This is a genomic window from Streptomyces sp. NPDC003327 (assembly GCF_053589515.1).
The window spans coordinates 1-57,671 of sequence record NZ_JBSFSA010000035.1; the positions used below are offsets into that span (position 1 = coordinate 1).

Here is a 57,671-nt window from a genome sequence, read left to right on the forward strand (position 1 = left end):
CGACGATGCCGGGGACGCCGACGCCGATGCCGAGGAGGCGTTCGGCGGGGACGTCCGCGGTCCGCAGGACCTCCGCGATCCCCTCCCGTACGTGCCGGAGCACCAGGTCCACGTCGTAACGGGCGGTCCGCGGACCCGAGCTGGGCAACGCCCTTTCCGTACGGGCGAGTTCGGTGAGGGTGAGGTCGAAGAGCTCGACCCTGACCCGGGTCTCGCCGACGTCGACGCCGATCATGCAGCCGCTGCCGGGGCTGATCCGCAGCAGCGTACGGGGCCGGCCTCCCGCGGAGTCGACGCTGCCGGCCTCCTCGACGAGGCCCTCGGCGACGAGTTCGGCCACCACGTTGCTGACCGATCCCGAACTCAGCCCCGTCGCGGGTCCCAGCATGAGGCGGCTCATCGGCCCGTCGAAGTACAGCCTGCGCAGTACGGCGGTGCGGTTCTCGCGCCGCAGGTCACGCACCGTACGGCCACTTCTCGCGTTCACTGGGGCCCCCGTCTCTGAAGTCGTCCGGTGCAACATACCCGTATCCCAGGCCTTGACGCGACCTTCTCATGCGGTTTAACTCACATCCTAAATTAAGCCGACGAGCGCGGGGGCGGCCGGGCCCGCCCACCGCGTCGGCCCTCCCGTCATCCCTCGAAGGGTCCTGGAGCCATGCGCAGAATCAGAGCCGCCGTCACCGGTGCCGTCACCCTCTCCCTCGTCCTCACCGCCACCGCCTGCGGCGGGGGAGAGGGCGGCGGCCAGTCGCAGCCGAAGACCCTCACCTACTGGGCCTCCAACCAGGGCTCCAGCCTGGAGGTCGACAAGAAGGTCCTCCAGCCGGAGCTCGACCGGTTCGAGAAGGAGACCGGGATCAAGGTCAAGCTGGAGGTCATCCCCTGGTCCGACCTGCTCAACCGGATCCTGACCGCCACCACCTCCGGCCAGGGCCCCGACGTCCTCAACATCGGCAACACCTGGAGCGCCTCGCTCCAGTCCACCGGAGCCCTGCTCCCCTGGGACGCGAAGAACCTCGCCGCCATCGGCGGCAAGGACCGCTTCGTCGACTCCGCCCTCGGCTCCACGGGCGCCCCCGGCCAGGACCCGGCCGCGGTCCCGCTCTACTCCATGGCCTACGCGCTCTACTACAACAAGAAGATGTTCAAGGACGCCGGCATAGCCAAGCCGCCGACGACCTGGGACGAGCTGGTCGCCACCGGCAAGAAGCTCAGCAAGGACGGGAAGTGGGGCATCGGCGTCGAGGGCGCCAACCTCTCCAACAACATCCACCAGGTCTTCGTCCTCGGCAAGCAGCACGGCGCCGACTTCTTCACCGCCGACGGCAAGGCCGACTTCACCTCCGACGGTGCCGTGGCCGCCGTCAAGCAGTACGTCGACCTCATGGCCTCCGCCAAGATCGTCGCGCCCGGCAACGCCGAGTACGCCCAGAACCAGTCCCTCAGCGACTTCGCCAAGGACCGCACCGGCATGGTGCTCTGGCAGACCCCCGCGCAGACCTTCGCCGCCCAGGGCATGAGCGAGGACGAGTGGGGCGTCGCCCCCGCGCCCGTCCCCTCCGGCACCCCCGGGCAGGGGACCCAAACCAACTCCATGGTCGCCGGCATCAACATGGCCGTCTTCAAGAACAGCAAGAACCTGGACGGCGCGCTGAAGTTCGTGAAGTTCATGACCGGCGACGAGGAGCAGGTCCTCCTCAACAAGGCGTACGGCTCCGTCCCCCCGGTCAAGAGCGCCCAGCAGGACCCCGCCTTCAGCACCCCCTCGCTCGCCGTCATCCGCGACACGCTCGCCACCAGCGCCGCCGCCCTGCCGCAGGTCCCCGAGGAGTCCCAGTTCGAGACCGTCGTCGGCACCGCGGTGAAGGAGCTGTTCGCCGACGCCGCCGCCGGCCGGGCCGTCACCACCGAGTCCGTACGGGCCAAGCTCGACAAGGCCCAGCAGCAGATGCCGAAGAAGTAGGCCACGCCTCCCATGACCCAGACCGCCGTCACTCAGCGCAGTGAACGGGCGGCGCGCAAGGCCGCACCCGGAGAGGCGCCCGCCCCGCGCCGCTCCGGGCGCCGCCGCACCGCACTGCCGTACCTGCTGCTCCTGCCCGCGCTCCTCCTCGAACTCCTCGTCCACCTCGTCCCGATGCTCATGGGCCTCGGCATGAGCTTCAAGGAGCTCACCCAGTTCTTCATCCGCGACTGGGCGGCCGCCCCCTGGGCCGGCCTCGACAACTACACCGTCTCCGTCGACTTCGACGCCCCGGTCGGGCAGGCGCTCCTGAAGTCCTTCCTCACCACCTGCCAGTTCACCGTCCTCTCCGTCGGCATCTGCTGGCTCCTCGGCACCGCCGCGGCAGTCTTCCTCCAGGAGAACTTCCGCGGCCGCGGCGTCCTGCGCACCCTCTTCCTCGTCCCGTACGCCCTGCCGGTCTACGCCGCCGTCATCACCTGGGCGTTCATGTTCCAGCGGGACAACGGCCTCATCAACCACGTCCTCCACGACCAGCTCGGCATCGGCGACAGCCCCGCCTTCTGGCTGATCGGCGACAACAGCTTCTGGGCCCTGCTGGTCGTCTCCGTCTGGAAGGGCTGGCCCTTCGCCTTCCTGACCGTCATGGCCGGACTGCAGAACATCCCCCGGGACATGTACGAAGCGGCCGCCCTCGACGGCGCCGGGGTCTGGCAGCAGATCCGCCACATCACCCTGCCGTCCCTGCGCCCGGTCAACCAGGTCCTCGTGCTCGTCCTGTTCCTGTGGACGTTCAACGACTTCAACACGCCCTTCGTGCTCTTCGGCAAGGCGGCGCCCGAAGCGGCGGACCTGATCTCGCTCCACATCTACCAGTCGTCCTTCCAGACGTGGAACTTCGGCACCGGCTCGGCCATGTCCGTGCTGCTCCTGCTCTTCCTCCTCCTCGTCACGGGCGTCTACCTCCTGCTCACCACCAGGGGAAGGAAGACCTCCGATGTCTGAACCCGCCCGGCCCGGGACCGCCCCGGCCGCCACGCCCGCCATGCCCGGCGCCCCGGCCCCGCGACGGCCGGGACCCGCCCGCTCGCCGATGGCCGCGCCCCGCTCCTTCCTCTGGACCCGGCGGATCTTCCTGACCCTCCTCACCGGCTTCGTCCTGCTGCCGGTGTACGTCATGGTCTCCAGCTCCCTGAAGCCGCTCGCGGACGTCTCGGGCACGTTCCAGTGGTTCCCCTCCGGGCTCACCCTGCGCCCGTACGTCGACATCTGGGACACCGTCCCGCTCGCCGACTACTTCCTGAACTCCCTCGCCGTCGCGGGCGCCGCCACCGTCTTCTCCGTGACCGTGGCGATCTTCGCCGCCTACGGCGTCAGCCGCTACGACTTCCGCGGCAAGCGGGTCTTCACCGTCACCGTCCTGTCGACGCAGATGTTCCCCGGCATCCTCTTCCTGCTGCCGCTCTTCCTCATCTACGTCAACATCGGCAACGCCACGGGCCTCGCCCTTTTTGGCTCCCGCGAAGGGCTGATCCTCACCTATCTGACCTTCTCGCTGCCCTTCTCCATCTGGATGCTGACTGGCTACTTCGACTCGATCCCGCGCGAGCTCGACGAGGCCGCGAAGGTCGACGGATGCGGCCCGGTCGCCGCCCTCTTCCGGGTGATCGTGCCCGCCGCCGTCCCCGGCATCGTCGCCGTCGCCGTGTACGCGTTCATGACCGCCTGGGGCGAGGTGCTCTTCGCATCCGTCATGACCAACGACACGACCCGCACCCTCGCCGTCGGACTCCAGGGGTACGCCACCCAGAACGACGTCTACTGGAACCAGGTCATGGCCGCGTCCCTGGTGGTGAGCGTCCCCGTCGTCGCCGGGTTCCTCTTCCTCCAGCGCTACCTTGTCGCCGGCCTCACCGCGGGCGCCGTCAAGTGACGCGCCCCGCCCGTCCCCCGCTTCCCCCGCCTCCTCCGCTTCCCCCGCCCCCGCCCCCTCCGCTCCCCCCGTCTCCTCCGCTTTCCCCGCCCCCTCCGCCGACCTCCGGCCCGTCACGAAGAGGTTCCCCGTGTCCGCATCCACCGACCCCCGCACGATCGACCTCGCGGCCTTCGGGCCGGACTTCACCTGGGGTACGGCCACCTCCGCGTACCAGATCGAGGGAGCCGTCGCCGAGGACGGCCGCGCCCCCTCCATCTGGGACACCTTCTCCCACACCGCCGGGAAGATCGACAACGACGACCACGGCGACACCGCCTGCGACCACTACCACCGCTGGCCCGAGGACATCGCCCTCATGAAGGAGCTGGGCACCGACGCCTACCGGATGTCCGTCGCCTGGCCCCGCGTCGTCCCCGGCGGCGACGGACCCGTCAACGCCGCGGGACTCGACTTCTACGACCGGCTCGTCGACGGCCTGCTCGACGCCGGCATCACCCCCTCCGTCACCCTCTACCACTGGGACCTGCCCCAGGCGCTCCAGGACCGCGGCGGCTGGACCTCCCGCGAGACCGCCGAGCACCTCGCCGCGTACGCCTCCGTCGTCGCCGGCCGCCTCGGCGACCGCGTCACCCAGTGGGCCACCCTCAACGAGCCGCTCTGCTCGGCGTGGATCGGACACCTGGAGGGCCGGATGGCCCCGGGCCTGACCGACCTGACGGCCGCGGTGCGCGCCTCGTACCACCTGCTCCTCGGCCACGGCCTCGCCACGGCGGCGGTCCGCGCCGCCGCCCCCGGCGCGCGGATCGGCCTCGTCACCAACCACTCCACCGTCGCGCCCGCCTCCACCCGCCCCGAGGACGTCGCCGCCGCCACCCGCGCCGACGGCCACTCCAACCGGTGGTGGCTCGACCCGGTCTACGGCCGCGGCTTCCCCGAGGACATGCGAGAGCTGTACGGGGTCGAACTCCCCGAGCGCCCGGGGGACATGGACCTGATCGCCGCCCCGCTGGACTGGCACGGCCTCAACTACTACTTCCCCGTCACCGTCGCCGACGACCCGACGGGCCCCGCCCCGTACGCCCGCGAGGTCCGCCTCCCCGACGTGCCCCGCACCGGGATGGACTGGCAGATCGACGGCGGCGGCCTGGAGGCCTTCCTGCTCCGCCTCACCGAGGAGTACGGCGTGCGGAAGCTGTACGTGACGGAGAACGGCTCCGCGTTCCCCGACACGGTCGGCCCCGACGGCTCCGTCCACGACCCGGACCGCGCCGGCTACCTGGAGGAGCACCTCGCGGCCTGCGCCCGCGCCGTCCGCAAGGGCGCCCCGCTGGCCGGGTACTACGCGTGGTCCCTGCTGGACAACTTCGAGTGGGCCTACGGGTACGACAAGCGGTTCGGGCTCGTCCACGTCGACTACGCGACGCAGCGCCGGACGGTGAAGACGAGCGGCCGCCGCTACGCGGACATCATCCGCGCACACCGGGCGGAGCACCGCTGACCCGGTGACCGGCGGGGAGGGGGCGCGGACGGGGGAGCGGGGACGGGGGAACGGGGACGGCTCCCCCTCCTGGAGCACGGCTCGCCCTCCCGGCCACGGCTCCCCCTCCCGGGGACGGCTCCCCCTCCCGGGGACGGCTCGCTCCCTGGGACGGCTCGCCCCGCGCGGGGTGCGGTCGCCGCCCGTCGCCCGAGGTGCCGTGCGGGGCTGCCCGACCGTGATCAGGCGGAGCCGCGCGGCACGAGCACCGGCTCGAAGACCCTCGTGCACGGTTCGGGCGGCAGTCCGCCGGCGAGCCGCTCGGCGAGCAGACGCGCCATCCCGGCGGCCATCGCCTCCACCGGCTGCCGTACGGTCGTGAGCGGCGGCCGGCAGCGGTGCGCGGCCTCGGAGTCGTCGAAGCCGACGACCGCCACGTCCTCCGGGACGGCGATCCCCCGCTCCCGGAGGTACTGGCAGGCGCCCCGCGCCATCAGGTCGTTGGCGGCGAACACGGCGTCGGTGCCCGGCTGTTCCCTCAGGAGCCGCTCCATCGCCTCCCGGCCGCTCTCCGCCGTGAACCGTCCCCGGACGACCGGGACGGCGGCCACGCCGCGAGCGGTGAAGAACTCCACGAAGCCGTCGAGGCGTTCCCGGGCCGTCGGCGCGGTCAGGGGCGCCGCGATCGTGGCCGGCCGGCGGCGTCCGGTGGCCCACAGGTGCGCGGCGGCGAGCCGGGCGCCCGCCGCGTTGTCGAGGTCGACCGCGTCGCACCGCGAGGCGTCGTGCGTCGCCGCGTCCCGTCCCCCCTCGCCACGACGCGGCCGGCCGAACAGCACCGTGGGGAGACCCGCTGCCACCAGCATCGCCGGCAGCGGGTCGTCCGCGTCGAGGGACACCACCAGGGCACCGTCGGCGCCTCCCTGCCCTACGTACTCCACGAGTTGGGACCTGGCCTGCTCGGACTCGGCGACCAGCAGCACCGGCTGGACGGCGTGCGCGCGCAGCTCGGGCAGGACGCCGTCCACCACGCGCCCGAAGAAGGGGTCGCTGAAGATCCTGGCGCCGAAGGCGGTGTCCGTCGCGGAGAGCACCAGGGCGACGGTGCCCGTCCGGCGCGTCACCAGGGAACGGGCCGCCTGGTTGGGCGTGTAGCCGATCCGGGCGATCGCGCCGCGCACCGCGTCCTGCAGGTGGGGCGCCACGTTCCGCACGCCGTTGACGACGCGCGACACGGTCGCGCGGGACACCCCCGCCTCACGTGCGACGTCCTCCAGAGTCGGCGCTCGATTCCCCACCCGTGCACCTTAACGGGCCCGCGGAAAGGGCGTGTCGGGTGGGCGGGGCGCTCCGGCCACCTTCTCGGCGGCGTCGAGCGCCGGCTTGCGACCGTTGGTATCGACACTTAATGAAAGACAAAAGAAAAGTCGTGTCACGTGCCTTGACCGTCAACTCCCGTGCCGGGCAAGGTTTCGGGAGAGCGCTCTCCCATGTTTCCGCCCCGTATCCCCAGGAGCCCCCATGTCTTCCGTCGGGTCCCCGCCGGCCTTCCGGCGCCCCGCCCCAGCAGTCCGGCGGACCACCGTCGGCACGCTCGTCGCCGCGCTCGCCGGCGGCCTCCTCGCCGTCGTCCCCGCCACGACGGCCCAGGCCGCCCCCACCCTGCTCTCCCAGGGCAGGACCGCAACCGCCTCCTCCGTCGAAGGCGCCGTCTTCTCCGCCGCAGCCGCCGTCGACGGAAACCTCACCGGCACCCGCTGGGCCAGCCAGTGGAGCGACCCCCAGTGGCTCCAGGTCGACCTCGGCAGCCGCGCCACCCTCAGCAGCGCCGTCCTGACCTGGGAGGCCGCCTACGGCAAGAGCTACCAGATCCAGGCCTCCGACAACGGCACCGACTGGCGGACCGTCACCACCGTCACCGCCGGCGACGGCGGCACCGACGAGGTCACCCTCTCCGGCTCCGGCCGCTACGTCCGGATGAACGGCCTCACCCGCGGCACCGGATACGGCTACTCCCTCTGGGAGTTCCAGGTCTACGGCTCCACCGACGGCACCGGCCCGCAGCTGCCGGGCGGCGGCGACCTCGGCCCCAACGTGCACGTCATCGATCCCTCGACCCCGAACATCCAGGGCAAGCTGGACCAGGTCTTCCAGGAGCAGGAGTCGGCCCAGTTCGGCTCCGGCCGGCACGCCTTCCTCTTCAAGCCCGGCACGTACAACAACCTGAACGCGCAGATCGGCTTCTACACCCAGATCGCCGGTCTCGGGCTCCGCCCCGGCGACACCACCATCAACGGCGACGTGACCGTCGACGCGGGCTGGTTCAACGGCAACGCCACCCAGAACTTCTGGCGCGGCGCCGAGGGCCTGACCCTCAACCCGGTCAACGGAACCAACCGGTGGGCGGTCTCGCAGGCGTCCTCCTTCCGCCGCATGCACGTCAAGGGCGGCCTCAACCTGTCGCCGAACGGCTACGGCTGGGCCTCCGGCGGTTACATCGCCGACTCCAAGATCGACGGCCAGGTCGGCAACTACTCGCAGCAGCAGTGGTACACCCGCGACAGCTCGATCGGCGGCTGGTCCAACAGCGTCTGGAACCAGACCTTCTCCGGCACCGAGGGCGCGCCCGCGACCTCCTTCCCCGAGCCGCGCTACACCACGCTCGCCACCACGCCGATCTCCCGCGAGAAGCCCTACCTCTACCTCGACGGCTCGGAGTACAAGGTCTTCGCGCCCGCCAAGCGCGTGAACGCCCGCGGCACCACCTGGGCCAACGGCACCCCGCAGGGCGAGTCCGTCCCGCTCAGCCAGTTCTACGTGGTCAAGCCGGGCGCCACCGCCGCCACCATCAACCAGGCGCTCGCCCAGGGCCTGCACCTGCTGTTCACCCCGGGCGTCTACCACGTCGACCAGACCATCAACGTGAACCGGGCGAACACCATCGTGCTCGGCCTCGGCCTCGCCACGATCGTCCCCGACAACGGCGTCACCGCGATGCGCGTCGCCGACGTCGACGGCGTCCGGCTCGCCGGCTTCCTCATCGACGCGGGCCCGGTCAACTCCCCGACGCTGCTGGAGATCGGCCCGCAGGGCGCCGCCGCCGACCACGCCGCCAACCCCACCACCGTGCAGGACGTGTACATCCGCATCGGCGGCGCCCACGTCGGCAAGGCCACCACCAGCATGGTCGTGAACAGCGACGACGCCATCATCGACCACACCTGGGTGTGGCGCGCCGACCACGGCGACGGCTGGGGCTGGGAGACCAACCGCGCCGACTACGGCGTCCGCGTCAACGGCGACGACGTCCTCGCCACCGGCCTCTTCGTCGAGCACTTCAACAAGTACGACGTCGAGTGGTACGGCGAGCGCGGCCGCACGATCTTCTACCAGAACGAGAAGGCCTACGACGCGCCCAACCAGGCCGCCATCCAGAACGGCACCACCAAGGGCTACGCCGCCTACCGCGTCGACGACTCCGTGAACACCCACGAGGCGTGGGGCCTGGGCAGCTACTGCAACTACAACGTGGACCCGACCATCGTCCAGGACCACGGCTTCAAGGCGCCCGTCAAGCCGGGGGTGAAGTTCCACAGCCTCCTCGTGGTGTCCCTCGGCGGCATGGGCCACTACAACCACGTCATCAACGACACCGGGGCGTCCACCATCCCCGCCGGCACCTCCACCGTGCCCTCCACCGTCGTCTCCTTCCCCTGACCGTCCCGCCGGGACGCGCCCCGAAGGGCGCGCCCCGGCCCCCCGACCCCTTCCGGGCGGCGCTCCGTCACCCCGCCGCGCCGCCCGGAAGGCGTTCTCCCCTCCCCCTCCCGGTCAAGGAGCCTTCATGACCACCGCCCCGACCCCACGAAGGAAGGCCCGCACCACGGCCTCGCTCGTGTCCCTCGGCGTCCTGCTCGCCACCTCCGCCACCGTGCTGTCCGCGACCCCGGCCACCGCCGCCGAGATCCTCCTCTCCCAGGGGAAGACCGCCACCGCCTCCTCCACCGAAGGCGCCGGCTACGCCGCGTCCGCCGCGGTCGACGGCAACCTGACCGGCACCCGCTGGGCGAGCCAGTGGACGGACGCCCAGTGGTTCCAGGTCGACCTCGGCGCACGCAAGGACCTCACCCGAACCGTCCTCACCTGGGAGGGCGCCTACGGCAAGAGCTACGAGATCCAGGCGTCCGACAACGGCACCGACTGGCGCACCCTGAAGACCGTGACGGCCGGCGACGGCGGCACGGACGACCTCGCCGTCTCCGGCTCGGGCCGCTACGTCCGCATGCAGGGCCTCAGCCGCGCCACCGGATACGGCTACTCCCTGTGGGAGTTCCAGGTCTACGGCACCGACGGCGGAACCACTCCTCCGCCCGGCGGCGCGGTCAGGGTGACCGGCTCGCAGGGCAACTGGCGGCTGACCGTCGGCGGACAGCCGTACACGGTCAAGGGACTCACCTGGGGGCCCGCGATGGCCGACGCCCCCCGCTACATGCCGGACCTGAGGTCCATGGGCGTCAACACCGTCCGCACCTGGGGCACGGACGCCTCCAGCAAGCCCCTGCTCGACGCCGCGGCCGCCCAGGGACTCAAGGTCGTCAACGGCTTCTGGCTCCAGCCCGGCGGCGGCCCCGGTTCCGGCGGGTGCGTCAACTACGTCACCGACACGACCTACAAGAACACCGCGCTCACCGAGTTCGCCACATGGGTCGACACCTACAAGTCCCACCCCGCCACGCTCATGTGGAACGTCGGCAACGAGTCCGTCCTCGGCCTGCAGAACTGTTACGGCGGCGCCGAGCTGGAGGCCCAGCGCAACGCGTACACGACCTTCGTCAACGACGTCGCCAAGAAGATCCACTCCATCGACCCCGACCACCCCGTGACCTCCACGGACGCGTGGACCGGCGCCTGGCCCTACTACAAGCGCAACGCCCCCGACCTCGACCTGTACTCGATGAACTCCTACGGCAACCTCTGCAAGGTGCGCCAGGACTGGATCGACGGCGGGTACGACAAGCCGTACCTCATCACCGAGGGCGGCCCCGCCGGCGAGTGGGAGGTCCCCGACGACGTCAACGGCGTCCCCGACGAGCCGACCGACGTCCAGAAGGCCGACGGCTACACCACGGGCTGGAACTGCGTCACCGCCCACCAGGGCGTCGCCCTCGGCGCCACCCTCTTCCACTACGGCCTCGAACACGACTTCGGCGGCGTCTGGTTCAACCTCCTGCCCGACGGCCTGAAGCGGCTGTCGTACTACGCCGTCAAGAAGGCCTACACGGGCAGCACCGCGGGCGACAACACCCCGCCCGTCATCACGAACATGACCGTCGGCACGCCCACCGCGGCGCCGGCCGGCCGGGAGTTCACGGTCCGCGCCGACATCCGGGACCCCGACGGCGACCCGATCACCCCCAGGATCTACCTCAGCGGCAACTACGCCAGCGGCGACAAGCGCCTCGTCGACGCGCGGTGGCGCTCCCTCGGCAACGGCACCTTCGCCGTCACCGCGCCCGAGAAGCTCGGCGTCTGGAAGGTCTACGTCCAGGCCGAGGACGGCCGCGGCAACGCCGGCATCGAGACCAAGTCCGTCAAGGTCGTCGCCCCGCCCGTCAGCGGCACCAACCTCGCCCTGAACAGGCCCACCACCGCCTCCTCCGCCCAGGCCTCCTACGGCGACTGTCCCTGCCCGCCCGAGCGGGCCACCGACGGCAACCCCGCCACCCGCTGGGCCAGCGACTGGAGCGACCCTCAGTGGATCCGGGTCGACCTCGGCTCGGCCAAGCCCATCCGTACGGTCCAGCTCGTCTGGGACCCGGCCTACGCCCGCGCCTACGAGGTCCAGGTCTCCGACGACGGCACGACCTGGCGGACCGTCCACACCACCACGAACGGCGACGGCGACGTCGACACCGTCGAGACGACCGCCACCGCCCGCCACGTACGGCTCCACCTCACCGCCCGCGGCACGGGCTGGGGCTACTCGCTCCACGAACTCGGCATCTACGCCTGACCCGAACCGATCCCGAGGAGACCACCATGAGAATCCGCGGCCGGACCCTGTCCGCGTTGCTGCTCGCCACCGCCCTGGGCGCCTCCGCGCTCACCGTCGACACCGTCACCGCCGCCGCCACCGCCCGCGGGGCCGCGCCGGCGGCCACCGCCCCGCACACCGCCCACGCCGGTCGCACCGCGGTCGCCGCCCACGCCGGTCACACCGCACGCGCCGCCGCCCTTCCCTCCGGCGACGACCCCGACGGCGACGGCTACATCCCCGCGAACCCGCCCGTCACCGGGGTCACCCCGTCCACGGCCACCCCGCCGCCCGCCTACCACCACGAGTTCCAGGCCGGCTGCTCCGTCACCCACACCGCGCCGGACGACCCGATCGTCTACCCGGGTCGGTCCGGCGCGTCCCACGACCACACGTTCATGGGCAACACCTCCACCAACGCCGCCAGCACCACCGGCTCGCTCTACGGAGGACGCACCAGCTGCAAGGCGCCCGCGGACGCCTCCGCGTACTGGATGCCCTCGCTGTACAAGGGCGACCAGAAGATCCTGCCCGTGGGCCCGCAGGTCATCTACTACAAGGCGGGCGTGACCGACTACCGGAGCGTGCGGCCCTTCCCCAGGGGACTGCGGTTCGTCGTCGGCAGCCCGACCCAGACCGCGCAGGAGTTCCGGAGTCACAAGGGCTTCGTCGAGGGCTGGGAGTGCGGTGACAGCTTCTTCAACACCGACATCCCGGCGAGCTGCCCGAGCCGGCCCGACGTCCAGCTCAACCTCCGCATGCAGGCGCCCAGTTGCTGGAACGGCCTGCACCTCGACACGCCCGACCACAAGAGCCACATGGCATACCCGGTGGTCAAGCCCGGCACCAACGACAACATGTGCCCGGCCTCCCACCCGGTCGCCCTGCCGATGATCGAGTTCAAGATGGCGTGGCCGGTCAACGGCGACATGAGCCAGGTCCGGCTGGCCAGCGGCCGCGGCTACTCCTTCCACTACGACTTCTTCAACGCCTGGGAGGAGCGCACCCTCAAGGCCCTCGTCGACCACTGCATCGTCGGCGGCCTCCAGTGCGACACCCGGGGCTTCGACCTCTACCGCCCCGAGCGCGGCACGGTGCTGAACGCCGACCACCTCCTGCCCTGACCCCTGCCCACCCCGTACGGGGCGGCCCGGACGCCCGTCGCGGCGGCCGGGCCGCCCCCGTGCGGCCCCCGACCGGAGTTCCCCATGCCCGCCGACGCCCGCATCCCCGACGCCCGCATCCCCGACGCCCGCATCGCCACCGACGACCGATTCCTCGACGACGACGCCCTCATCGACCTCCTGCCCCCGGACTTCCGCGTCGGCGCCGCCACCTCCGCCTACCAGATCGAGGGCGCCGCCGCCGAGGACGGCCGCACCCCCTCCATCTGGGACACCTTCTGCCGCGTCCCGGGAGCCGTCGTCGGCGGCGACACCGGGGACGTGGCCTGCGACCACTACCACCGGATGCCCGAGGACGTCGCCCTGCTCGCCGCGCTCGGCCTCGACACGTACCGCTTCTCCGTCTCCTGGCCCCGCGTCCAGCCCGGCGGCCGCGGCCCCGCCAACCCCGCGGGCCTCGCCTTCTACGACCGGCTCGTCGACACGCTCCTCGCCCACGGCGTCACCCCCTGGCTGACGCTCTACCACTGGGACCTGCCCCAGGAACTCCAGGACGCCGGCGGCTGGCCCGCCCGCGACACCGCCCACCGGTTCGCCGACTACGCCGAACTCGTCCACGACCGCCTCGGCGACCGCGTCACCCACTGGACCACCCTCAACGAGCCCTTCTGCTCCGCGGTCCTCGGCCACGTCGAGGGCGTGCACGCACCCGGCGGCCGCTCCCTCGCCGACGGGGTCCGTGCCGTCCACCACCTGCACCTGGCGCACGGCCTCGCCGTCCGACGACTCCGCGCCGCCGCCCGCCGGCCCCTCGACCTGGCCGTCACCCACCTCCTCGGCACCAGCGGGCCCGCCACCGACAGCCCGGCCGACCGCGAGGCGGCCCGCCGCGCCGACGCCTTCGGCTTCCGCTTCTACCTCGACCCGGTCCTGCGCGGCTCCTACCCGCGGGACCTGGTCGAGGACCTCGCCCGCCACGGCGTCACCATCCCGGTGCGGGACGGCGACCTGGAGACCATCGCCGCCCCCGTCGACACCCTCGGCGTCAACTACTACCGCTCCATGCGGTCCTCCGGGACCGACGAGCACGGCGCCACCACCGACGCCCACGGCCTCCCCGTCACCCGCAACCTGCCGCACGGCGGCCTCCCCGTCACCGGCCTCGGCTGGGAGGTGATGCCCCACGACCTCACCGACCTCCTCCTGCGGATCGCCCGCGACTACCCGGGCGTGCCGATGGTCGTCACCGAGAGCGGCGCCGCCTACGAGGACCGGCCCGACGCCGGCGGCTTCGTCGACGACACCGCCCGCACCGCCTACCTCTCCGCCCACCTCGCCGCCGTCTCCCGCGCCCGTACGGAGGGAGCGGACGTACGCGGCTACTTCGCCTGGTCCCTCCTCGACAACTTCGAATGGGGCTACGGCTACGCCCAGCGGTTCGGGCTCGTCCGCGTCGACTACGCCACGCAGACCCGCACGCCCAAGCGCAGCGCCCTCTGGCTCCGCGACACGGCCCGCCGCGTCCGCCGCGCCCCCACGCCCGCGGCACCGTGACCGCGCGGCCGGTGACCGGTCGCCCCGGGCCCGGTCACCTCCGCGAGGTGGGTACGACCGGGGCTCCGGCCGCCGCATTCCGGGGCGCCCGCCCGCGCCTGTCCCGCCGACCCCGTCCGAGCCGCCCCCGCCTGCCCCGCCGACCCCGTCCCCGCCCGCGTACCCTCGGAGCCGTGCCCGTTCCGTCCCGTCTCCACCGCGTCGCCGTCCTCGTCCTGGAGGGCGCCAAGCCCCTCGACGTCGGGATCCCCGCCCAGGTCTTCACGACCCGCGCGAGCATGCCGTACGAAGTGCGCGTCTGCGGCGCCGCCCCCGGCACCGTCGCCGGCGGGGACGGCCTCTCCTACCAGGTGGCCCACGGTCTCGACACCCTGCGGTGGGCCGACATCGTCTTCGTGCCCGGCTACCGCTTCCCCGACCGCGAGGACCCGCCGCAGGCCGTCGTCGAGGCGCTGATCGCCGCCCACGCGCGCGGCGCGCGGCTCGCCGCCATCTCCACCGGGGCCTTCGCGCTCGCCGCCACCGGCCTCCTCGACGGCCGGCGCGCCACCACCCACTGGCACTACGCCCAGGCCCTCGCGGCGAAGTGGCCGCGCGTGCGCGTCGACGAGAACGTCCTCTTCGTCGACGAGGGCAGCGTCCTCACCTCCGCGGGCGCCGCCTCCGGCATCGACCTGTGCCTGCACATCCTCCGCGGCGACCTCGGCGTGGCCGCCTCCAACCATGCCGCCCGCCGCCTCGTCGCCGCCCCCTACCGCAGCGGCGGCCAGGCACAGTACGTGCCGCGCAGCGTGCCGGAACCGCTCGGCGAACGGTTCGCCGCCACCCGCGAATGGGCGCTGCACCGGCTCGACGAGCCCCTCACCCTCGAAGCGCTCGCCCGGCACGCGGCCGTCTCCCCGCGCACCTTCTCGCGCCGCTTCGTCGAGGACACCGGCTACACCCCCATGCAGTGGGTGATGCGCGCCCGCGTCGACATGGCCCGCGAACTCCTCGAACGCTCCGAGCGCGGCGTCGAGCAGATCGCCGCCGACGTCGGCCTCGGCACCGGCGCCAACCTCCGCCTCCACTTCCAGCGCATCCTCGGCACCACGCCCAGCGACTACCGGCGCACCTTCGCCCGGGGCGAGTGAAACACCAGCTCGGAGGCGGGACGCCCGCCGGGGCCCGACCCAAAGGATCACGCCAACCCCTTGGCGCGATCCTTGCGGACCGTGGCGATCGCGCCGCTGTCCCGGGCCGCCGCGCCGCGCGAACCTTGGTGGCGAAACGGAAGGGACACCGCTCATGACTCGCATCGCCATCAACGGATTCGGCCGCATCGGACGCAACGTGCTCCGCGCCCTCCTGGAGCGCGACACCGCCCTGGAGATCGTCGCCGTCAACGACCTGACGGAGCCCGCCACGCTCGCGCGGCTGCTCGCCTTCGACACGACCTCCGGCCGCCTCGGCCGCCCCGTGAGCGTCGAGGGCAACACCCTCGTCGTCGACGGCCGCCGCATCCAGGTGACCGCCGAGCGCGAGCCCGCCCAGCTCCCCTGGGCCGAACTCGGCGTCGACATCGTCCTGGAGGCCACCGGCCGCTTCACCTCGGCCAAGGCCGCCCGCGCCCACCTCGACGCCGGCGCGAAGAAGGTGCTCGTCAGCGCCCCCTCCGACGGCGCCGACGTCACCCTCGCCTACGGTGTCAACACCGACGCGTACGACGCCGACCTCCACACCATCGTGTCGAACGCCTCCTGCACCACCAACGCGCTCGCCCCGCTGGCCGCCGTCCTCGACGACCTCGCCGGCATCGAGCACGGCTTCATGACCACCGTGCACGCCTACACCCAGGAGCAGAACCTCCAGGACGGCCCGCACCGCGACCCGCGCCGTGCCCGCGCCGCCGGCGTCAACATCGTCCCGACGACGACGGGCGCCGCGAAGGCCATCGGCCTGGTGCTCCCGAACCTCGACGGCAAGCTCTCCGGCGACTCGATCCGCGTCCCCGTACCGGTCGGCTCCATCGTCGAGCTCAACACCACCGTCGCCCGCGACGTCACCCGCGACGAGGTCCTCGCGGCCTACCGCACCGCCGCCGAGGGCCCGCTGGCCGGTGTCCTGGAGTACTCGGAGGACCCGCTGGTCTCCGCCGACATCGTCGGCAACCCGCACTCCTCGATCTTCGACGCGGAGCTGACGCGGGTCGACGGCCGCCACGTCAAGGTCGTCGCCTGGTACGACAACGAGTGGGGCTTCTCCAACCGGGTCATCGACACCCTCCAGCTCCTCGCGGGCTGATCCCCGGTGGCTCGCCACCGCGGCCGGGGCTCGTGACCTCCGGCCGTCCGCGGCGGGCGAGCCACCTCCCCACGGCGCCCCCGAGGCCCGATGCCTCCCCGCATCGGAGGGCCTCGGGGGCTCGCCGTCGGGGGTCCACCGAAGACCCCGGGGCCGCACCGGGCGCCGTCCCCGTCCGAAGCGGCCCCGGCCGCCCCACCCGGCCCCCCCCAACCCGGTCCGGCCCCCGGGAGGACCGGCGCCGGGCCGACGCACCGGCCCCGAGGTCAGGGCGACGCGCCGTCCAGCATCGCCGGAAGTTCGACACGGGAGCGGATGCCGAGGCGGGCGAACACGCTCCGCAGATGGTGGTCGACCGTGCGCGGACTGAGCGTCAGCCGGTCCGCCACCTCCTGGTTCGTGGCCCCCTCGGCCACGAGCCGCGCGATGCGCTGCTGCTGCGGCGTCAGGGCCCGCACCGCCGACGGATCCCCCGGCGCGCCGCTCGTCGCCCCCGTCGCGCGCAGCTCCGAACGCGCGTGCTCCGCCCAGCCCTCCGCCGCGGCCCGCTCGAACGTCACCAGCGCGTCCCGCAGCGGCCCGCGCGCCTCACCCGGCCGCCGACGGCGCCGCAGCCACGTCCCGTACGCGAGCAGCGTCCGCGCCCGCTCGAAGTCGTTCCCGACGCCCTCGTGGTGACGCAGCGCCACCCCGAACCACCGCGCCGCCTCCTCGCCCCCCGCGAGCAGCGCCCTGCACCGCGCCAACTGCGCCGGAGCCGGACCGTCGACCCCGCACGCCGCCCACAGCGCGTACTCCTCCGTCGCCTCCCGGGCCTCCGCCTCCCGCCCGGAGGCCACCGCCGCCTCCACGAAGCACGGCACGGCCAGCATCCGCAGCGCGAAGTGCCCGCCCCTGGGCCCCGGCCGCACCAGCGGGAACAGCCGCGCCGCCGCCTGCGCGGCCAGCCCGCGCCCCAGCTCGGCCCGCGCGAGCGCCCACTCCGCCAGCGTCGTCGCCTGGGCGAGCCCGTGCGGACGCGCCACGGCGAGCGCCCGCCCGGCGTGCTCGACCACCGCCGCCCCGTCCCGCGCCACCACCGACGACACGAGGGCGAGGACGGCGTGCTGGTGCGCGGCGACGTTCCGCTGCCCCGTCAGCTCCGCCGCCCGCAGCCCCTCCCTGGCCGTCCGCGCCGCCCTGCTGTACCGCCCGGCGCGCAGCTCCGCGTACGCGAGGTGCTCCAGCGCCCGCGGCAGCAGCGCCGTACGCTGCTCCGCACGCGCCCGCGCGAGCGCCCGCGCGTGGACCCGGGCGGCCGCCGCCGTGTCCCCGAGCACCAGCGCGGCGGAACCGGCCCGCAGCAGCAGCCGGGGCTCCTCCTCAGCACCGTCGAGCGCGACCACCCGCGCCAGCGGCGAACGCGCCTCGTCCAGCCGTACGGTGAGGGCGGCCCGCAGTCCGACGAGGAAGTCCCGCTCCGTGCCCCCCACACCCGCCGCCGCGTCGAGCGCGGCCAGACACCCGGGCACGTCCCCCGCGGCCCACGCCGCCTCCATCGCGAGGAACCGCGCGTCGGAGGCCTCGACCGGCGCCTGCTCGCCGAGCAGCTCCGCCGCCTGCAGAAACGCCTCGTGCGCGTCCATGACCGGACCACCCGCGAACACCGCGAGCCCGCGCACCAGCTGGGCCCGCCCCCGTACCACGGCGGTGAGGGCGCGCACGGCGGTCGGCGGGCCCAGCCGGTCGGCCCGATGCCGCTCGCCCCACCCCGGCAGCGCCCGGCCCGGAAGCCCGTGATCCGCGGCGAGCAGGGCCCGCCGCAGAAACGGGTCCTCGAAGCGCAGCACCCCGTGGGCGCGCAGCAGCAGCCCGTCCGCGACGAGCCCGTCCAGCGCCTCGACGGAGACCCGCGCCGCCCGCGCCCGCGCGAGCACCGCCTCGATCGGTGCCTCGTACGGTGCTCCGCGCCGCCCGGCGCCGCCCTCGCCCGCCCCGGCGCCTCCCTCGACCTCGCCCTCGATCTCGGCCTCGCCCTCGCTCTCGACGTGCTCCGGTCCGTCGTACAGACCGGCCGGCCCCCCGACGCGGCACGCCAGCGCCACCGCCGCGAGCAGGCGACGCGAGTCCGCCGGGAGGCCGTCGAGGAAGCCGCCGTACACCTCGGCGAGCACGGCACCGTCGACCACCGGGCCGTCCGGCAGGGGAGCCGCGCCCGTGAGCCGGGCCGCGGACAGGCGGCGCACCGCCGCCGTGAGGACGCCCGGATGACCGGCGGCCTCGGCGAGGAGCCGGTCGGCGACCCGGACCGCGGGCGGCACCGGCGCCACGTCGCCGAGGAGTGCCCGGGCGCCCTCCCCGGTGAGGCGCCCGAGCCGTACGGTACGCACGCCGGGCTCGTCGGGCAGCCGGTGGTGACGGGCGGTCGACACGAGCCAGGCCGGGCCGGCCGCCGCACCCGGCTCCCGCCAGGCGGCGGTGAGCGCGGCACGCGAATGGGCGTCCCACAGATGCAGGTCGTCCAGGCAGACCAGCGCCTGGCCGTCGCCCACGAGCCCCGCCACGGCCGCCCCGAGCCCTCCCGCGCCGCCGCCCCCGCGGGCCGTCCGCAGCGCACGGCGGGCCGCGGCCCCGGTCGGGGCGAGCGCGGCGAACAGTGCCCGCGCCCCGCTCCACGGCACCCGGTGCGACGGCGCCGCGACGAGGTGGGCCGCACCGGTGAAGTCCCGCGCCGCGTGGGCGAGGAGACTCGTGCGGCCCTCACCGGGATCACCGGTGACGCACACGACCCGCACGGCCGCGGGCACGCCGCCGCCCGCAGCCGACAGCCGCGCCACCACGGCGAGTTCGGCGTCCCGGTCGTACAGCACCGGCAGGTGACGGCACCCGGCGTCCGAGGCCCCGCCCCACGTCGTCGCTCCGCTCACGGCGGTCACGCTACCGAGCCCGTACGGGAACGGGACCGGGTGAACCCCGGGGTCTGGGCGCCCGCCCAGACCCCGGGACCGCGCACTGTGCCGCCGCACAGGGCTCAGGAGCCGAGCGGGCAGCTGCCCCGGTACTCCTCGATGGTGAGGCTCGGCCGCGGCAGCGGGCAGAGGAACTGCTCGTAGCGGGTGTCGTCGTCGATGAACCGCTTCAGCCACGCGATGCTGTACTTCGCGATCGTCGTGTTCGAGGTGTTCGGTGTGAAGTGGGTGGCGCCGTTGAGCTCCAGGTACGCCTTGTCGAGCGAGTCGGGCAGGTTCTCGTAGAACGGCTCCGAGTGCGAAGCGACGGGGGCGACCGTGTCGCCGTCCGCGCCGATGACCAGGGTGGGAGTGGAGATCTCCGGCCAGGTCTTGTCCGTGTTCCAGCCGGTCAGCGGCACGGCGGCCTTGAGCGACGGGCGGCTCTTGGCGGCTTCGAGCGTCCCGCCGCCGCCCATCGAGTGCCCCATCACCCCGAGCCGGGACGCGTCGATCCGGCCGCGCACGAGGCTGCGCTGCGTCAGGTAGTCGAGCGCGGCGAGGAGCTGGCGTCCCCGGCTGTCGGGCTGGTCGAGGGTGGTGAGCGTGTCGATGGTGAACACCACGAAGCCCTGCGAGGCGAGGCGCGGGCCCAGCCAGGCGATGGAGGACTGGTACGCGGTGAAGCCCGGCGAGATGACCACGGCGCCGAAGGTGCCGTCGCTCGTGGACGTCGGGTAGTAGATGGTGCCGCCGCCGAAACCGGTGACGGCGAGCGAGGAGACGCTGAGGTCCGAGACGGCGTAGGGCCCGCGCGCCGCCTCGATGCTCGCCGTGGTCGGCGCGGGGCCGCGCTCGTACGGGTTGGCGGCTGCGGCGGCGTTGGCGGCGGGACCGGCCGCGGCCTGGGTGCCGGAGGTGAGGAGCAGGGCGAGGCAAGCGCCGGCCGTGGCGGTGGCGGTGGCGAGGTGTCGTTTCACGACGAAGTCGTCCTCTCGTGTCGTGTGGCGGCCGGCGCGGGGGCGGTTGGAGCCCCTGACGTGCCCCGACGGTCGGCCGTGCCCTGGACTGGCCCCGCCACTGTCGAGGCAGCGCGCGCCCCGGGCATCGGCACAATCACCGGCCTTGCGCGTCGCACGTCCCCCGCGACGGGATCGCCGCGCCCGCGCCGACGGTGTCGCCGTGCGCGCCGACGGGGCCCCGGCCGCCGTCGCCGCTCGCTTCGAGGCCCCCGGCGTGGGCGCCGGCCGCCCCGGCGGGGCAGCCGTCCGCCGCGGCGGGGCAGCCGTCCGCCCCGGCGGGGCAGCCGTCCGCCGCGGCGGGGCAGCCGTCCAGCGCGGAAAACCCGTGTGCGCGGGCCGTGGCACGGCTGGCAGCATGCCGGAATGGTCCAGGCTCTCGAACGACTGATCGTCCGGCACACCCTGCGCGTCCCCGTACCCGCCGCCCCCGCGGGACAGGGTGGACTCGCGGGCCGCCCCGGCGGCTCCGTGGAAGCCGCGCCCGGAGCGGCGGCGGCGCGCCGACTCGACGTCGCCCTCCTCTCCGTGGGCTTCACGCTGTCGGGGCGACTTCACGAAGAGCTGTCCGCCCTGCCGGAGGAGACCGTCCTCACCACCGCGGCCCACACGCTCGCCACCGTGCGCGAACTCGTCGGCGACCACGTCCGCCACAACGTCCTCTTCGTCGACTTCCCGGCCGGCGTCCCCGACACCGTCGACTTCTGGACGCGCTGCGTCGCCCGCGCGCTCGACGCGGACGACGCCACCCGCACCCGCACGCTCCAGCAGCTCGCCGCCGGCTCCCTCGACCTCCTCGGCCTCCCGGGGTACGGCGTGTACGAGCACGGTTACGAGGAGATGCTCGCCGCGCACGACGAGCTGATCGCCTCCGCCGGCGACCGGGTCACGGTCCTGCACCCCGGCGGCCGGCCGGAGGCGGAGGCCCGCGAGCTCTACCTGGCCCTCGCCGGCAGCACCACGCCGCTCGGCGACGCACACCTGAAGGACCTCGCCGTCCTCGCCGCCCACTGCGCGACGGGGCCCCAGCCCGCGCGCATCCCCGTCCGCGAGAACCGCGCCGTGGTCAACCGGGCCCGCCTGGAGACCGGCGCCGACCTCCTCCTCGACACCGTCACCGACGTCCTGCGCCTCGCCTGCGCCCTCTCGGACGGCGATGTCACCCTGGCCACCCGGACCCGCTTCCGCGCCCTGTCCCGGCCGGTCCGCCGCGCCCTGGTCGCGGGCATCGACGCCGTCGTCGCCGCGGCGCCCGCCAAGCTCGCGGACGTCACCGCCCACCGCGAGGCGTGGAAGCGCCTGGGCGAGCGGCTGCACCCGCACGAGTACCCGAACCGGCCCCACGCCGCCCGGGTCTTCGCCGTCGCCCGGGGCGAGCAGCGCGCGCCGTCGCTCGACGGCCGCGTCGAGGAACTCCTCGCGCGGGGTGAGGTCCTGGGCGCCGCGGAACTGCTCGGCACCGCCGCTCCCGGGCGGCTCTTCCGGGCCCTGGACCGCCTGCTCCGCACCGCCGGGACCACACCGCCCACCGGCCCCGGCACCTCCGCCGTGCCCGTCTCCGCCGACGCCGTCGTGACCGTCGCCGAACGCGTCGCCCCCCAGGTGTCGGGCCGGGTCGTGCTCGCGCTCCGCGACCACCTCCAGAACCGGAGCGGGGCGGGGGAGGGGCGGCGGATCTTCATCAACCGCCTCGGCGGCGTCCACGTCGCCGAGGACACCCGCCCGCCGCTCCCGGACGCGGCAAGGAACCGCCTGATCACCGTCCTCGACGCCGACGTACGCCGCCGGCTCCCCGCCCCCGGACACCTCCTCGTCGACCCCGCGATCCTCGACGTCGCGCTCCCGCTCAGCGGCCGGGCCACCACGGGCGGGTTCGGCGTCCTGCCCCGCGGCTCCCGCTCCCCGGTCGAGGGCGACCTCCTGCGCTTCTTCACCTACTGGAAGCAGAAGGGCAGGAGCACCGACCACGACCTGTCGGCGCTGCTCCTGGACGCCGACCTCGACACCCTCACCTGGCTGTCGTACACGGCGCTGACCGAGGTCGAGGGCGTGCACTCCGGGGACGTCACCGACGCGCCCGACGGCGCCTCGGAATTCATCGACCTGCGGCTCGCGGCCGTCCGCGGCGCGTACGTCGTCCCGCAGGTGAACGTCTACTCCGGCGAGGGCTTCGACGCGGTCGAGGAGTCGTTCTTCGGCTTCATGCTGCGCGAGTCGGAACAGCGGGGCCGCCCCTTCGAGCCGCGCACGGTCCGCATGAAGTCCGATCTGCGCGGACCGGGCCGCGTCGCGCTGCCCCTCGTCTTCCTGCGGGGCGACGACGGCCGCTGGCAGGCCCGGTGGCTGCACCTGTACCTGAAGGGCACCCCGTCGGCCAACCGCGTCGAGGAGAACCAGGCCACCGTCTCCGTACTGCTGCGCGGCCTCCTGGACCGCACCCCGCTGACGGTCCGCCATCTCGTCGGCCTGATGGCCGAGGACGCCACGCGGACCACGTGGTGGGACGGGAAGACGGTGCCGGACGGCCCCGTCACGTACCTCGGCATCGAACGCCCCGAGGGGCTGGCGCCGGGCTCCCGGATCGTCACCCCGGAAAATCTGCGCGACCTGATCCCGGCCTGACTGCTACCGTCGCAGCGGGCGAGGCCATGAAGAGGCTTCCTTCTCATCGCAACCCTTCCGAGTCAGTCCCTTCGCTCTCCTCGCCCCCTTTCACGCACCCACGGAGCACCGTCGGCAGGACCGGGGAACAGGAGCGGCTCGGTGACGTCCGTCCACGAGGTCGACGCGCTCGCCGCGACGGCGCACGCGGGGCAGTACGACAAGATCGGCGTCCCGTACGTCGAGCACGTCCGCGCGGTGGCCGCGGGCCTCGCCCCGTTCGGCGACGAGCTCGTCATGGCCGGTCTGCTGCACGACGTCCTCGAGGACACCGACCTGACGGCCGACGAGCTGCTCGCCGCCGGAGTCCCCGCACGGGTCGTCCGGATCGTCGAGGCCGTGACGAACCGGGCGGACGTGCCGTACGAGGAGCGGCTCCGCCGCATCAGCGGCGACCGCGACGCCACCCTCGTCAAGATCGCCGACAACGCGCACAACTCCCTCCCCGCCAGGTCCGAGCGACTCCCCGCCGACCGGCGCGAGCGCCTCGCCGCCAAGTACCGCGCGGCGCGCGCCACGCTCTGGCCGGCCGCCGACCGCGCCGACGTCGAGGCCGTCCTCCGGATCGTGAATCCGGCGCTCCTCGCCGAACTCGACACCACCACCCACCGCTGACCCCGGAGGACACCGGCCCGGAGACGGCGGGCCCGGGCAGCCGCGGGCGCTCCCCGCCGTGGAGAGCGGCCGACCCAGGGCATTGTCAGTGGTGCCTGCGAACCTGAGCTCATGGACAGGGACGAGGAGCTGCTGAGAGGCCGGGTGTACGGCCAGGACCACGACCACCCCCGGCCGGGCCCCCTGCCGGGGCGCACCTACGTGGAGCTGGTCGGCGGGCCTCTGGACGGGCTCCTGCTCGACGTCACCGGCTGGACGGCGCGGGCGCTGGCCGCCGGGGCGGCACTGGAGACGGGTCTCGGCCGCTTCGGCACCGGCGGCCGGGCCCTGTACGACCCGCGCGCCGACGACCCCCGCCGCTGGGACTGGTCCGGCGACGCCCCCTGACGGCAACCCGGCCTGACGACCGGCCGTCACGGGCCCGGGCCGCACCGGGAGGACGCGAGGAACGATCCGCGCGGGAGCCTCGTTCACCCGGGGTCCGCCCCTTCACCCCTTCACCCCTTCACCGCTCCACCCAGGAACCGAGGAGAGCCATGCCCGAGACCGCACCCCGCGCCACCGTCACCGCCCTGCCGTCGCTCACCGCCCAGGCCGAGCGGCTGATCGCCCTGGGCGTGCACGAGACGGCGGGCCTCTCCGCCGCCGACCTGCGCGCCTTCGCCGCACACGCCGAAGGCGGGGGCGACGCGGACGCCGCGGAGGGGACCCTGCTCGCCGTCCACCCGGACCGCGCCCCCGCCTCCGCCCTCGCGCCCCTCCTCCGGCGCGACGACAAGCCCGGGTTCGTCGTCGTCGACATGCCGGACGTCGACGACTTCGCACCGCTCGACCCGATCACCCTCCCCGACGCGCCGCTCTACCTCGTGACGGGCGTCGACCGGGGCGACCACATGGCCAACTGGAGCCCGGACGAGGCACTTCCGGCCCTCACCGCCGAGTCCCGCACCCCGCTGGTCCTCACCGAGGGCATCCACTGGGTGCTCCAGCAGCCCGAGGCCCTGGAGCGCAACCACTGCTTCATGGCCATCGGCTCCCGCCTGCGCAAGGCGAACGGCGCCCTGGACGCCCGCACCCCGGCGATCTGGATCAGCAACGGCACGGGCCGCGACGGCCGCGAGCGCCGCAACGCCCCCAAGGTCGGCTGGTGTTGGGCCGGCAACCGCCACACCTGGCTCGGCTTCGCCTCGGCCACCGGCCGCCGCGCCGGCTAACGCGGCAGCGCGTCGACCCGTACGCCGCCGTCCCGTACGAGCTCCAGCACGGCGTCCGCCACCCCGCCCATGCGCCGGGCGCGGAGGTCCAGGACGGGGGAGGGGTTCGACAGGCCGTGGGCGGCGAGCAGGGTCATCAGGGGCCACAGGGCCTCCGAGCGGCGCGGCAGGGGGAGGACGCGGCCGTCTGGGGCGACGACCGTGGCCGTCGTCACCCCGGCCAGCAGCTGGGTGCGCGCCCAGTCGACCACCTGGGCCCGGCCGCCCGGCTCGGCGACGAGCACCACGTCCGTGCCGTGGTGGAGCATCGTCAGGTAGTTCAGCGGCACCGTCATCCGCCGCGCGACCTCGAACGGGGGCGTGCCGTCGGCCGGCTGCACGCGCAGCACCGTGTCCAGGACCGGCCCGTGGTCCTGGAACGTGGTCGTGCCGCGCATCTCCAGGAACCGGCCGCGCACCAGACGGCCCCCGCGGCGCGACCACCGCCGCCCCACGGAGCCGAACCCGCCCTCCCCGCCCGGCAGGTCGCGGGTCACCAGGCGCGCCTCCTCGCCGGGCTCCGCCGCCGGGGCGGGCTCCTCGCCGAGGGCCCGGGCCCGTTCGGCCACGGCCGCGTACCGGGCAGCGGTCTCCGTGTCCAGGCGCCGCAGGTCGATGGTGTCGCCGAGCAGTTCGACGCCCCCGGCCGCCCGCGAGATCCGCATCTGCTCCAGCTGGCGGCCGACCCGGCGGGTCACCTCCTCCGGGCGGCCGTCGAGACCGATCACCCGGCAGGTCCTCGTACCGGCGAGGAGCAGGCTGCGCGGCCACTGCACCACCACCTGTTCCGCCCCGACGACGGCCCCGGGCGGGACGAGCACGGCCAGGCGGCCGGCCCCGATCGCGGACAGGCACAGGGACGGCACCCGCCACTCGCCGGTACAGGTGAACCCGGCGTCGCCGTCGGCCCCGGCGTCGCCGTCGGCCCCGGCCTCCCCGTCGGCCCCGGCGTCGGCGTGGACGCGGAGCGTCATCCGTACCAGCGGTGTGAACTCGTCGGGCTGGTAGTTGCCCCCGTACGTCGTGAACGTCGCCTCCCCGTCGGGCGAGTACCGCACGAGCGAGGCCTCCAGGACGTCCGCCCGCACGAGCCGCGCGTCCGCCGCGCCAGGCGCGGACCGGGGCGCCCACACGACGAAGGTGTCCTCCCCGTACGCGTACGGGCGTTCTCCGCTCCTGAGCCGGTCGCGGTGCGCGAGGCGCGGGAACTGCTTGCGCGCGGCGCCGAACGCCACGAAAGGGATCATGAGCGTGAAGGCGGCTCCGATGCCGGACGCGCCTCCCACCCAGGGCCACTCCGCGCCGTCCCGCCAGGCGGCGTACGCGACGAAGAGGAAGAGGGGTCCGACCGCACAGCACAGCGCGGCGAACAGGAGGTGGCCGACCAGTACCCCGGCGTAGCTGCGCATGCCCCTCCTCCGTACCTCCGTGCCCGGACCGCCCCCATCGTGCCCGGAAGACAGGAGCATGCCCAGAGGCCGCGGTCGTCGACGTCGCCGTCGACGTCGCCGTCGACGACCCGGGCCCTCACCAGCCGAAGCGGCGGTCCACGAGCGTGGCGAACTCCTCGAAGGAGAGGACGCGGTCGCCGTTCTGGTCCGCCTCGTCGAACAGCGCCGACGAGGCGTCGACATCGCCCACGCCCCAGAAGGGGATCACTCCGTGCGCGGCCAGGGTCGGCCCCTTGTCACGCAGGGCGTTGATGACCTCGCTGCGCGTCAGGCTGCCGTCGTGGTCGAGGTCGAGCGCGTCGAAGAGAATGCGGGCCTTGTCGCTCATGCCGTTTCCTGTTCCCGAGGCCGTGGGGTCGTCACGGCCGATTCGTCCTGTGCAGCATGACGTGAAAAGCGCCCCCGGGGTTGCCCGGATTCCTTCTTCCGGCACCCCCGGCTCCGGGCCCGGCCGGGCCCACTCGCCCGCCGGCACTCCAGCGGGAGCCGACCCCCGTTCGAGCGGCCGGGCCGACCGTGGGGGTGGAAGGAGGCACCGTGCACGGTACACATACCCGCGTCCCGCTCCGGTTCGCCGGACACCCCGCCAGACCGCCGATGTCGGCGACCACCCCGTTCTCGGCGGTACTCCGGGAACCGACCTCGCCCCTCCGGTACGGCGCGGGGCGTGCCGCCCGCACGTCGTGGGCCGCCCCCGCGCACCGCGCGCCGAGCGGGGGCCCCGCATGACCGGCGGCACGGCGGACGTCCCCAGGGGCGCCGCGACGGACGGCCCGACGGAGATCTGCCTCGTCGGTGCCGGGCCCCGCGGCCTGTCCGTCCTCGAACGGCTCTGCGCCCATGAGCGCGCCTCGGCGCGCCGGGACCCCGTCACCGTCCACGTCGTCGACCCCGCGGCGCCCGGCGCCGGCCGGGTCTGGCGCCCGACCCAGTCCCGCCACCTGCTGATGAACACCGTCGCCTCGCAGGTCACGGTGTACACGGACGCCAGCGTCAGGACCCGGGGGCCGAGGGAGGAGGGCCCCAGCCTCTACCAGTGGGCCAAGGCCCTCGGCCCCGCAGACCAGTCCCCCGGCGTCCCGACCCCAGGCCCCGGAGCTCCGCACCCCGGCGCCGGCCTCGACGACGAGACACTCGCCGAGGCGCGGGACCTGGGCCCCGACACGTACCCCACGCGTGCGCTCTACGGCCAGTACCTGAGGGGGGTCTTCCAGCAGGTCGTCGCGAACGCGCCCGCACACGTGACGGTCCGCGTGCACCCCTTCCGCGCCGTCGCCCTGGAGGACGCGAGCGCGGCCGCCGCCACGGGACCCGCCGCACCCGGCGCCTCCGCCGCGTCCGGGGGCGCCTCGACGTCCCGCACCGCGTCCCGGACGGCCTCCCAGAGCGTCGTCCTTGAGGACGGCACCCGGCTGACCGGGCTGTCCGCCGTCGTGCTCGCACAGGGCCACGTCCCGGCGCGGCCCACCGCCACCGAACGGGACCTCGCCGCCTTCGCCGCCCGGCACGGCCTCACCTACGTCGCCCCCGCCAACCCGGCCGACGTCGACCTGTCCGCCGTCGCCCCCGGCGAGACGGTCCTGCTGCGCGGGCTCGGCCTCAACTTCTTCGACTACATGGCCCTGTTCACCCGGGGCCGCGGCGGCACCTTCGAACGCGCCGGGGACGGACGGCTCGTCTACCGCCCCTCGGGCCGGGAACCCCGGCTCCACGCCGGATCGCGGCGCGGCGTGCCGTACCACGCGCGCGGCGAGAACGAGAAGGGCGCCCACGGCCGTTACCTCCCGAGGCTGCTCACCACCCCGTACGTCGAGGCGCTGCGCGCCCGCCCCGGCGTCCGCGGCCTCCACTTCGGCACCGACCTGTGGCCGCTGATCGCCCGCGAGGTCCAGACCGTCTACTACGAGACGCTCCTCACGGCCCGCGGCCACGCGCCCGCCCGGGTGGCCGCGTTCGCCGAGCGCTACCTGCGCGTCGCCCCCGGCACGGCCGAGGACGAGCTCCTGGACTCCGTCGGCGTCGCCGCCGACGCACGCTGGGACTGGGCGCGCGTCGCCCGGCCCTACGGCGACCGGACCTTCCCCGACCTGGCCTCCTTCCGCACCTGGCTGCGCGCCCACCTGGACGACGACGTGCGCGAGGCGCGCCTCGGCAACCGCGGAGGACCGCTGAAGGCGGCCCTCGACGTCCTGCGCGACCTGCGCAACGAGATACGCCTCGCCGTCGACCACGCCGGGCTCGACGCCGCCTCGCACCGCGACGAGCTCGACCGCTGGTACACCCCGCTCAACGCCTTCCTCTCCATCGGCCCGCCCGCCTCCCGCATCGAGGAGATGGCCGCCCTGATCGACGCCGGCGTCCTGCAGGTCACCGGCCCCGGCACGCACGTCACCGCGGAGCCCGGCCGGGCTCCGCACCGGGGCGCCGACGGCCCGTGCTTCCTCGGTACGAGCACGATCCCCGGCGTCCGCGTACGGGCCACCACCCTGATCGAGTGCCGGCTCCCCGACATCGACCTGCGCCGCACCGCCGACCCGCTCATGGCGCACCTGCTGCGCACGGGCGCGTGCCGTCCGCACCGCATCCCCGGCGCCGACGGCGAGGCGTACGAGACGGGCGGCCTCGCCGTGACCGGGCGCCCCTACCACCTGGTGGACGCCGACGGCCGGGCCCACCCCCGCCGCTTCGCCTACGGCGTGCCGACCGAGTCCGTGCACTGGGTCACGGCCGCGGGCATCCGGCCGGGCGTCGGCTCGGTGACCCTGGAGGACTCCGACGCCATCGCCGCCGCCGTCCTCGCCCTGCCGCGCCCCCCACGGCCCGCGCCCCCGGCACTGGCGACCGCCACCCTCCCCGCCCCCGCCGCCCAGCCCCCCACCACCGCCGGAGCGAGGACCACCCCGTGACCGAAGCGCCCCGGCCCACCGAGGCCGACGACCCCACCTGCCCTCCGGACTCCGGGCTGCTCTCCCCGGTCCGCGTCGGCACCCCCGTCGAGGCCGCCGTCGGAGACACCGCCTGGCTCCAGGCCATGCTGGACGCCGAGGCGGCCCTGGCCCGCGCCCAGGCGCGCTGCGGCACCGTGCCCCTCGCCGCCGCGGAGGCCATCACGGCCGCCGCCCGCGCAGAGCACCTCGACCTGCGCGCCCTGGCCCTCGCCGCCCGCGAGACCGCCAACCCCGTGGTCGGCCTCGTGAAGGCGCTGACCGCCGTGGTCGCGGAGCGGTCGCCGGAGGCCGCCGAGTACGTCCACCGCGGCTCTACCAGTCAGGACGTCTTCGACACGGGTGCGATGCTCGTCGCGTCCCGCGCGCTCCGCCTCGTCCTCGCCGACCTGCGCGCCGTCGCCGAAGCCCTGGCCGACCTCGCGGCCCGGCACCGCGACACCCCCATGGCGGGCCGCACGCTCACCCTGCACGCCGTACCCACCACCTTCGGCCTGAAGGCGGCGGGCTGGCACCGGCTCGTGGTCGACGCCGCCGAGCGCCTGACGCGCGTCGCCGAGCAGGGGCTGCCCGTCTCCCTCGGGGGCGCGGCCGGGACGCTCGCCGGATACCTCCAGTACGCCGGGGAGGACACCACCCCCGAGGCCCTGCTCCACGAACTGGTCGCCGCCTACGCCGCCGAGACCGGCCTCACCGCGCCCGTCCTGCCGTGGCACGCGCTGCGCACGCCGGTCGCCGACCTGGGCGCGGCGCTCGCCCACACCACGGGCGCGCTCGGCAAGATCGCCGCCGACGTGCAGGTCCTGACCCGGACCGAGATCGGCGAGGTCACCGAGCCCACGACGGCGGGCCGCGGCGCCTCCTCGGCGATGCCGCACAAGCGCAACCCCGTCCTCGCCACGCTCATCCGCTCCGCCGCGCTGCAGGTCCCGGCGCTGGCCTCGGTGCTCGCCCAGTGCATGCTCGCCGAGGACGAGCGTTCCGCCGGGGTGTGGCACGCCGAATGGCAGCCCCTGCGGGAGGCGCTCCGGCTCACCGGCGGCGCGGCCCGCACGGCCGTCGAACTCGCCAACGGGCTCGGCGTGCAGGCCGAACGCATGCGGAGCAACCTCGACGCCACCGGGGGACAGATCGTCTCCGAGCGGGTCTCGGCCGTCCTCGCGCCCCGCCTCGGCAAGACGGTGGCGAAGGACCTCCTCACGCGGGCGTCGCACGCGGCGGCGGAGAACGGCCGCCCGCTGGCCGACGTCCTCGCCGGACTGCTCTCGGAAGACCGGGCCCTGAAGGACCTCCTCACGGGGGAGGAGCTGAGCGCCCTCCTCGACCCGGCCGCCTACACGGGCGCGGCCGGAGCGCTCGTGGACCGCGCCCTCGGCGCGGCGCACGGTACGCCGAGCGGCACCGGAAACGGCGTGCACGCCGGGTGACGACAACTCGACAATGAATGACGGGTTCCGCATGACGGCCGGTGCGGCGGGGCAGGAAACGGGGGACTCGGCGCGGGGGCGCGGCGCGGACACCGGCGCCGCGACACGCCTCCGTACCGCTGCGCCGCAGCGCACAGCACCGCCGTGCCGAGCACCGCCGTACCGCAGCATCGCACCGATCGGAGCCGCTCATGCCGAGCCCGGCCGCCCTCACCCCCGTCTTCACCGCAGACTTCGCCTCCACCGAGCAGTGGGTCGCCGGCCGTTCGTGGGCCTATCCCGACGGCGGGCCGGTCAACCCCGGTGACAACAAGCTGGACCACCTGGTGGCCGATCCCCACTACAGCCGCACCGGAGTCTTCCGCGCCACGCGGCGCCCGGACGGCCTGTGGGACGCGGGACTCCTGACGACGGAGGGCAGCCCCGAGGCGTTCCAACTGCGCGCCGGTGACGTCCTGGAGGCGACCGTCCGGCTCCCCGAGGAGACCGGGGCGTGGCCGGCCATCTGGACCTGGCGCGACGGGGGCCAGGAGGTCGACGTCTTCGAGTACCACCCCGACAACCCCGACCTGCTGGAACTCTCCAACCGGGTGCGCGGCCGCCACCGCTACCACCGCGACCCCGCCATCCGGCCGGGTGGCCGCGTCCGGCTGCGTACGGAGTTCGGCGCACGGTCCGTGGTGTGGTGGGTGGACGACGTCGAGGTCTTCTCCGACGGCAGGGGAGTGGGCCGATCCTGGCACGCCTACCTGATCGTCAACCTCTCCGTCTGCGCGGGCCGTTACCACCCCGCCCCCGACGCCGACGCGACCGAGATGTCCTACGAGGTGACCGACCTGCGGGTGCTCCGCCCGCGCAGGGGCGGGACTCCGGGGGTCACCGACCTGCCGGGGAGCGGCTGACGGCGCGTCACCGAGAGGCCGGGGAGTGGCTGAACGCGCGTCACTGTCCTGCCGGGGAGCGGCTGACGGCGCGTCACCGACCTGCCGGAGAGCGCCGCCCGGACGCGTTCCCCCGCGGCCCCTACCACCAGTACGCGGGATAGCGCGGCGCCCCGCGCCGCACCCGCGAGGCGGCGTACCCGGTCAGGACGAGGAGGACGGACGCCCCGAGCAGCAGCGGTACGAACCGGGCGGGTGCGGGCTGCTGCAGCACCACGACCACCGCCGTGGCGCACGCGGGGGCGTGCGGTGTACGGGCCGCCAGGGTGAGCGCGAGGGTGACCCCGGCGGCCACCGCCCCGGCCCACGCGCTGCTCCCGGCGCAGGCGAGCACCAGGAAGCCGACGGCACTGCCCACCAGATGGCCGACGATCACGCTGCGCGGCTGCGCCAGAGGAAGGCCCGGGGCGCTGTGCACGAGCGCGGCGCTCGCCGCCAGCGGCGGTATCAGGACGGGCTCGTGAATCAGCGCCCCTATCCCCACGAGCCCCAGCAGCACGGCCATCACCCCGCTCGTGCTGTGCAGCGCCGCCAGCGGACCCGGCCGCGCGGGAGGCCGGGGCCCCGTCGCCGCCGTCGTGGCCGTCGGCGGGGCCGCCGTCGGGGGCGTCGTGGGGCGGACGGTATCGGGCAGCGGAGCGGCGGTGTCGGCAGGCATGTGCGGGGTTTCCAGGGCAGGCGGCGGTGGTGCCGGGAAGAACGGGAGGGGGAGCGGACGACGGGGTCGCCACTCCGTGTGGCCCGCTGTGGTCGACAGGCGGCCGGCTCCGCGCGCGCGGTGATGCGGCGGGCGCGAACGTCCACCAGCTTATACAGAACGTTGAAACCGCACGTCACCGGGGCCCGGTGTGCCGCCCCGGGCGCCGACAGGGTAATGAAGTCCCTCATGACGGAACAGACCCGGGACACGACGACCGTGCGCGCGTTCATCGCCCTCGCCCCGCCCGACGACGCCAAGGACGAACTCGCCCGGCGGCTGACCCCGGCGTACGAGGCGTACCCCCGCATGCGGTGGAACCGCATCGAGGACTGGCACATCACCCTGGCGTTCCTGGGCGAGCTCCCGGCCGAGGCCGTGCCGGTCCTGCGGCAGCCCCTCGCCGAGCTGGCGGCCGCCCGCGCACCGCTCCACCTCGCGCTGTCCGGCGGCGGCCACTTCGACGAGCGGGTGCTGTGGAGCGGCATCACGGGCGACCTCGAAGGCCTGCACGCCCTCGCCACCGACGTGCGCGCCCTCGTCGTGGGGTGCGGCATCCCCTTCGAGGGCCGCCCGCTGCGCCCGCACCTGACGCTGGCCCGCGCACGCCGCGGCGACGAGCCCCACGTGGTGGAGGCCGCCGCCGCCCTCGCCGACTTCACCGGCCGCGACTGGCCGACCGCGCGCCTGCACCTCGTCGCCAGCGACTACGGCCGCGGCCCGGGCCCGATCCGCTACCGCGACATCGCCTCGTGGCCCTTCGGGCGGCTCACTCGCCCGAGCCCGGCATGATCGCCGCGAGACCCTTGCCGAGGTCCTCCCGGTTCATGACCGGCGTGTAGGTGATCTTCGCTCCGAGCTGGAGGAAGAACGGCTCCGAGAGCTTCGGCATCGTCGACGAGTCGGTCATGTCGAAGAAGAGGAAGGCCGTCCGGCAGCCGTCCTCGGAGGTGAAGTACGCGGCCTCGGGACGCATCTCCGCCAGTGCGGTCTCCATGATCTTCGACAGCGTGCCCTGCCTGATGGCCTCGTTGGAGGCCTCGGTGTTCATCTGGACCTTCATCATCATGCGCATGACGCGGCCTTTCCCGGCCGGGCAGGCGATCCCGTCGGGTACGCACTCGACGCCCGGACGCGCTCCCCTCCAGCGTCCCGCTGCCCCCGGGGCGCGACCACCTGGGGGGCGCGACCAGCCGGGGCGCCGGTACCGGGACGGACCGGCCGGGGCGGCGGTACCGGCGCGCCGGACGCGGCCGGGGCAGCGCCCCCCGTCAGCCCGCCCACCGTCCGGAGCAGAAGGCGACCGCGAGGACGACGGAGAGCGGCGCCGACACGCAGAGCCAGGCCGTCCACAGCCGCGGTCTGCGCAGCTGTGGAGGAGGCGATGCCGATCCACAGCGGCCACCACAGCAGCGTGGCGCGGGGGACCGACATGTACCAGTACGACGTCCCCAGGGCCCAGAGGCTGAGCGTGACGTAACAGGCCTCCGGCCAGCGCCGCGCGCGGACGAGGACCACCACGGTGAGCACGCCGACGGCCATGGCGACGAGCTCCGCCTGCCACAGCAGCGCGGGCTGCGGGGGCCGCCCGACTGCGCGGGCCGCCTCAGGCCGCCTCGTACTCGTGGGCCCGGCCGCCCCGCCACTCCACCCACGCCGGGTCGTCGAGAAGGTCCTCCGCGTCCGGCAGCCCGGCGCGCCGCAGGAACTCGACGACGTCCGCGTCGCGGTGCGCCAGGCCGAGGATGCCGCCCCGGCGGGCGGTGACACGCCGGCCGCCGGTGGGGGAGGGCGGGTGGACGACGATCGGAGCGGTACTCATCTCTCCAGGGTGCCTCCGATCGCCCCCGACCGCGCCAGGCCCACCCGATCCGGCCCCGCAGCCCACGCGTCGCGTGGCCGTGGCCGTGGCCGTGGCCCGGCGAGTACCGTGAAGCGCATGGAGCAACGGATCACCCTGGTCACGCTGGGAGTGTCGGACCTCGCTCGCGCCAAGCGCTTCTACGAGGCGCTGGGTTGGCGGGGCCAGGAAGTCGAGGAGACGGTCTTCTTCCAGGCGGGCGGCCTCGGGCTCGTCCTGTGGGACCGCGAGAAGCTCGCACGGGACTGCGGCCTGGAGCCGGGGACGCCGTCGGGCGGGACCGGTGGGGCCGGCGGATTCGGCGGGATCGCCCTGGCTCACAACGTACGCTCCGAGGCCGAGGTCGACGCCCTGCTCGCCGCGGTGGAGCGGGCCGGCGGAACCGTCACCAAACCCGCGGCGGTCAACGCCGTCGGCTTCTACTCCAGCGCCTTCACCGACCCGGACGGCCACGCCTGGGAGATCGCGCACAATCCCGGAATCCCCCTGGCCGACGACGGCTCGATCACCCTGCCGGACTTCGGCAGCCTGTAGCGGCACGGCGGGGACCCGCAGGAGACCTCCGGGTCCCCGCCGAGGTGAGTGAGTGCGCACCCGCCAGATGAGTAGGCGTACTCACGCGCCCCGGACGGCTTGATCACAGACTGGGCGCATGAGACGAACTCCGCGCCCCACAAGCCCCGTTGTCCGCCCCGCCCGCCGCCCCCTGTACACGATGGCCGCCACCGCTGTCGCCGCTCTGGCGCTCGCCGCCTGCGGCACCGAGCGGTCGAGCGTCGCGGAACCGCCGGCCGGTACCGCCGCGACGCCCGGCTACGGGCAGATCATGGAGATGGTGGAGCAGTCGTGCCCCCCGAGCGCCCCACCGGAGCCCGTGCCGACGGGGCCGTCGCGGCCGCTGCCGCCCGGCGCCGTCGAGGTTCCGCCGGACGTCGAGCCGATCGCCCCCACCGCCGGGCCGGAAGTGGAGCTGAACGCACGTGACTGGTGTGCGAGCAACCTCCACGAGGAGCGCATCGCCCAGGCGTTGTGGAACCTGGCCGACCCCACGCCCGAAAAGGTCAGGGGGATCCTGCACGACCTCGGCTACGCCGACGAGAAGATCCACGACCTCAGGCAGTCGGGCCCCGCCACCCGGTTCTTCCTCGACCTGCGCGACAAGGGCGGACGGCTCTGTCTGACGGGCACGGCGGCCGGCGAGGAGACCACCGTGGACAAGTGCGTGACCCCGGCCTCCGGCCCGTTCACACCGGAGCAGCGGAACCTCTGACCATGGCCCCCTGCGAGCCGCCGGGCACGGGTGCGTCGCACCGAGACGGACCGTCTTGCTACAGTCGACGTATGGCTTTCCTCTTCTTCGTCTGAGTCCGGGCGCGGCCGTCGCCGCCGCACACGCCGCCGCCCGTCGACTCTTCGTACCTCCAGGGGAAGCCCCATGCGCGCTCGCGCCCGCACCTCCGCACCCGCCGTCGCCCAGCTGACCGTCAAGGACGTCAGCAAGGCCTACGGCACCCGCGCCGTCCTCGACCGCGTCTCCTTCGCCGTACGCCCCGGTGAGAGGGCCGCCGTCATCGGCGAGAACGGCTCCGGCAAGTCCACCTTGCTCCGCCTCCTGGCCTCCGCAGAGGCCCCTGACTCCGGAGAGGTCACCGTCGCCTTTCCCGGCGGGACCGGTCACCTCGCCCAGACCCTCGACCTCGACCCCCGCGCCACCGTGCAGGACGCCGTCGACCGCGCGCTCGCCGACCTGCGCGCGCTGGAACGCCGTCTCCGCGAGGCGGAGCAGCACCTCGGCCGGGCGTCCGAGGACGAACTCGCCCTGTACGGAGAGCTGCTCACCGCGTACGAGAACCGGGGCGGGTACGAGGCGGACACGCGCGTCGACACGGCCCTGCACGGCCTCGGCCTCGGCCACGTCACCCGCGGCCGCCAGCTCGGCTCCCTCTCCGGCGGCGAGCAGTCGCGCCTCGCGCTCGCCTGCGTGCTCGCCGCGGCGCCGGAACTCCTGCTCCTCGACGAGCCGACGAACCACCTCGACGCCACCGCCGTCCGCTGGCTGGAGGACCACCTCCGGGCCCACCCGGGTACCGTCGTCGCCGTCACCCACGACCGCGGCTTCCTGGAGAACATCGCCACCACGATCCTGGAGGTCGACCGCGACAGCCGTACGGTCCGTCGCTACGGCGACGGGTGGACCGGCTACCGCACCGCGAAGGCCGCCGCCCGGCGCCGCGCCGAGCAGGAGCACGCGGAGTGGCTCCAGGAGGTGGCCCGCACGGAGGAGCTGGTCGGCGCCGCGGCGCAGCGGCTCACCACCACGGGCAAGGACCCGCGCCAGGGGTTCGGCAAGCACCGCCGCTCCCACGAGGCCAAGCTGGGCGGGCAGGTGCGTGCCGCCCGCGAGCGGCTCGCCCACCTGCGCCGCAACCCGGTCCCCGCGCCGCCGGAGCCGTTGCGCTTCACGACGGCGGCCCTGGCGTACGCGGCGTACGACCGTGACAACGGCAGCACCGACCACACCGCCGCCCCCGGCGGCCACCACCCTCACCCCCCGGCCGATCACCCGCTCGTCGAGCTCGACGGGGTCACCGTCGGGACGCGGCTGCGCCTCGACGACGCCCCGCTCCGGATCGCTCCGGGCCAACGGCTCCTCGTCACCGGAGAGAACGGCGCGGGCAAGACGACCCTCCTGCGCGTCCTGGCAGGGGACCTCGAACCGGACGCCGGTGCCGTGCGCCGCCCCGCACGGATCGGCTACCTCGCCCAGGAACTTCCCCCGCGCACCACCGGACTTCCGCTGCTCACCGCCTTCGCCGCGGGCCGTCCGGGCCACCCGGAGGAGCACGCCGCAGAGCTGCTGGCGCTCGGCCTCTTCCGTACGGACGACCTGGACGTTCCGGTCGCGGCGCTCTCCGCGGGGCAGCAACGCCGGCTCCAGATCGCCCGCCTGGTCACCCGGCCGGCCGATCTCCTCGTCCTCGACGAGCCGACGAACCACATCGCGCTCGACCTCGTCGAGGACCTGGAGGCTGCCCTCGCGGCGTACCCCGGCGCGGTGGTCGCGGTCTCGCACGACCGGGGTTTCCGCGCCAGGTTCCCGGGGGAACGCCTGGAACTCCACGGCGGCCGCAGGCGCTGACGCCCCGCACGGACGGCGGCGGGCGGACCCGATCGAGGCCCGCCCGCAGTTCGTACCACCGGGACGAGCCCCGCCGGGGTTACGGTCGGCGGCATGGATGGTGACCGTCAAGGCTGGCCCCGCTGTCTGCTCGCCGGATCCGTGTTCGTCGTGTGCATGGCCGGCACCACGCTGCCGACCCCCCTCTACCCCCTCTACCAGGAGAAGTTCGGGTTCTCCGAGCTGACGGTGACCGTCGTCTACGCCGTCTACGCCCTCGGTGTCATCGGCGTGCTGCTGCTCTCGGGCAACGCGTCGGACACCGTCGGCAGGCGGCCCGCGCTGCTCTGGGGCCTGGTCTTCTCCGGCGCGAGCGCCGTCTGCTTCCTCTCCGCCGACAGCATCGGATGGCTGTACGCGGGCCGGCTGCTGTCCGGCCTGTCCGCCGGGCTCTTCACCGGCGCCGCCACCGCCTACGTGATGGAACTGGCCCCGCGCGGAGGGGGCAGCCGCGCGACGTTCGTCGCCACCGCCGCCAACATGGGCGGCCTCGGCTGCGGCCCCCTGCTCGCCGGACTGCTCGCGGAGTACGCTCCCGAGCCGCTGCTGCTCCCGTTCGCCGTGCACCTCGCCCTGGTGGGCCTGTCGGCCGTCGTGCTCCTCCGCCTGCCCGAGACCGTGACCGACCGGGGCCCGCTGACGGCCGTGCGACCGCGGCTCCCCGCCCTGCCGCCCCCGGTGCGGGCGGTGTTCGTACCGGCGGCGATCGCCTCCTTCGTCGGCTTCGCCCTCTTCGGCGTGTTCACCTCCGTCAGCCCGGCGTTCCTCGCCCGCTTCCTGCACGTCGACAACCATGCGGTGAGCGGCCTGGTCGTCGCCCTCGCCTTCTTCGCCTCCACCGCCGGACAACTCGCCGTCGACCGCGTCGGAGTGGCCCGCTCGCTGGTCCTGGGCTGCGCCGTACTCTTCGTCGGCCTCACCCTCCTCGCCGCCGCCCTCGCCACCGACCTCCTCGTCCTCGTCGTCCTCTCCGCAGCCATCGGCGGCACGGGCCAGGGCCTCACCTTCCGGGCCGCGCTCTCCTCCGTCGCCGCGGCGGCCCCGGCCGACCGGCGCGCCGCGGTCATCTCGGCCCTGTTCGTGGTCGCGTACACGGGCATCTCGATCCCCGTGATCGGCGTCGGCCTGCTCGCCGGGCCCATCGGCCTCGAAGGCGCGGGGCTCGTCTTCATCGCCTGCATGCTGGTCCTGGTCGTCTCCGCGGCCGTCTACCTGCTGCGCCGACGACCGGCGGCGCGGGCGCGGCGCCCCTGACGACGGCCCCGACGCGCGCCCCCCCCCGCAGGCCCCACCCGTGCGACCTGGTCACACGCCCCATCCGGACGCCCTCCTCGCACGTGCCTTCTATCTCCCACGCCTGTTGTTCTTAGACTGGCCGGGTGGAAGACATCGAGACGATCGCGGTGCTGCAGGACCCGGTGCGCCGCCGCCTGTACGAGTACGTGGCGGCGCAGGGACGTGAGGTCGGCCGGAACGAGGCCGCCGAGGCGACCGGCATCGCCCGCACCCTCGCCGCGCACCACCTGGACAAGCTGACCGAAGCCGGACTGCTGGAGAGCGGCAGCCGCCGGCTCACCGGCCGCTCCGGACCGGGGGCCGGCCGCCCCGCCAAGGTCTACACGCGGGCGCGCGCCGAGTGGACGGTGTCGCTGCCCGGACGCGACTACCGCACCGCCGCCGAACTCCTGGCGGAGGCCGCCGAACAGGCCGGCCTCGACGCCGGGCTCCGCGAGGCCGCGCGCCGCAGGGGCGAGGCGCTCCGCGGCTCGGCGCCGCCCTGCCGGGACCTCGACGCGGCGATGGAGGTGCTGGCCGCCCGCGGCTACGAACCCCACCTGGAAGGAGCGGGGGAGGCCGTGGAGGAGGAGCGGAAGGGTGCCGTGACACAAGGAACCCCCGCCCCCGTCGTCCGCATGCGCAACTGCCCCTTCCACGCCGTCGCCGAACGCTTCCCGCCACTCGTCTGCGGCATGAACCTCGCGCTGCTCGAAGGGCTGCTCGGCACGGAAGGCCCCCTCCGGGCCCGTATGGACGCACGGCCCGGGCAGTGCTGCGTCGTGGTGGAGCCTTCTAAAAACAACAATGATTGACATAGAAAAGGGGTGCGTGCTGGGATGAGGTCATGACCGCATCCACGCACGCCGCCGACCCCACCCCGCCGCCCGCCTCCCCGGCCCCCCGGTTCCACCTCGCCCAACTCAACGTCGCCACGCTCCGGTACCCCCTCGACGACCCGCGCATCGCGCCCTTCGTCGAGCTGCTCGACCCGGTCAACGCCGCCGCGGACGAGGCGCCCGGCTTCGTCTGGCGACTCGTCGAGGAGGGCGCGCCCGACGCCACCGGACTGCGCCCGGCGGGCGAGGACGTCATCGTCAACATGTCGGTGTGGGAGACCCGGGAAGCCCTGTGGGACTTCGCCTACCGCAGCGGGCACCTCGAAGTGATGCGGCGGCGCCGCGAATGGTTCGAGCGGCACGTGGAGGCCCACCTGGTCCTCTGGTGGGTGCCCGCCGGGCACCTCCCGTCGGTCGGAGAGGCGATGGAGCGCCTGGCCGACCTGCGGACGAACGGCCCGTCCCCGCGCGCCTTCACCTTCGCCTCCGCCCATACGGCGGCCGAGGCCGCGGCAGTACGGTGACGGCCTCCGTTCGGGTCCGAGCGCCGCGCCCACCGGTCGCCGGCCCGGGCGCGGTGGGCTCGGGCAGGGCCCGGAAGAGGAGCCAGCTGAGGGCGGGCATGGCGATCAGGGGGGTGAGGGCGGTCCGGAGGCCGGTGGTGTCGGCGAGGTGACCGAGGAGGGGGCTGACGAGGCCGCCGACGCTGACGGTGAGGCCGAGGGTGACCCCGCTGGCCGTACCGACGCGGGAGGGCAGGTAGTCCTGGCCGAGGGTGACCTGGAGGGAGAAGGGGACGTACAGGCCGCAGGAGACGAGGGCCACGAAGAGGAACAGGGCCGGGCCGGGTGCGTAGACCACTCCGGTGACGGCGGCGACGGAGAGCAGATAGGCCCAGCGGGAGACGCGGACGCGGTCGTAGCGGCCGGCCAGCGACCCGCCCAGGAGCGAGCCGACGGCGCCGCCCAGGAACAGCAGGAACAGGGCGAGGGCCCCCGCGGTGGTGCTGCCCTGCATGCGCTGCTGGGCGTAGAGGGAGACGAAGGTGCTCAGGCCGGTGAAGACGACCGAGCGGCAGACGACGGCAAGGGACAGCGTGACGAACGAGCGCACGTCGTCGGCGCCGCGGGGCGCCCGCGTCCCGGCCGTACCGGTCTCGGGCCGGGCGAGCACGCGCAGGACGGGTGCGCACAGGGCGGCGCCGACGAGGGCGGGGCCTCGCGTCCGGCGGCGAGATCGACGCGCATCGCCACGACGACCACCAGATCGCCTACGCCAGCCGCGGCACCATCGCCGTGACCACCGACGCCGGTTCCTGGGTCGCCCCCGCCACCCGCGCGCTCTGGATCCCCGCGGGCACCGTCCACCAGCACCAGGCCCACGGCGAACTCGACCTCCACCTCGTCGGCCTGCCCACCACCGACAACCCCCTCGGCCTCGACCGACCCGCCGTCCTCGCCGTCAGCCCTCTCCTGCGCGAACTCGTCGTCGCCTACACCCGCGACCCCGCCAACGACCGCCCGTCCCATCTGCGCCTGCGAGCCGTCCTCCTCGACCAGCTCACCGTCTCCCCCGAGCAGCCCCTGCACCTGCCGATCCCCACCGACCCCCTCCTCCGCGAACTGCACGCCCTCCTGCGCGCCGACCCGGCCGACAACCGCCCCCTCGACGCCCTCGGACGCCAGATCGGCGCGAGCGCCCGCACCCTCTCCCGCCGCCTCCGCCACGACCTCGGCCTCACCTACCCCCAGTGGCGCACCCAGATCAGGCTCCACCACGCCCTGATCCTGCTGGCCGAGGACACCCCGGTCACCACGGTCGCCCACCACTGCGGCTGGTCCTCGGCGAGCACCTTCATCAACGTCTTCCGCCGCACCTTCGGCCATACCCCGGGCTCCCGCCCCCAGGGCTGACGGCGGACCCGCGAGGGCGGCGCGCGCGGCCCGGTGAGGGTGGGGCCATGTCAGAACCCTGCCGCCGGGACGGGGCCGGGGCGACGCACGTCGCGGCGTTCGCGTGCGCCGCCTGCGGCGCCGCGCTGACCGGGCCGCTGAGGCGCCTTCCGGCCGTACCCCCACCGCCGTACCACCCGTGGTGGGAGGCCGAGGAGATGGGCCCGTCTCCCGCGACCGTGCCGCTGGGCTGCTATGCCGTCGAGCCGGAGCCGTACGGCGCGCCCCTCGTCGTCGCCGACGCGCCCGGACCGGTCATGCCGCGGCACGGGACCAAGCACGACGCGCACGGGCAGTCGCTGGTGTCCCGGGGGCCGCGCGGCAACATCGTCATCAACCCGGACGACGCCCGCGGCCCGGAGCTGCGGCACGCCTCCGCGGCCTGCTGCGGAGCGACGCCGTACGGGGGCATGAACCAGGTCTGCGCCTGCGGAGCGCTGGTCGCGACCCTCTCCTCCGACTGCTGTCTGCCCTACGAACTCCACCTCTCGCGCCGCCACGTCCGCGCCGCCTAAGCGGATTCGGGAGCGGTCCGGCCCCCGCCCTCCCCGAACCGCCGCAGGTACGCGTCGAGTTCCGCCGCCCCGGCCAGCATCGCCCGTCCGCGGGCCGAGAGGCGGGCGTGCCAGTCGCGCAGGGTGGCTTCCAGCGGTTCGAGGCCGCCGGCCGTACGGACCTGGTCGAGTACGGGGGCGATCTCGTCGAGCAGGTAGCCGCCCCGCCTGAGCTGGTGGGTCAGCCGGGCGTCGCGCACGGCGGCCTCGTCGTACACCCGGTAACCGGTCCCCGGGTCGCGGTCCGGGCGCACGAGCCCGGCCCGCTCCCACTTCCGCAGCGTCGCGGGCCGGATGCCGAGCCCGCGTGCCAGCGGCCCGATGAAGGTGACACGCGGCGAAGACCCCCCAGCCGCACCCGCGTCCTCACCCGCGTGCGGGCCCTCGTCCGGTCCGAGGTCGCGCAGCGCGCTCTCGACGGCCCGGAGGGTGCGCCGGTCGTCGAGGAGTTGGGCGTGGCTCTCGTCGACCAGGCGCAACGCCTCATCGGCCGCGCCCTCGTTCACGGCCCGCATGATCGCGGTGGCGGTCCGGTGGCCGTGACCGGGGACCAGGGCGAGAAACGCGCGCAGGGACGCCGCGTGCAGGGAGGTGTAGGTCCGGTAGCCGTGCGGCGTGCGGTCGGCGGCCGGGAGGATGCCGGCCTCCTCGTAGTTCCGGATCGCCTGCGTCGACAGACCCTGCCCACGCGCCAGGTCGATCGGCCTCAGCCGATCCTCACTTTGAAGCTTTCGCACCATGCGGGCGACGCTATCGCGCAGAAGTCTCCACCGGAGGTTCAACGATAGCGTGGAAGGCATGGCTACCGACCTCAAGGACACCGCCGCCCGCGCCAGCGGAGCCGAAGCCGATGCCGAAGCCGCTGCCGATGTCCATGTCGACGTCGACGCCGACGCCGTCATGAGGCTGTTCCCGGAGCGGCCGCGGCTGCTCGCCCTGGGCGAACCCACCCACGGCGAGGACGCGCTGCTCGACCTCCGCAACGAACTCTTCCGGCAACTCGTCGAGCAGGAGGGCTACCGGACCATCGCCGTCGAGAGCGACTGCCTCAAGGGCCTGTTGGTGGACGACTACGTCACCTCCGGTACGAGCGCCCCGGGCGAAGCCGCTCCCACCCGCGCCCCGCACGACGAGACGGCTCTCGACACCGTCATGGAGCGCGGCTTCAGCCACGGTTGGGGCGCCTCCGCGGCCAACCGCGAGCTCGTGCGCTGGATGCGGGCCTACAACACCGGTCGTCCCGAGGCCGAACGGGTCCGCTTCGCCGGCTTCGACGGCCCGCTGGAGATCACGGGCGCCGAGAGCCCCCGGCAGGCGCTCACCGCGCTGCACCGCTCCCTCGCCACCTGGGTCGACGCCGACCTGCTCCCCTGCGGCGCGGACACCCTGGACGACCTGCTCGGCGCCGACGAGCGCTGGACCGAGCCCGCCGCCATGCGGGACCCGGCCCGGTCCGTGGGGCGGTCGGCGGAGGCACGCGAACTGCGCCTGCTCGCCGACGACCTGGTGGAACTCCTCGACGAACAGACGCCGCACCTCCTCGCCGCGACCTCGCGGGCGGAGTGGGAGCGGGCCCGCCTCCACGCCCGCACCGCCACCGGTCTGCTGCGCTACCACCACGCGATGGCTGACCCCTCGCCCGCCCGCCTCACGCGACTGGTCGCCGTCCGGGACCGGATGATGGCCGACAACCTCCTCGCCGTCGCCGATCGCGGCCCGGCGTTCGTCCACGCCCACAACTCCCACCTCCAGCGCGAGCGGAGCACCCTGCGCATGGGCGGGGAGCCGCTCCACTGGTGGAGCGCCGGGGCCCTGGTGAGCGCCCGGCTCGGTCCGGCGTACGGCTTCGTCGCCACGGCCCTCGGCACCATCCGGCACCGGGGCGTGGACACCCCGCCGCCGGCCACCCTGGAGGGAATCCTGTACGCGCTTCCCGACGACCGCCGCGTCATCGACGCCCCCCGGCTGGGCGCCGCCCTCGGCCCCACGCCTCCCGCGCCCCGCGTCTCCCCGTGGTTCGGCTACGCCCCGCTCGACCCGGCCCACCTGGCGTCCTGCGACGGCCTCGTGTTCCTCAAGGACCTGCCGGAGAGCCGGAGTCAGTGACGGGGCACGGGCGCGGACGCGGCTGCGGGCGCCGGTGCGGGCCGCGCGCTCCGGAACGTACGGCGGTACGCGTCCGGCGGCACGCCGATCGTACGGTTGAAGTGCCGCCGCAGCGTCGTCGCCGTGCCCATCCCCGTCGCCACCGCGATGGCGTCGACGCTCTCCCCGCTCACCTCCAGCAGCTCCTGGGCCCGCCGGATCCGTTGGGTCAGCAGCCACCGCAGCGGGGTCGTCCCCGTCACCGCCCGGAAGTGGCGGCCCAGATGGCGTGAACTCATGTGCGCCCGGCGGGCCAGGTCCTCCACGGTCAACGGCTGGTCGAGCCGCTCCAGCACCCACGGGAACAGGTCGGCGAGCGGGTGGTCGTCCTGCTCCGGCACCGGAGCGGTCACGAACTGCGCCTGGCCGCCCGCCCGGTGCGGCGGTACGACGAGGGTGCGGGCGAGCCGGTTGGCGACGGCCGAGCCGTGGTCGAGCCGCACGAGGTGGAGGCAGAGGTCCATGGCGGCCGCCTTACCCGCCGACGTGAGCACGTCGCCGTCGTCCACGTACAGCACGTCCGGGTCGACCTCCACCCGCGGATGGCGGGCCGCCAGGACGGCGGTGTGCGCCCAGTGGGTGGTGGCGCGCCGCCCGTCGAGGAGGCCGGCGGCCGCGAGGACGAACGCGCCGGTGCACAGTGACACGACGCGCGCGCCCGCCTCGTGCGCCGCCCGCACGGCGTCGACGAGCTCCGCGGGCGGCGCCGCGTCGACGTCCGCCCAGCCGGGGACGACGACCGTGTCCGCGTACGGGAGCCGGTCGAGCCCGTACTCCGGCTCCAGCCGGAACCGGCCGACCCGTACGGGCGCGGGGCCGCACACCTCGACCTCGTACCAGGAGCCGACCTCCCGGGACAGGTCGGCCCCGAACACCTCGCAGGCGAGGGAGAGTTCGAAGTGGAGCATGCCGTCCGTGACGGCCAGCGCGAGCTTCGTCATGTCCGGAACTGTACGGGTGATGTCGTTCCGGACACTCACGTTCGTCGAAGTTCACCCGCCAAGATGTTCACGAATCAACAACAGCTCGCGGGTGAAGACAGACGAAGGAGACGTCCATGGAAACGGAACGCGCAACCGGCGGAGCGGCCGAGGTCGCGGTGTACGGGGCGTACGGCCACACCGGACGCTTCGTGGTGGCCGAACTGCTCGACCGGGGCTACGTCCCCGTCCTCACCGGGCGCGACGCGGACCGGCTGCGCGCCCTCGCCGCCTCCCACCCCGGCCTCGCCGTCCGCCCGGCGACCGTCGACGACCCCGACGCGCTCGACCGCGCGCTCGCCGGAACGGTCGCCGTCATCAACTGCGCGGGCCCCTTCGCCACCACCGCGGCGCCCCTCGTCGAGGCGGCGCTGCGCGCCCGGATCCCGTACGTCGACGTCGCCGCGGAGATCGAGGCGAACCTCGACACCTTCGCCCGCTTCGCGGACCGCGCCCGCGCCGCCCACACCGTGGTCCTCCCCGCCATGGCCTTCTACGGCGGCCTCGGCGACCTGCTCGTCACCGCGGCGATGGGCGACGACCGGACGAGCGCCGACGAGGCCCACATCGCCTACGGCCTCAACAGCTGGCACCCCACCGCCGGAACCCGCGCCGCCGGAGCCGTATCCCGGCAGCGTCGCGACGGCCGCCGCGTCCGCTACAGCGGCGGGCGGCTCGACTACCGCGACGACGCCCCGCCCGTGCTCGACTGGACGTTCCCCGAGCCGATGGGGGAGCGGGCCGTCATCGGGGAGTTCAGCATGGCCGACATCGTCACCGTCCCCAGCCACCTCGCCATTCCCGAGGTCCGCACCTACATGACCCTGGAAGCCGCCAAGGACCTGGCCGCGGAGGACACCCCGCCGCCCACCGCGGCCGACGACAGCGGACGCTCCGACCAGACCTTCGTCGTCGAAGCCGTCGTCCGCTGTGGAGCCGACGGAGCCGACGGAGCCGATGGAGTCGGCGGCGCCGACCGAGGAGCGGACCGCGCCGACCGAGGAGCAGGCCGCTCCGACGAACGGCGGGCCGTCGCCCGGGGTCGGGACATCTACGCCGTCTCCGCTCCGCTCGCCGTCGAAGCGGTCCACCGGATCCTCACCGGCCGGACCAGGACGACCGGCGTCGCCTCCGCCGGAGCCCTCTTCGACGCCCCCTCCTTCCTCCGCGCCCTCGCCCCGCACATCACCGTCGACCTCCCCCGGCAGCCGACGGAGCCGACCCCCTGACCTCACGTGAGGCGATGTCGGTGCCCTCGGCCGGACCGGTCGACGTCCTCGACGTCGGCTGCGGCACCGGATCGCTGTCCCTCCTCCTGGCCGAGCCCGGACACGCGGTCACCGGGGTCGACCTCGCCCCGGGCATGCCGGCACGCGCCCGCCCGAAGCTCGGGGCGCACGGCCTCCCCGCCACCTTCGTCACCGGCGACGCCATGGAACCGCCCACCGGCGACCACAGGTTCGGCGCCGTCGTCTCGCGCCACCTGATCCGGACGCTCCCCTGGAACGGCGGGGTCAGCGCCACGGAACTCGCCGCCGTGCTGCGCCCGCTCGTCACCGACCTCCGCGTGGAGCCCCTCGGCGACCGCCCCGAGCTCTGGGGAGGACCGGTGACCGACGAACGGTACGCCGTCGTCGCCGACGCCTGACGACCCGACGGCCGGTTGAACGGGGTGAAGGGGGTGAAGGGGGGAGCGGGTGAAGGCACCCTCCGGGCCTCACCCGCCACCGCGCCCCCCCGCACTCCTCCGCTGGGGTGGTTCCCGGGGGCCAGGAGGAGCGCAGTACGGCACGGCCGACACGCATCCTTCGCAGCGCGCGGCCAAGCTGTGCGCCGCCCCGTCCACCACGCAGCCGGAGGTTGGCACCCCCATGGCCCCCCTCACCCCACGACCGGCACGCCGCGGCCCCGCCCCCGGCCGAACCGGTGCCGCCGCCCCCGCGCCCCGCCGCCTCCGTACCCTCGTCCTCCCCTTCGCCCTGAGCCTCGCCCTGGCCGTCCCCGGGACGGCCGTCGCCGCCCCCGGCGACCTCGACCCGACGTTCGGAGGGGCGGACGGCCGCGTGGTCACCCCCGTCACCGGATACGCCGAAGGCCACGACATCGCCCGCCAGGGAGACGGCAAGCTCGTCGTGGTGGGCCTCAGCGAAGCCGGCTTCACCCTCGCCCGCTACCACCCGGACGGCAGCCTCGACCCCGCCTTCGGCGGCGACGGCATTGCCACCAGCGACTTCGGCGGCGGCAGCCACACCGCCAACGCGGTGGCGATCCAGCCCGCCGACGGCAAGATCGTCGTCGCGGGCACCACCGAGGTCATCGCCGAGGAAGGAGGCGGCTGCTGCTTCTTCTCCGTCGCCCGCTACCACCCCGACGGCACCCTCGACGCCACCTTCGGCGACAACGGCCTCGTCCGCGTAGACGAGTTCGGCGGCTCCGCCGACGGCGCCGACGTGGCCGTCCAGCCCGACGGCCGGATCGTCGCCGTCGGCAAGGGCGGCGGCGGAGGCTACGCCCTCGTCCGGCTCACCACCAACGGCTCCCTCGACCCGACTCTCGGCGGCGACGGCGCGGTCGTCGCCGGCTTCACCCCCACCTCACCGCAGGACGCGGGCGGCGTCGCCCGCGGCATGGCCCTCCAGCCCGACGGAAAGATCGTCTCCGTCGGGTACGTCGGCAACACCGCCTTCGACATCGGCCTCGCCCGCTACCACCCCGACGGCAGCCTGGACCCCACCTTCAGCGGCGACGGCACGACGACCGCCGACTTCGGAGGCACAGACTTCGGCAACGCCGTCGCCGTCCAGCCCGGCGGCCGGATCGTCGCCGCGGGCTCCGGCGGCCCGGGCTACGCGGTCCTCCGCTACCTCGCCGACGGCACCCCCGACGCCACCTTCGGCACCGCGGGCCGGGTCGCCGCCGCCTTCCCCGGCGACGGCGGCACCGCCCACGCCCTCGCCCTCCAGCCGAACGGCAAGATCGTCCTCGCCGGCCGCGCCGACGACCCCGACAGCCAGGAGGCCAACGACTTCGGAGTCGCCCGCCTCCACCCGAACGGCACGCCCGACACCACCTTCGGCGGCGACGGCCACGTCGTCACCGGCTTCGGCGACTTCGACGAAGCCCGCGGAGTCGTCCTCCAGCCCGACGGCACGATCGTGGCGGCCGGCTACGGAGCGGGCTTCGCCTTCGCCCTCGCCCGCTACCAGGGCGGCGACAACGGCACGCCCCCGCCCCCGCCGCCGAGCGCGAACCTCTCGGTCACCCACACCGGCACCACCACCGTGAGCATCGGCGACCGCGCCACGTACACCGTCCGGGTCACCAACTCCACGGCCTCCACCGCGTCCGCCACCGGCGTCACCCTCACCGACTCCCTCTCCGGAGCCGGCGTCACCGTGATCTCCGCCGCCCCCTCGCAAGGCAGTTGTACGACCACGGCAACGTCCGCCACCTGCGCCCTCGGCACCCTCGCCCCCGGTGCCGCCGCCATGATCACGGTCACGGCCGAACCCCGCGCCACCGGCACGACCACCGCCACCGCGACCGCCGGCGCCACCCAGCCGGACCCGAACACCGCCGACAACACCGCCACCGCCACCACCTCGGTCAACAACGCCCGCGGCTGCACCCTCATCGGCACCAGCGGCACCGACACCCTGACCGGCAGCTTCGGCAACGACGTCATCTGTGCCCTCGGCGGCGACGACACGGTCCGCGCGAGCTACGGCCACGACACCGTCCACGCCGGCTTCGGCAACGACAACGTCGACGGCAGCTACGGCGACGACGCCCTGAACGGCGGTCCGGGCAACGACGTCCTCGCCGGCGCGTACGGCAACGACCGCGTCACCACCACCGACGGCGTCTCCGCGAACGACACCGCCAACGGCGGCCTGGGCACCGACACCTGCACCACGGACCCGGGCGACACCCGCCTCGGCTGCCCCTGACCCGCTCCCAGCAGTGCCCCCCCAACGACAGGAGCCCCGCCACCAAGTGGCGGGGCTCCGTCGTGCTCACCCGTCGGTCACGGAAGGAACTCGTACGACGGTCCGTCAGGCGCGCGGTCGCGCGAGCACAGCGTCACGTCACGGCCCTGCAGATACGCCAGGAACCATTCGCCGAACGTCATCTCGTAGAGCGTCCACGCCGGACTGTCGAACTCCTGGACCACCACGCGCCAGGTGTCCTCGGCGTCGTCGGGGACACGGAGGAAGATCGCCTCGCCCGTCACGGCCGTCGCCACCGGCATGAGTTCGCCGGGCTTCGACCCCACCGGACTCGGCAGGAACTCCACCATGTCCTCTTCGCGCCAGAGTTCCAGATCCCGTTCGATCATCGTCCCGAGGTCGTGCAGGAGATGGCGAGCGGGATGCTTCAGGTACAGCTGGTTGTTGATCAGGACCGAGCCGTACGCGTCGACGATCTCGTGGAAGTCCGCGGGGAACTCGATGCCGAGCTCCCGCTCCAGTTCGATCCACGGAGCCGGGTCGGTCCAGTTGAACCGCGGTTCGCCCAGCACCGCGCGTATGTCGGAAAGCCTTGCCACAGTCTTGCCCCTTCTAGCACCCGGTGTTGCTGCTGCGCGGGGTGTTCTCCGCCGTGCACGAGTAGCTGTTGACGATGTTGCCACCGGGGCCGTACGTGGTCATCCCCAGCTGAATGGTCGTGGGGATGGGCGAGTGCGGATCCCCGTAGATGGGAACGACCGAGATGGCCAGCCGGTTGTTGCCGGTGAGGTGGGTCCAGCCGTACCGCTCCATCTTGGAGGCCATGCGCCGATTGGCCCTACCGTACATGGCCACCAGGTTCTTGACGTCCTTGCCGGTGCCCTTGCCCCAGTAGCCGATCAGGTGGCCCGCCTCCGCCTCGCCACCCGAGTTCCTGATCTGGTCCATGCCCTCCGGGTCGACGGACGGATCGCATTCGGGGCACTTGGGCAGACCGCCCGCCCCGGTGCGCGACCTGCGGTCGGCCTTGCTGAGGAGCGCGATGGCGCCGGTGGCCCGGCAGCCCTTCTTGCCCGAGCGGTCCGTGTACTCCTCGAGGCCGAAGTACATCCGGCCTCCGTCCCACGCGGGCGTCGAGTCACAGGTGGGGCTGTTGGTGTCCGTCGTCCGCGGCGCGGGCCTGGGCGCGGGGCCCGGCGACGGCTGCGGAGTCGGCCCCGGGCGGGGCTGGCTGCTGGACGAGCTGCCCGAATCGGTGTCGTCCGCCGACGGCCGCAGCATCGTGCCCACGGCGGCTCCCGCGTCGGCCAGGTTCTGCTGCCCCTCCGGAGTCGCCGCGTACAGCGCCGTGCCGAGTGCCGCCGCGGCCCAGTAGATGGCCGGGATCGCGAAGACGAAGTGGCCGTCGAGCTCGACGAGACTGGTGGGGTTGCCGCCGGTGAAGGCGTAGCGGTTGCTGGTGTACGGGTCCGCGCCCAGGCTCATGTCGGCGAGGGCGCCGTTGTACATGTCCCGGGTGGTGAAGCGGTTCAGGCCCGGGCTGTAGTCGCGGAAGCCCATGTCGTACGTGCCCGACTGGGCGTCCCAGCGCTTCGCGTTGAACCGGTACGGGTTGTACTCCTCCTTGTCCGGCTGGCCCGCCTCCGGCTTGTCGATGCCGGTGAACTCCGCGGTGTCGTTGGTGCCGTAGGCGGTGTAGCCGTAGGTGGCCTTGGTGTCGCCGTTCTTGTCGGTCAGGGTCTCGACGTCGGTGTGGCTGTTGTAGCCGTAGTAGCCGTCCTCCGTCGTGCCGTCGGTGTTGTGCTTCCGCTGCGACAGGCGCTCGCCCCAGGGGCTGTACTGGAACGACTTGGTGAGCGCGCCGGCCACCTTCTCGTCGAGGACCTCACCGGACAGGCCGAGGTACTCGAACTCGGTGGTCTTGCCGCCCGCCGTCTTCGTCGCCGTGCGGTCCAGCGGGTCGAAGGTGTACGTCGTCGACTTCATCGCGCCGCCGGCGTCCAGCTTCTGGGACTCCACGACGTGGTCGAAGCCGTCGTACACGCTCCGCTCGATCACCTTGTTGCCGGAGACCACCGACTGCTGGCGGCCGAAGGGGTCGTAGACGTAGGTGGCGGGCAGGGCGCCCGCCGACGTGGCGCTCATCAGCCGGTTGCGGTCGTAGCGGAACGTGGTGCTGGTCCCCTTGACGCTCTGGCTGATGACGTTGGCGTTGTCGTCGTGGACGTACGTCTCCGTGCCGGCCCCGTTGCCCGTCTTGACCGAGCGGGTGAGCCGGTCGGCCGGGTCGTAGGTGAAGTCGGTCGTGGAGTCGAGGTACGCCGCGTGGTTGTCGGCGTTCATCTTCTTCGCCACGTCCTGCGCCTTGTTGCCGTTGGCGTCGTAGGCGTAGGTGTGGGAGGCGATCAGCGTGGTGCCGTCCGCCTTCTTCTCCGTCGTCGACTTCAGCGCACCGTCGAGGAAGTAGGTGTAGTCGACGGTGTTGCCGTTGGCCTTCGTCTCCCTCAGCTTCTGGGCGCGGCCCGTGTACGTGTACGACGTGACCTTGGGGCTGCCGTCCGTCGCGGACTTCCCGACGGACACGGACGTGACCTTGTCCCGCTGGTCGTAGGCGTACCTGGAGAACTGGCTCGGGTGGCTGACCGTGAGCAGCTGCCCGTTGGCGTCGTAGGTGTACGACGTCGCCTTCTTCTCCGCGCCCGCGAGCGACTCCGTCACCTTCTGGACCTGGTTGAGGCCGGTGTAGGTGATGGCGTAGGCATCGATCCGGGCCCCGGACGACGTGTCCGCGATCGAGGTCAGGTTGCCGTTGACGTCGTAGGCGTAGGTGGAGGTCCGCTTCTCGTTGTCGGTCTCGGCGGAGTTGTCACGGACCAGCTTGACGCCGTCCGCGACGACCACGCCGGTGGCGCTCTGCTCCAGCTTCAGCTTCGTGTCCTCGCCCTGCTTGAGGGCGTAGTTCCCGAGGCCGACCCAGGTGCCGGCAGCGGCGTTCTGGTCCCGGGTGACCGCCGGTTCGGTGGTCGTGCCGTGGGAGAGCGTGTACTTCGCGGACGTGGCGGCCCCGGTCACCTTCGGGAACTTCACGTACGCCGTGTACGTGCCGTCCTTGGGGACGTCCAGCGTCCACGTGAAGGCGTCGGTGCCGGTGCCGGCCGCGTGCGTGCGGTGGTCGTAGCCCTGCTGTCCGGTGGTGTTCCCGGTGGCCCAGGTGCCGGTGGTGGCGATGTGCTGGGTGTCGGAGTTGTCCACCAGGGCCACCGACCTGCCCACCGGCACGCCGTCGTCCGAACGGGACTTCATCTTCCCGTCGGGGTGGAACGACCACGTCATGGTGCGGTTGGACGAGCCGCCCGCGGACGTCAGGGTCCTCGCCGTCTGCTGACCCACGTCGTTGTAGTCGTACGTGGTGGCGATGGACCACGGGTCCGTGGAGCTCTTCGTCCAGCCGTTGTCGAAGTAGGTGAACGTGGAGTCGTTGCGGACCGTCTGCCCCTCGGACGGCGGCTGCGAGGTCTTCGCGACGCGGCCCACGGCGTCGTACACCGTCTCGGTGTAGACGTGGGGGTTGTTGTGACGTCCGTCCGCCGGGTCGTACGGCTGGTACTGCCTGACCGGACGGTTCAGCTTGTCGTACTCGGTGCGCGCGGTGAAGGCCGTGGTCGTTCCCGCCTCGACCGCGCGCGGGGTGATCACCTTGGTGGTGTTGCCGACCTGGTCGTACTCGTACCGGGTCGTGCGGTAGGTGATCGGCGAGGTGCCGCTGCGCGGGATCCTGACCTCGGTCTGCTTGCCGCGCTCGTCGTAGCCGATGAGCGTGGTGTTGTTCTCGGCGTCCGTGGTGGAGACGACCAGGGAGTCCTTGTCGTACGCCGTCCGGGTCGTCCTGCCGGCGGCGTCCGTGACCGCGGTGACCCGGTGGTTCAGGTCGTAGGCGGTCAGGGTCCTGTAGTCGGCCGGGTCGGCGGTGGCGTTCTTCTTCGGGTCGACGACCTTGGTGGCGTTGCCCGCGTCGTCGTACTCGTAGCTGATCGTGTCGCCGGTGGAGGTGGTGACGGCGGTCAGCTGGTAGATCTCGTTGTAGGAGTTGGTCGTGACGAAGTCCGTCGCGTCCGCGGTCGTCAGCGTGCCCTTGGGCTCGGTCGTCGTCCTGAGGTTGCCGACCCGGTCGTAGGTGTACGTCGTCCGGCGCTCGTCGGAGGTCGCCGTGTACTTCGGCGCCGTCGTCGACGTCACCTGGTCGGCCGCGTCGTACACCGCGGTGGACACCGCGCCGTTGGGCGCCGTCGACGTCGTGATGTTGTCGTTGGCGTCGTACACGGGCGCCGGGGCGGAGATCAGGTCGCCGGTGGCCTGGTCCTTGGGCTCGGTCTTGACCAGCGGGCGCTTGAAGACGTCGTACGTCTGCGTGATCTTCTTGCCCAGGGCGTCGGTGATCTCGGTGACCTGCCCGCGCTCGTCGTAGACGAACGTCGAGGAGTTGTTCAGCGCGTCCGTCATCGTCCTCGGGAAGCCCGTGGGCCCGAAGCCGCTGTTCGTGTCCGCGTTGCCGTTGGCGTCGGTCGCCTTCGTCAGGTTGCCGTACGCGTCGTACTCGTACGTCGTGGTGTAGTCACCGGCCGTCGTGGTGGCGACGCCCTTGGGGTCGGTGACCGTCTTCAGGTTGCCGAACGCGTCGTAGCCGAACTGCCACGTCCGGCCCTCCGGAGAGGTCTTGGTGAACAGGTCGGCCGCGTAGCCGTCGGCGCGCGTCTGGTACGCGTACCGCGAGGAGTTCGCCGGATAGGTGCCCGGCGCGCAGTCCGAAGGGGGCGGCACACCCGCCTTGTTGTTCTCCGCGTCGCGCTTCCAGAGGGGGTAGCCCGTCTTCTGGTCGTAGCAGTACGCGGTCTTGGCGCCGTTGTTCTCCTCCATGTACGTGACGTTGTTGTCCGCGTCCCACGACAGCTTCATCGCCTGGGACTTGGCGTTCTTCGACAGGACGGGACGACCGAAGTCGTCGGTCACGTAGTCGGAGACGCGGGACTGCGCGTCGGTGATCTTCGCGGCGACGAACGCGGGGTTGGCCGCGTCGGCCGCGTAAGTGAAGCCCGTGGCGCCCTGGAGACGGTCGGTGATCGTCTTGGTCCACCAGTGGTACTTCGGGTCGTCGCCGGCCTGCGGCGCGTGGTACGCCAGCTGCGTGGCGTTGCCGCGGGGGTCGGTGACCGCGACCAGCTTGACGTTCTTGTTGCCCTGGGTGGCGTCGTACGTGAAACCGAAGACCTTCGGCTGGCTGGATCCGGCGCCGTCGGTGAGCCTGGTGAGCAGGCCCTTGTCGGAGTACTCGAAGGTGATCCTGCGGCCCGAGATGTCGGTCATCGACTTGATGTGGTCGATGATCTTCGGGTTGGAGGTGTCGGCCTTGGAGTAGTACGCGACCGTGAGCGCCTGCCGTCCGGCCGGGTCGGTGAGGTACGTGAGGAACTTGGTCGGCTTGTTGTTGGACTTGCGTTCCTCGTACGTGTACGTCTGCTGGTTGCCGTTCTTGTCGACCAGCGACGTCATGTAGCCGTCGCAGCCGAACAGGAAGCGGGTGCCGTCGGGCCGGGTCAGGGTCCAGGCGTCGGGGACCGGGTCCTTCAGCGGGGTGCAGTCCAGGCCGGGCTTGGCCGTCAGCCGGTAGTGGACGCCCGCGGGGGCCTTCCAGGAGCCGTCCGCCTGCTTGCGGAACACGTGGGTCGTGCCGTCGCCGTCCGGGAGACGGATCTCGGTCGGGTTCGGTTTCGGGTGGAACTCCAGCGGCGCACCGAGCCGGATCGGGCCGGCGGCCTGGAAGGACCAGCCGTGGCCGGAGACGGTGTCGGAGGTGTCGAGGCTGTTGTACGCGAACCGGGCGAAGGTGGTGACGCCGCGGCCCGGGTTGGTGAACGCGTTGTACTGCCAGACGCTGTTGCCGGACGCCAGGTTGTTCATGACGGTCGAGCCGGCACCGGTGTTCTTGCCCGTGTAGACGTAGAACTTCTCCATGCCGAGCTGGTTGGAGGTCGGGTCCTCCACCGCCACGGTCTGCCGCAGTCCGGGGATGCCCGAGGTGCCCGACATCCAGGTGCCCGCGGTCTTGTCGAGGACGTCCCAGGTCAGGACGTAGTCGGTGCGCTTGTTGCCGTTGTCCGAGTTGATCGGGGTCTTCACCACGGCCCGGAGGTCGACGCTGTCACCGGGGGCGACGTTCGCCGGCAGGGCCGTCCGGACCTGGTTGCCGCCGTTCGTCACGTCGGTGCCGTCGGGCAGGGTCCACCTGTAGGTGAGGACGTGGTCGGCCGCGTTCCAGGCGGAGGCGGTCGTGTTGGTGAGGGTGAGGTCCACCGTGTGGTCGGTGTTCGGCGTCATGCGGGCCGGGGTCTGCGGCGCGTAGTACGTCGACTCGGTCGTGGAGTCGATGTAGGTGACCACCAGCCTCGGGTGCAGGCGCGGCTCGGCGCCCTCGGAGGAGAGGAACAGGGTCCGCTCCTGCCGGGCGGCCTCGTCGGCCGTCTTGATGACCACGCCCCTCTGGGAGGACGGGGTGGTCACCCAGGACTGTGCGAGCGAGGTGATGTTCCAGTCCTGACGGGCCGGGTCGTTCGTCATCGCCCCGACGTCGCCGACGGAGGCGCCGACGTCACCGCCCGGCGTGGACCAGGTGGTGGTGCCGTCCGCCTTCAGCCACGTCGCCGTCTCGTCGAAGTCGCGCGTCAGCGGCCGCACTTCGTAGACGGCGCCGGGCGCGTCCTGGGCGGTCTGGGTGGACCAGAGCCGGACCTTGGCGTCCAGGACCCGGGCCGAGGCGGGGATGCCCAGGGCGGGGAACTTCAGCAGTGCCCGGGTGTCCTCGTAGGTGGCGGAGTTGTTGCCGACGCTCAGCCAGTTCTTCGGGCCGCCGTCGTCGATCGTGTCGTGCGTGGACGTGGGCCGCGCCGAGGACAGGGTGGTGTCGTGCGTCGCCGTCAGCGCCTTCGTCGTGCGGCCGGCCTTCGGCAGCCGGACGAGCTGGGTGGGCGCGCCGACGATCTGCCCGTCCTTCGTCTTGACCGCGACCATGTAGTAGTACGCGCGGCCGAACGGGTCCGGGTCGTCGCCCTTCGTCGGCACGGCGGTGGTGTCCGTGAAGGACGTCGTGCCGGGTGCGAGGGGTGCCACGAGGGTGGCGGCGGACGGCGTGAAGGCCTGGCTGATCGAGCGGTGGACCTGGTACTCGACCAGGTCGTCACCGGTCGCGACCGGATCCTTGTCCTGGTAGGCGGACCAGTCCAGCTCCGCACCGGTGGCGTGGATCGTCGTCGGGTTGGCCAGCTCGACGCCCTGCCGGCCGAAGGTCAGGACGAGACGCGGGTAGTTGGCGGCCTCACCGCCGTACCCGAACTCGCTGCCCTCGTACCGCGGACCGCCCTTGGGGCCGTTCGCGGACTCGTCGCCGGCCTTGATCACGAAACCGTTGTTGGCGTACGTGCCGTCGATCCACTGCTGGACCGTCCTGGTCACGGGGAACGAGTGCCAGGCGTTCAGTTCACCGGGCTGCTTGGTGACCACGCCGCCCTTGGTGAACCGCACCGCGTCCGCGAGCACGGTCGTGCTCGTCGAGGCCGGTCCGTCGCCGAGGACGACCTTGCCGAGGGTGCCCGCCTTGAACGGATGTGAGCCGAGGGTCTTCCACACCCCGCCCGTACCGGCCTGCTGGTCGACCGTGTACGTCTTCGAGCCGCCGTCGTACGTGACGGTGTACGGGGCGTTCGTCGCCCGGTCCGCGGCCGGCACGTGATGCGCCTCGACCTGGTAGGTGCCGTCCTCGGGGAGAGTCGGCTGCCAGGTGTAGGTGTCACCCGCGACCGAGTCCTTGTTGTACATGTACGTCTGGTTCACGGCGTACTGCGTGTACGCGGTGTTCCCCGACGCCGGCCAGGCACCCACCGCCGCGGTACGCCCGGCCTCGCCGTTGTCCACGACGACCGAGGTGCCCGACAGCTCACCCGTGAACGACTGCGCGCTGTTCCAGGTGGCCGTCTCCTCCGACCACGCCTGCGTCGCGCGGTGCGCCTCCAGCTGAACCTCGGTGTCCCCGGTGGTGTGGTACTGGTCGAACCACAGCTTCAGATCGGCCGAATCCAGCTTCGTCCCGGCCGGAATGCTGCTCACCGGGAAGCGGATCAGCGCACGCGACGTGCCCGTCGACGTGTTGCCGACCGAGAGGCGCCAGTTGTCCTTGTAGTTCGTCGCCGGACCGTCCGAGGAGATCATCACGTCCTGCGCCGTGGTCGGCGTCGGAGCGATGGAGATCGTCGGGTCGATGGTGACCGGGTACTGCCGCTCGGGGGCGGCGAGCCACTTCGCGTCCGGCGTGACGGTCAGCTTCCAGCCCTGGCCCTCCCGGGTGAGCCTCTGCTGCACGGCCGCGCTGTAGCCCGTGCCGTACGGCGCCTTCGCGTCCTTCCGCGCGTCCGTCATGAACGCCGCCGGAATGACCAGGACCGGGTCCGCGCCTTCGTCGTGGAACGAGACCGAGCCGTCCTCGTTCTGCTTCGGCGTGAGGCCGCCCGCCTCCAGCGTGAAGGTGAAGGTCACCGGACCGGACGGCTTGGCGTCCAGGACGATGTTCTCCTTCACGCGAC

The 57,671-nt window shown here is 73.5% G+C and carries 42 protein-coding genes and 2 pseudogenes (1 of these 44 running past the window's edge); 30 read left to right on the top strand and 14 right to left on the bottom strand.

The features are described from left to right. Positions 1–487: pseudogene (locus tag ACWDVG_RS23420) on the bottom strand (sugar kinase); the annotation flags it as partial. A gap of 171 nt (positions 488–658) precedes the next feature. Between ACWDVG_RS23420 and ACWDVG_RS23425 the strand changes: the two are divergent. From ACWDVG_RS23425 to ACWDVG_RS23440, 4 genes are all read left to right on the top strand, one after another. Continuing rightward, positions 659–1,966, top strand: a complete 1,308-nt coding sequence (locus ACWDVG_RS23425; RefSeq protein ID WP_451701435.1) for an extracellular solute-binding protein — start codon at positions 659–661, stop codon at positions 1,964–1,966. A gap of 12 nt (positions 1,967–1,978) precedes the next feature. Continuing rightward, positions 1,979–2,971, top strand: a complete 993-nt coding sequence (locus ACWDVG_RS23430; RefSeq protein WP_451701437.1) for a carbohydrate ABC transporter permease — start codon at positions 1,979–1,981, stop codon at positions 2,969–2,971. 88 nt (positions 2,972–3,059) lie between these two features. After that, positions 3,060–3,899, top strand: coding sequence for a carbohydrate ABC transporter permease (locus ACWDVG_RS23435; RefSeq protein WP_451701539.1), 840 nt, complete (start codon positions 3,060–3,062; stop codon positions 3,897–3,899). A gap of 130 nt (positions 3,900–4,029) precedes the next feature. Further along, complete coding sequence (locus ACWDVG_RS23440; RefSeq protein WP_451701439.1) at positions 4,030–5,400, top strand: GH1 family beta-glucosidase; 1,371 nt, start codon at positions 4,030–4,032, stop codon at positions 5,398–5,400. Positions 5,401–5,621: 221 nt separating this feature from the next. Here ACWDVG_RS23440 and ACWDVG_RS23445 read toward each other — a convergent pair whose 3' ends face one another. Further along, positions 5,622–6,677, bottom strand: coding sequence for a LacI family DNA-binding transcriptional regulator (locus ACWDVG_RS23445; RefSeq protein ID WP_451701441.1), 1,056 nt, complete (start codon positions 6,675–6,677; stop codon positions 5,622–5,624). Between the two features lie 223 nt (positions 6,678–6,900). Here ACWDVG_RS23445 and ACWDVG_RS23450 point away from each other — a divergent pair, with 223 nt between their 5' ends. From ACWDVG_RS23450 to gap, 6 genes are all read left to right on the top strand, one after another. After that, a complete protein-coding gene (locus ACWDVG_RS23450) occupies positions 6,901–9,096 on the top strand; it encodes a galactose-binding domain-containing protein (RefSeq protein WP_451701444.1) in 2,196 nt (731 codons plus the stop codon). A 127-nt stretch (positions 9,097–9,223) separates the two neighbouring features. Then, positions 9,224–11,392 carry a discoidin domain-containing protein gene (locus tag ACWDVG_RS23455; RefSeq protein ID WP_451701446.1) on the top strand — a complete coding sequence of 723 codons (2,169 nt, stop codon included), beginning with the start codon at positions 9,224–9,226 and terminating at the stop codon, positions 11,390–11,392. A gap of 26 nt (positions 11,393–11,418) precedes the next feature. After that, the gene (locus tag ACWDVG_RS23460; RefSeq protein WP_451701448.1) at positions 11,419–12,537 is read left to right on the top strand and encodes a DUF1996 domain-containing protein; all 1,119 of its coding nucleotides are present in this window, start codon (positions 11,419–11,421) and stop codon (positions 12,535–12,537) included. Between the two features lie 84 nt (positions 12,538–12,621). After that, positions 12,622–14,091, top strand: a complete 1,470-nt coding sequence (locus tag ACWDVG_RS23465; RefSeq protein WP_451701450.1) for a GH1 family beta-glucosidase — start codon at positions 12,622–12,624, stop codon at positions 14,089–14,091. Between the two features lie 173 nt (positions 14,092–14,264). Further along, positions 14,265–15,224 carry a GlxA family transcriptional regulator gene (locus tag ACWDVG_RS23470; RefSeq protein WP_451701452.1) on the top strand — a complete coding sequence of 320 codons (960 nt, stop codon included), beginning with the start codon at positions 14,265–14,267 and terminating at the stop codon, positions 15,222–15,224. Positions 15,225–15,378: 154 nt separating this feature from the next. Next, on the top strand, positions 15,379–16,374 hold the full coding sequence (gap, locus tag ACWDVG_RS23475) for a type I glyceraldehyde-3-phosphate dehydrogenase (protein WP_451701454.1): 996 nt from the start codon (positions 15,379–15,381) through the stop codon (positions 16,372–16,374). A 266-nt stretch (positions 16,375–16,640) separates the two neighbouring features. Here gap and ACWDVG_RS23480 read toward each other — a convergent pair whose 3' ends face one another. After that, on the bottom strand, positions 16,641–19,280 hold the full coding sequence (locus tag ACWDVG_RS23480; protein ID WP_451701456.1) for a LuxR C-terminal-related transcriptional regulator: 2,640 nt from the start codon (positions 19,278–19,280) through the stop codon (positions 16,641–16,643). 104 nt (positions 19,281–19,384) lie between these two features. Next, the gene (gene bdeA / locus ACWDVG_RS23485; protein ID WP_451701458.1) at positions 19,385–20,281 is read right to left on the bottom strand and encodes a bis(hydroxyethyl) terephthalate hydrolase; all 897 of its coding nucleotides are present in this window, start codon (positions 20,279–20,281) and stop codon (positions 19,385–19,387) included. 405 nt (positions 20,282–20,686) lie between these two features. Between bdeA and ACWDVG_RS23490 the strand changes: the two genes are divergently transcribed. The 4 genes from ACWDVG_RS23490 (at position 20,687) to ACWDVG_RS23505 (ending at position 24,810) form a co-directional block, all read left to right on the top strand. Then, positions 20,687–22,942 (top strand): hypothetical protein, encoded by a 2,256-nt coding sequence (locus ACWDVG_RS23490; RefSeq protein WP_451701460.1) that lies wholly within the window; start codon positions 20,687–20,689, stop codon positions 22,940–22,942. Between the two features lie 141 nt (positions 22,943–23,083). After that, the gene (locus ACWDVG_RS23495) at positions 23,084–23,596 is read left to right on the top strand and encodes an HD domain-containing protein (protein WP_451701462.1); all 513 of its coding nucleotides are present in this window, start codon (positions 23,084–23,086) and stop codon (positions 23,594–23,596) included. 111 nt (positions 23,597–23,707) lie between these two features. Next, positions 23,708–23,983, top strand: coding sequence for a hypothetical protein (locus ACWDVG_RS23500; protein ID WP_451701464.1), 276 nt, complete (start codon positions 23,708–23,710; stop codon positions 23,981–23,983). Between the two features lie 149 nt (positions 23,984–24,132). After that, the gene (locus tag ACWDVG_RS23505) at positions 24,133–24,810 is read left to right on the top strand and encodes a DUF5701 family protein (RefSeq protein ID WP_451701466.1); all 678 of its coding nucleotides are present in this window, start codon (positions 24,133–24,135) and stop codon (positions 24,808–24,810) included. Here ACWDVG_RS23505 and ACWDVG_RS23510 read toward each other — a convergent pair. Together ACWDVG_RS23510 and ACWDVG_RS23515 are read right to left on the bottom strand one after the other, a co-directional pair. Then, the gene (locus ACWDVG_RS23510; RefSeq protein ID WP_451701469.1) at positions 24,807–26,258 is read right to left on the bottom strand and encodes a hypothetical protein; all 1,452 of its coding nucleotides are present in this window, start codon (positions 26,256–26,258) and stop codon (positions 24,807–24,809) included. The two genes, ACWDVG_RS23505 and ACWDVG_RS23510, sit on opposite strands and share 4 nt — an antisense overlap. Positions 26,259–26,376: 118 nt before the next feature. Further along, positions 26,377–26,628, bottom strand: a complete 252-nt coding sequence (locus tag ACWDVG_RS23515) for an EF-hand domain-containing protein (RefSeq protein ID WP_451701471.1) — start codon at positions 26,626–26,628, stop codon at positions 26,377–26,379. A 397-nt stretch (positions 26,629–27,025) separates the two neighbouring features. Between ACWDVG_RS23515 and ACWDVG_RS23520 the strand changes: the two genes are divergently transcribed. The 3 genes from ACWDVG_RS23520 to ACWDVG_RS23530 all read left to right on the top strand — a co-directional run bounded on the left by ACWDVG_RS23520 (position 27,026) and on the right by ACWDVG_RS23530 (position 31,574). Then, positions 27,026–29,206, top strand: a complete 2,181-nt coding sequence (locus ACWDVG_RS23520; protein ID WP_451701473.1) for an FAD/NAD(P)-binding protein — start codon at positions 27,026–27,028, stop codon at positions 29,204–29,206. After that, on the top strand, positions 29,203–30,672 hold the full coding sequence (gene pcaB / locus ACWDVG_RS23525; protein ID WP_451701475.1) for a 3-carboxy-cis,cis-muconate cycloisomerase: 1,470 nt from the start codon (positions 29,203–29,205) through the stop codon (positions 30,670–30,672). The genes ACWDVG_RS23520 and pcaB overlap by 4 nt, the downstream gene beginning before the upstream one ends. Positions 30,673–30,863: 191 nt before the next feature. Beyond that, complete coding sequence (locus ACWDVG_RS23530; protein ID WP_451701477.1) at positions 30,864–31,574, top strand: beta-glucanase; 711 nt, start codon at positions 30,864–30,866, stop codon at positions 31,572–31,574. A gap of 121 nt (positions 31,575–31,695) precedes the next feature. Here ACWDVG_RS23530 and ACWDVG_RS23535 read toward each other — a convergent pair whose 3' ends face one another. Further along, positions 31,696–32,271, bottom strand: coding sequence for an HPP family protein (locus tag ACWDVG_RS23535; RefSeq protein WP_451701479.1), 576 nt, complete (start codon positions 32,269–32,271; stop codon positions 31,696–31,698). A 228-nt stretch (positions 32,272–32,499) separates the two neighbouring features. Here ACWDVG_RS23535 and thpR point away from each other — a divergent pair, with 228 nt between their 5' ends. Continuing rightward, positions 32,500–33,102, top strand: coding sequence for an RNA 2',3'-cyclic phosphodiesterase (gene thpR, locus ACWDVG_RS23540; RefSeq protein ID WP_451701481.1), 603 nt, complete (start codon positions 32,500–32,502; stop codon positions 33,100–33,102). On the opposite strand, the gene ACWDVG_RS23545 is transcribed toward thpR, so the two are convergent. Both ACWDVG_RS23545 and ACWDVG_RS23550 read right to left on the bottom strand, forming a co-directional pair. Further along, positions 33,080–33,385: a hypothetical protein gene (locus ACWDVG_RS23545; RefSeq protein WP_451701483.1), complete on the bottom strand. Its 306-nt coding sequence runs from the start codon at positions 33,383–33,385 to the stop codon at positions 33,080–33,082. The genes thpR and ACWDVG_RS23545 overlap by 23 nt on opposite strands. Before the next feature lie 531 nt (positions 33,386–33,916). Then, positions 33,917–34,132, bottom strand: a complete 216-nt coding sequence (locus ACWDVG_RS23550) for a hypothetical protein (RefSeq protein WP_451701485.1) — start codon at positions 34,130–34,132, stop codon at positions 33,917–33,919. 117 nt (positions 34,133–34,249) lie between these two features. On the opposite strand from ACWDVG_RS23550, the gene ACWDVG_RS23555 reads away from it, so the two are divergent. The 6 genes from ACWDVG_RS23555 to ACWDVG_RS23580 all read left to right on the top strand — a co-directional run bounded on the left by ACWDVG_RS23555 (position 34,250) and on the right by ACWDVG_RS23580 (position 39,987). Next, positions 34,250–34,705 carry a VOC family protein gene (locus tag ACWDVG_RS23555; protein ID WP_451701487.1) on the top strand — a complete coding sequence of 152 codons (456 nt, stop codon included), beginning with the start codon at positions 34,250–34,252 and terminating at the stop codon, positions 34,703–34,705. 181 nt (positions 34,706–34,886) lie between these two features. After that, on the top strand, positions 34,887–35,441 hold the full coding sequence (locus ACWDVG_RS23560; RefSeq protein ID WP_451701489.1) for a hypothetical protein: 555 nt from the start codon (positions 34,887–34,889) through the stop codon (positions 35,439–35,441). Between the two features lie 165 nt (positions 35,442–35,606). Continuing rightward, positions 35,607–37,310, top strand: a complete 1,704-nt coding sequence (abc-f, locus tag ACWDVG_RS23565) for a ribosomal protection-like ABC-F family protein (RefSeq protein WP_451701491.1) — start codon at positions 35,607–35,609, stop codon at positions 37,308–37,310. A gap of 93 nt (positions 37,311–37,403) precedes the next feature. Further along, positions 37,404–38,603, top strand: a complete 1,200-nt coding sequence (locus ACWDVG_RS23570; protein ID WP_451701493.1) for an MFS transporter — start codon at positions 37,404–37,406, stop codon at positions 38,601–38,603. Positions 38,604–38,728: 125 nt separating this feature from the next. Then, positions 38,729–39,439, top strand: a complete 711-nt coding sequence (locus tag ACWDVG_RS23575) for a helix-turn-helix transcriptional regulator (protein ID WP_451701496.1) — start codon at positions 38,729–38,731, stop codon at positions 39,437–39,439. A 32-nt stretch (positions 39,440–39,471) separates the two neighbouring features. After that, on the top strand, positions 39,472–39,987 hold the full coding sequence (locus ACWDVG_RS23580) for a DUF3291 domain-containing protein (RefSeq protein ID WP_451701499.1): 516 nt from the start codon (positions 39,472–39,474) through the stop codon (positions 39,985–39,987). Here ACWDVG_RS23580 and ACWDVG_RS23585 read toward each other — a convergent pair. Continuing rightward, positions 39,938–40,678: pseudogene (locus tag ACWDVG_RS23585) on the bottom strand (MFS transporter); the annotation flags it as partial. The gene ACWDVG_RS23580 and the pseudogene ACWDVG_RS23585 overlap by 50 nt on opposite strands. On the opposite strand from ACWDVG_RS23585, the gene ACWDVG_RS23590 reads away from it, so the two are divergent. Continuing rightward, the gene (locus ACWDVG_RS23590) at positions 40,648–41,376 is read left to right on the top strand and encodes an AraC family transcriptional regulator (RefSeq protein WP_451701501.1); all 729 of its coding nucleotides are present in this window, start codon (positions 40,648–40,650) and stop codon (positions 41,374–41,376) included. The pseudogene ACWDVG_RS23585 and the gene ACWDVG_RS23590 sit on opposite strands and share 31 nt — an antisense overlap. 47 nt (positions 41,377–41,423) lie before the next feature. Continuing rightward, positions 41,424–41,930: a hypothetical protein gene (locus ACWDVG_RS23595; protein ID WP_451701504.1), complete on the top strand. Its 507-nt coding sequence runs from the start codon at positions 41,424–41,426 to the stop codon at positions 41,928–41,930. On the opposite strand, the gene ACWDVG_RS23600 is transcribed toward ACWDVG_RS23595, so the two are convergent. Continuing rightward, positions 41,927–42,709, bottom strand: coding sequence for a TioE family transcriptional regulator (locus tag ACWDVG_RS23600; RefSeq protein WP_451701506.1), 783 nt, complete (start codon positions 42,707–42,709; stop codon positions 41,927–41,929). The genes ACWDVG_RS23595 and ACWDVG_RS23600 overlap by 4 nt on opposite strands. A gap of 58 nt (positions 42,710–42,767) precedes the next feature. Between ACWDVG_RS23600 and ACWDVG_RS23605 the strand changes: the two genes are divergently transcribed. Continuing rightward, positions 42,768–44,075, top strand: a complete 1,308-nt coding sequence (locus ACWDVG_RS23605) for an erythromycin esterase family protein (RefSeq protein ID WP_451701509.1) — start codon at positions 42,768–42,770, stop codon at positions 44,073–44,075. On the opposite strand, the gene ACWDVG_RS23610 is transcribed toward ACWDVG_RS23605, so the two are convergent. Further along, positions 44,069–45,055, bottom strand: a complete 987-nt coding sequence (locus ACWDVG_RS23610) for a helix-turn-helix domain-containing protein (RefSeq protein WP_451701511.1) — start codon at positions 45,053–45,055, stop codon at positions 44,069–44,071. The genes ACWDVG_RS23605 and ACWDVG_RS23610 overlap by 7 nt on opposite strands. Before the next feature lie 116 nt (positions 45,056–45,171). Between ACWDVG_RS23610 and ACWDVG_RS23615 the strand changes: the two genes are divergently transcribed. The 3 genes from ACWDVG_RS23615 to ACWDVG_RS23625 all read left to right on the top strand — a co-directional run bounded on the left by ACWDVG_RS23615 (position 45,172) and on the right by ACWDVG_RS23625 (position 49,044). Continuing rightward, positions 45,172–46,323, top strand: a complete 1,152-nt coding sequence (locus ACWDVG_RS23615) for a saccharopine dehydrogenase NADP-binding domain-containing protein (RefSeq protein ID WP_451701513.1) — start codon at positions 45,172–45,174, stop codon at positions 46,321–46,323. A 14-nt stretch (positions 46,324–46,337) separates the two neighbouring features. After that, complete coding sequence (locus tag ACWDVG_RS23620) at positions 46,338–46,742, top strand: class I SAM-dependent methyltransferase (protein ID WP_451701515.1); 405 nt, start codon at positions 46,338–46,340, stop codon at positions 46,740–46,742. 223 nt (positions 46,743–46,965) lie between these two features. Then, entirely contained in the window at positions 46,966–49,044 is a 2,079-nt protein-coding gene (locus ACWDVG_RS23625) for a calcium-binding protein (protein WP_451701517.1), read from the top strand. A 77-nt stretch (positions 49,045–49,121) separates the two neighbouring features. Here ACWDVG_RS23625 and ACWDVG_RS23630 read toward each other — a convergent pair whose 3' ends face one another. Together ACWDVG_RS23630 and ACWDVG_RS23635 are read right to left on the bottom strand one after the other, a co-directional pair. Continuing rightward, positions 49,122–49,643: an SMI1/KNR4 family protein gene (locus ACWDVG_RS23630; RefSeq protein ID WP_451701519.1), complete on the bottom strand. Its 522-nt coding sequence runs from the start codon at positions 49,641–49,643 to the stop codon at positions 49,122–49,124. A gap of 13 nt (positions 49,644–49,656) precedes the next feature. Continuing rightward, positions 49,657–57,671: the 3' portion of a golvesin C-terminal-like domain-containing protein gene (locus tag ACWDVG_RS23635; protein WP_451701541.1), read on the bottom strand. It continues 610 nt past the right edge of the window; the window shows 8,015 of its 8,625 coding nt (coding positions 611–8,625); its start codon lies off the right edge, out of view; the stop codon is at positions 49,657–49,659.

Coding starts and splice junctions, on each gene's coding strand:
- ACWDVG_RS23600 (WP_451701506.1), bottom strand. CDS start 42,709: ATGGTGCGAAAGCTTCAAAGTGAGGATCGGCTGAGGCCGATCGACCTG.
- gap (WP_451701454.1), top strand. CDS start 15,379: ATGACTCGCATCGCCATCAACGGATTCGGCCGCATCGGACGCAACGTG.
- ACWDVG_RS23425 (WP_451701435.1), top strand. CDS start 659: ATGCGCAGAATCAGAGCCGCCGTCACCGGTGCCGTCACCCTCTCCCTC.
- ACWDVG_RS23450 (WP_451701444.1), top strand. CDS start 6,901: ATGTCTTCCGTCGGGTCCCCGCCGGCCTTCCGGCGCCCCGCCCCAGCA.
- ACWDVG_RS23435 (WP_451701539.1), top strand. CDS start 3,060: ATGGCCGCGCCCCGCTCCTTCCTCTGGACCCGGCGGATCTTCCTGACC.
- ACWDVG_RS23580 (WP_451701499.1), top strand. CDS start 39,472: ATGACCGCATCCACGCACGCCGCCGACCCCACCCCGCCGCCCGCCTCC.
- ACWDVG_RS23460 (WP_451701448.1), top strand. CDS start 11,419: ATGAGAATCCGCGGCCGGACCCTGTCCGCGTTGCTGCTCGCCACCGCC.
- ACWDVG_RS23610 (WP_451701511.1), bottom strand. CDS start 45,055: ATGACGAAGCTCGCGCTGGCCGTCACGGACGGCATGCTCCACTTCGAA.
- ACWDVG_RS23625 (WP_451701517.1), top strand. CDS start 46,966: ATGGCCCCCCTCACCCCACGACCGGCACGCCGCGGCCCCGCCCCCGGC.
- abc-f (WP_451701491.1), top strand. CDS start 35,607: ATGCGCGCTCGCGCCCGCACCTCCGCACCCGCCGTCGCCCAGCTGACC.
- ACWDVG_RS23505 (WP_451701466.1), top strand. CDS start 24,133: ATGCCCGAGACCGCACCCCGCGCCACCGTCACCGCCCTGCCGTCGCTC.
- ACWDVG_RS23560 (WP_451701489.1), top strand. CDS start 34,887: ATGGCCGCCACCGCTGTCGCCGCTCTGGCGCTCGCCGCCTGCGGCACC.
- ACWDVG_RS23535 (WP_451701479.1), bottom strand. CDS start 32,271: ATGCCTGCCGACACCGCCGCTCCGCTGCCCGATACCGTCCGCCCCACG.
- ACWDVG_RS23430 (WP_451701437.1), top strand. CDS start 1,979: ATGACCCAGACCGCCGTCACTCAGCGCAGTGAACGGGCGGCGCGCAAG.
- ACWDVG_RS23605 (WP_451701509.1), top strand. CDS start 42,768: ATGGCTACCGACCTCAAGGACACCGCCGCCCGCGCCAGCGGAGCCGAA.
- ACWDVG_RS23550 (WP_451701485.1), bottom strand. CDS start 34,132: ATGAGTACCGCTCCGATCGTCGTCCACCCGCCCTCCCCCACCGGCGGC.
- ACWDVG_RS23500 (WP_451701464.1), top strand. CDS start 23,708: ATGGACAGGGACGAGGAGCTGCTGAGAGGCCGGGTGTACGGCCAGGAC.
- ACWDVG_RS23530 (WP_451701477.1), top strand. CDS start 30,864: ATGCCGAGCCCGGCCGCCCTCACCCCCGTCTTCACCGCAGACTTCGCC.
- ACWDVG_RS23465 (WP_451701450.1), top strand. CDS start 12,622: ATGCCCGCCGACGCCCGCATCCCCGACGCCCGCATCCCCGACGCCCGC.
- ACWDVG_RS23615 (WP_451701513.1), top strand. CDS start 45,172: ATGGAAACGGAACGCGCAACCGGCGGAGCGGCCGAGGTCGCGGTGTAC.
- ACWDVG_RS23595 (WP_451701504.1), top strand. CDS start 41,424: ATGTCAGAACCCTGCCGCCGGGACGGGGCCGGGGCGACGCACGTCGCG.
- ACWDVG_RS23515 (WP_451701471.1), bottom strand. CDS start 26,628: ATGAGCGACAAGGCCCGCATTCTCTTCGACGCGCTCGACCTCGACCAC.
- ACWDVG_RS23555 (WP_451701487.1), top strand. CDS start 34,250: ATGGAGCAACGGATCACCCTGGTCACGCTGGGAGTGTCGGACCTCGCT.
- thpR (WP_451701481.1), top strand. CDS start 32,500: ATGACGGAACAGACCCGGGACACGACGACCGTGCGCGCGTTCATCGCC.
- ACWDVG_RS23455 (WP_451701446.1), top strand. CDS start 9,224: ATGACCACCGCCCCGACCCCACGAAGGAAGGCCCGCACCACGGCCTCG.
- ACWDVG_RS23510 (WP_451701469.1), bottom strand. CDS start 26,258: ATGCGCAGCTACGCCGGGGTACTGGTCGGCCACCTCCTGTTCGCCGCG.
- ACWDVG_RS23570 (WP_451701493.1), top strand. CDS start 37,404: ATGGATGGTGACCGTCAAGGCTGGCCCCGCTGTCTGCTCGCCGGATCC.
- ACWDVG_RS23545 (WP_451701483.1), bottom strand. CDS start 33,385: ATGCGCATGATGATGAAGGTCCAGATGAACACCGAGGCCTCCAACGAG.
- ACWDVG_RS23520 (WP_451701473.1), top strand. CDS start 27,026: ATGACCGGCGGCACGGCGGACGTCCCCAGGGGCGCCGCGACGGACGGC.
- ACWDVG_RS23620 (WP_451701515.1), top strand. CDS start 46,338: ATGTCGGTGCCCTCGGCCGGACCGGTCGACGTCCTCGACGTCGGCTGC.
- ACWDVG_RS23490 (WP_451701460.1), top strand. CDS start 20,687: ATGGTCCAGGCTCTCGAACGACTGATCGTCCGGCACACCCTGCGCGTC.